This window comes from Dokdonia pacifica (genome assembly GCF_900188275.1).
GTDB lineage: Bacteria > Bacteroidota > Bacteroidia > Flavobacteriales > Flavobacteriaceae > Dokdonia > Dokdonia pacifica.
Genome location: NZ_FZNY01000007.1, coordinates 173,015 through 230,685, shown reverse-complemented (window position 1 = coordinate 230,685; position 57,671 = coordinate 173,015). Strand labels below are relative to the sequence as shown.

General features: G+C 33.9%; 49 protein-coding genes and 1 tRNA gene (1 of these 50 cut by a window edge). 43 read left to right on the top strand and 7 right to left on the bottom strand.

Annotated elements, in window-relative coordinates:
• Positions 1-212: 212 nt before the first annotated feature.
• Together CHB80_RS19585 and dnaG are read left to right on the top strand one after the other, a co-directional pair.
• Positions 213-1,658: a pyridoxal phosphate-dependent decarboxylase family protein gene (locus CHB80_RS19585; protein ID WP_089373210.1), complete on the top strand. Its 1,446-nt coding sequence runs from the start codon at positions 213-215 to the stop codon at positions 1,656-1,658.
• 123 nt (positions 1,659-1,781) lie between these two features.
• A complete protein-coding gene (dnaG, locus tag CHB80_RS19580) occupies positions 1,782-3,761 on the top strand; it encodes a DNA primase (RefSeq protein WP_089373209.1) in 1,980 nt (659 codons plus the stop codon).
• Here dnaG and CHB80_RS19575 read toward each other — a convergent pair.
• Together CHB80_RS19575 and nadE are read right to left on the bottom strand one after the other, a co-directional pair.
• The gene (locus CHB80_RS19575; RefSeq protein WP_089373208.1) at positions 3,758-4,399 is read right to left on the bottom strand and encodes a response regulator; all 642 of its coding nucleotides are present in this window, start codon (positions 4,397-4,399) and stop codon (positions 3,758-3,760) included. The genes dnaG and CHB80_RS19575 overlap by 4 nt on opposite strands.
• Positions 4,400-4,522: 123 nt before the next feature.
• Entirely contained in the window at positions 4,523-5,314 is a 792-nt protein-coding gene (gene nadE, locus CHB80_RS19570) for an NAD(+) synthase (protein ID WP_089373207.1), read from the bottom strand.
• Positions 5,315-5,420: 106 nt separating this feature from the next.
• Between nadE and gldB the strand changes: the two genes are divergently transcribed.
• From gldB to CHB80_RS19555, 3 genes are read left to right on the top strand one after another with little or no spacing between them, the layout of a single operon-like run.
• Positions 5,421-6,368: a gliding motility lipoprotein GldB gene (gene gldB / locus CHB80_RS19565; protein WP_089373206.1), complete on the top strand. Its 948-nt coding sequence runs from the start codon at positions 5,421-5,423 to the stop codon at positions 6,366-6,368.
• A 2-nt stretch (positions 6,369-6,370) separates the two neighbouring features.
• Positions 6,371-6,709 carry a gliding motility protein GldC gene (gene gldC / locus CHB80_RS19560; protein WP_089373205.1) on the top strand — a complete coding sequence of 113 codons (339 nt, stop codon included), beginning with the start codon at positions 6,371-6,373 and terminating at the stop codon, positions 6,707-6,709.
• A 45-nt stretch (positions 6,710-6,754) separates the two neighbouring features.
• Positions 6,755-7,141: a GTPase gene (locus CHB80_RS19555; protein WP_179218225.1), complete on the top strand. Its 387-nt coding sequence runs from the start codon at positions 6,755-6,757 to the stop codon at positions 7,139-7,141.
• Here the strand turns inward: CHB80_RS19555 and yihA are convergent.
• Entirely contained in the window at positions 7,125-7,730 is a 606-nt protein-coding gene (gene yihA, locus CHB80_RS19550; RefSeq protein WP_089373204.1) for a ribosome biogenesis GTP-binding protein YihA/YsxC, read from the bottom strand. The genes CHB80_RS19555 and yihA overlap by 17 nt on opposite strands.
• Positions 7,731-7,741: 11 nt before the next feature.
• Positions 7,742-8,506, bottom strand: coding sequence for an alpha/beta fold hydrolase (locus CHB80_RS19545; protein WP_089373203.1), 765 nt, complete (start codon positions 8,504-8,506; stop codon positions 7,742-7,744).
• Positions 8,507-8,814: 308 nt separating this feature from the next.
• Between CHB80_RS19545 and mraZ the strand changes: the two genes are divergently transcribed.
• The 15 genes from mraZ to CHB80_RS19470 all read left to right on the top strand — a co-directional run bounded on the left by mraZ (position 8,815) and on the right by CHB80_RS19470 (position 25,156).
• Positions 8,815-9,288: a division/cell wall cluster transcriptional repressor MraZ gene (gene mraZ / locus CHB80_RS19540; protein WP_089373296.1), complete on the top strand. Its 474-nt coding sequence runs from the start codon at positions 8,815-8,817 to the stop codon at positions 9,286-9,288.
• Positions 9,275-10,171: a 16S rRNA (cytosine(1402)-N(4))-methyltransferase RsmH gene (gene rsmH / locus CHB80_RS19535; protein ID WP_089373202.1), complete on the top strand. Its 897-nt coding sequence runs from the start codon at positions 9,275-9,277 to the stop codon at positions 10,169-10,171. The genes mraZ and rsmH overlap by 14 nt, the downstream gene beginning before the upstream one ends.
• A gap of 1 nt (position 10,172) precedes the next feature.
• Positions 10,173-10,493: an FtsL-like putative cell division protein gene (locus CHB80_RS19530; RefSeq protein WP_089373201.1), complete on the top strand. Its 321-nt coding sequence runs from the start codon at positions 10,173-10,175 to the stop codon at positions 10,491-10,493.
• 6 nt (positions 10,494-10,499) lie between these two features.
• The gene (locus CHB80_RS19525) at positions 10,500-12,491 is read left to right on the top strand and encodes a penicillin-binding protein (protein WP_089373200.1); all 1,992 of its coding nucleotides are present in this window, start codon (positions 10,500-10,502) and stop codon (positions 12,489-12,491) included.
• On the top strand, positions 12,488-13,951 hold the full coding sequence (locus tag CHB80_RS19520; protein WP_089373199.1) for a UDP-N-acetylmuramoyl-L-alanyl-D-glutamate--2,6-diaminopimelate ligase: 1,464 nt from the start codon (positions 12,488-12,490) through the stop codon (positions 13,949-13,951). Before CHB80_RS19525 ends, CHB80_RS19520 begins: the two co-directional genes overlap by 4 nt.
• Positions 13,951-15,189 carry a phospho-N-acetylmuramoyl-pentapeptide-transferase gene (gene mraY / locus CHB80_RS19515; RefSeq protein ID WP_089373198.1) on the top strand — a complete coding sequence of 413 codons (1,239 nt, stop codon included), beginning with the start codon at positions 13,951-13,953 and terminating at the stop codon, positions 15,187-15,189. The genes CHB80_RS19520 and mraY overlap by 1 nt, the downstream gene beginning before the upstream one ends.
• Before the next feature lie 44 nt (positions 15,190-15,233).
• On the top strand, positions 15,234-16,571 hold the full coding sequence (gene murD, locus CHB80_RS19510) for a UDP-N-acetylmuramoyl-L-alanine--D-glutamate ligase (protein ID WP_089373197.1): 1,338 nt from the start codon (positions 15,234-15,236) through the stop codon (positions 16,569-16,571).
• A 17-nt stretch (positions 16,572-16,588) separates the two neighbouring features.
• Complete coding sequence (locus tag CHB80_RS19505; protein ID WP_089373196.1) at positions 16,589-17,806, top strand: FtsW/RodA/SpoVE family cell cycle protein; 1,218 nt, start codon at positions 16,589-16,591, stop codon at positions 17,804-17,806.
• Positions 17,793-18,890, top strand: a complete 1,098-nt coding sequence (gene murG / locus CHB80_RS19500) for an undecaprenyldiphospho-muramoylpentapeptide beta-N-acetylglucosaminyltransferase (protein ID WP_089373195.1) — start codon at positions 17,793-17,795, stop codon at positions 18,888-18,890. Before CHB80_RS19505 ends, murG begins: the two co-directional genes overlap by 14 nt.
• Positions 18,891-20,240, top strand: a complete 1,350-nt coding sequence (murC, locus tag CHB80_RS19495) for a UDP-N-acetylmuramate--L-alanine ligase (protein ID WP_089373194.1) — start codon at positions 18,891-18,893, stop codon at positions 20,238-20,240.
• Positions 20,230-20,946 (top strand): cell division protein FtsQ/DivIB, encoded by a 717-nt coding sequence (locus tag CHB80_RS19490; RefSeq protein WP_089373193.1) that lies wholly within the window; start codon positions 20,230-20,232, stop codon positions 20,944-20,946. The genes murC and CHB80_RS19490 overlap by 11 nt, the downstream gene beginning before the upstream one ends.
• A 56-nt stretch (positions 20,947-21,002) precedes the next feature.
• Positions 21,003-22,331: a cell division protein FtsA gene (gene ftsA, locus CHB80_RS19485; RefSeq protein WP_089373192.1), complete on the top strand. Its 1,329-nt coding sequence runs from the start codon at positions 21,003-21,005 to the stop codon at positions 22,329-22,331.
• 148 nt (positions 22,332-22,479) lie between these two features.
• Positions 22,480-24,465: a cell division protein FtsZ gene (gene ftsZ / locus CHB80_RS19480; protein WP_089373191.1), complete on the top strand. Its 1,986-nt coding sequence runs from the start codon at positions 22,480-22,482 to the stop codon at positions 24,463-24,465.
• Between the two features lie 125 nt (positions 24,466-24,590).
• Positions 24,591-25,040: a GatB/YqeY domain-containing protein gene (locus tag CHB80_RS19475; protein ID WP_089373190.1), complete on the top strand. Its 450-nt coding sequence runs from the start codon at positions 24,591-24,593 to the stop codon at positions 25,038-25,040.
• 42 nt (positions 25,041-25,082) lie between these two features.
• Positions 25,083-25,156: transfer RNA gene (locus CHB80_RS19470), tRNA-Arg, on the top strand.
• Between the two features lie 615 nt (positions 25,157-25,771).
• Here CHB80_RS19470 and CHB80_RS19465 read toward each other — a convergent pair.
• The 3 genes from CHB80_RS19465 to CHB80_RS19455 all read right to left on the bottom strand — a co-directional run bounded on the left by CHB80_RS19465 (position 25,772) and on the right by CHB80_RS19455 (position 29,499).
• Entirely contained in the window at positions 25,772-27,220 is a 1,449-nt protein-coding gene (locus CHB80_RS19465; protein ID WP_089373189.1) for a proprotein convertase P-domain-containing protein, read from the bottom strand.
• A 471-nt stretch (positions 27,221-27,691) separates the two neighbouring features.
• Positions 27,692-28,804 (bottom strand): glycosyltransferase family 4 protein, encoded by a 1,113-nt coding sequence (locus CHB80_RS19460; RefSeq protein ID WP_089373188.1) that lies wholly within the window; start codon positions 28,802-28,804, stop codon positions 27,692-27,694.
• A 14-nt stretch (positions 28,805-28,818) separates the two neighbouring features.
• Positions 28,819-29,499: a sulfotransferase domain-containing protein gene (locus CHB80_RS19455; RefSeq protein WP_089373187.1), complete on the bottom strand. Its 681-nt coding sequence runs from the start codon at positions 29,497-29,499 to the stop codon at positions 28,819-28,821.
• A gap of 161 nt (positions 29,500-29,660) precedes the next feature.
• Between CHB80_RS19455 and CHB80_RS19450 the strand changes: the two genes are divergently transcribed.
• From CHB80_RS19450 to CHB80_RS19340, 23 genes are all read left to right on the top strand, one after another.
• Complete coding sequence (locus CHB80_RS19450) at positions 29,661-32,231, top strand: hypothetical protein (protein WP_089373186.1); 2,571 nt, start codon at positions 29,661-29,663, stop codon at positions 32,229-32,231.
• Positions 32,221-32,469, top strand: a complete 249-nt coding sequence (locus CHB80_RS19445; RefSeq protein ID WP_089373185.1) for an acyl carrier protein — start codon at positions 32,221-32,223, stop codon at positions 32,467-32,469. The genes CHB80_RS19450 and CHB80_RS19445 overlap by 11 nt, the downstream gene beginning before the upstream one ends.
• Before the next feature lie 102 nt (positions 32,470-32,571).
• Positions 32,572-34,533 (top strand): radical SAM protein, encoded by a 1,962-nt coding sequence (locus CHB80_RS19440; protein WP_089373184.1) that lies wholly within the window; start codon positions 32,572-32,574, stop codon positions 34,531-34,533.
• Positions 34,534-36,045, top strand: coding sequence for an amino acid adenylation domain-containing protein (locus CHB80_RS19435; RefSeq protein WP_089373183.1), 1,512 nt, complete (start codon positions 34,534-34,536; stop codon positions 36,043-36,045). It abuts the gene before it with no gap.
• Positions 36,042-37,178: an acyl-CoA dehydrogenase family protein gene (locus tag CHB80_RS19430; RefSeq protein WP_089373182.1), complete on the top strand. Its 1,137-nt coding sequence runs from the start codon at positions 36,042-36,044 to the stop codon at positions 37,176-37,178. Before CHB80_RS19435 ends, CHB80_RS19430 begins: the two co-directional genes overlap by 4 nt.
• 16 nt (positions 37,179-37,194) lie before the next feature.
• Positions 37,195-38,502 (top strand): NAD(P)/FAD-dependent oxidoreductase, encoded by a 1,308-nt coding sequence (locus CHB80_RS19425; protein WP_089373181.1) that lies wholly within the window; start codon positions 37,195-37,197, stop codon positions 38,500-38,502.
• A gap of 48 nt (positions 38,503-38,550) precedes the next feature.
• Complete coding sequence (locus CHB80_RS19420; protein WP_089373180.1) at positions 38,551-39,285, top strand: class I SAM-dependent methyltransferase; 735 nt, start codon at positions 38,551-38,553, stop codon at positions 39,283-39,285.
• A gap of 230 nt (positions 39,286-39,515) precedes the next feature.
• Entirely contained in the window at positions 39,516-40,391 is an 876-nt protein-coding gene (locus CHB80_RS19415; RefSeq protein WP_089373179.1) for a sulfotransferase family protein, read from the top strand.
• Between the two features lie 29 nt (positions 40,392-40,420).
• The gene (locus tag CHB80_RS19410; protein ID WP_089373178.1) at positions 40,421-40,864 is read left to right on the top strand and encodes a hypothetical protein; all 444 of its coding nucleotides are present in this window, start codon (positions 40,421-40,423) and stop codon (positions 40,862-40,864) included.
• Entirely contained in the window at positions 40,851-43,859 is a 3,009-nt protein-coding gene (locus CHB80_RS19405) for a hypothetical protein (RefSeq protein ID WP_089373177.1), read from the top strand. Before CHB80_RS19410 ends, CHB80_RS19405 begins: the two co-directional genes overlap by 14 nt.
• Positions 43,860-43,864: 5 nt before the next feature.
• A complete protein-coding gene (locus tag CHB80_RS19400; protein ID WP_179218224.1) occupies positions 43,865-44,551 on the top strand; it encodes a glycosyltransferase family 2 protein in 687 nt (228 codons plus the stop codon).
• Positions 44,541-44,894, top strand: a complete 354-nt coding sequence (locus CHB80_RS19395; RefSeq protein WP_089373175.1) for a DUF2304 domain-containing protein — start codon at positions 44,541-44,543, stop codon at positions 44,892-44,894. The genes CHB80_RS19400 and CHB80_RS19395 overlap by 11 nt, the downstream gene beginning before the upstream one ends.
• On the top strand, positions 44,891-46,015 hold the full coding sequence (locus tag CHB80_RS19390) for a glycosyltransferase family 4 protein (RefSeq protein WP_089373174.1): 1,125 nt from the start codon (positions 44,891-44,893) through the stop codon (positions 46,013-46,015). The genes CHB80_RS19395 and CHB80_RS19390 overlap by 4 nt, the downstream gene beginning before the upstream one ends.
• Positions 46,008-46,805 (top strand): ABC transporter permease, encoded by a 798-nt coding sequence (locus tag CHB80_RS19385; RefSeq protein ID WP_089373173.1) that lies wholly within the window; start codon positions 46,008-46,010, stop codon positions 46,803-46,805. Before CHB80_RS19390 ends, CHB80_RS19385 begins: the two co-directional genes overlap by 8 nt.
• Positions 46,806-46,831: 26 nt before the next feature.
• Complete coding sequence (locus tag CHB80_RS19380; RefSeq protein WP_179218223.1) at positions 46,832-47,623, top strand: ABC transporter ATP-binding protein; 792 nt, start codon at positions 46,832-46,834, stop codon at positions 47,621-47,623.
• Between the two features lie 52 nt (positions 47,624-47,675).
• Complete coding sequence (locus tag CHB80_RS19375) at positions 47,676-48,308, top strand: sulfotransferase family 2 domain-containing protein (protein ID WP_089373171.1); 633 nt, start codon at positions 47,676-47,678, stop codon at positions 48,306-48,308.
• Between the two features lie 5 nt (positions 48,309-48,313).
• Positions 48,314-49,039 carry a sulfotransferase family 2 domain-containing protein gene (locus tag CHB80_RS19370; protein ID WP_089373170.1) on the top strand — a complete coding sequence of 242 codons (726 nt, stop codon included), beginning with the start codon at positions 48,314-48,316 and terminating at the stop codon, positions 49,037-49,039.
• A 315-nt stretch (positions 49,040-49,354) separates the two neighbouring features.
• Positions 49,355-49,732 (top strand): LytR/AlgR family response regulator transcription factor, encoded by a 378-nt coding sequence (locus tag CHB80_RS19365; RefSeq protein ID WP_089373169.1) that lies wholly within the window; start codon positions 49,355-49,357, stop codon positions 49,730-49,732.
• Positions 49,733-49,968: 236 nt separating this feature from the next.
• Positions 49,969-50,607, top strand: a complete 639-nt coding sequence (locus CHB80_RS19360) for a hypothetical protein (protein WP_089373168.1) — start codon at positions 49,969-49,971, stop codon at positions 50,605-50,607.
• 354 nt (positions 50,608-50,961) lie between these two features.
• Complete coding sequence (locus CHB80_RS19355; protein ID WP_089373167.1) at positions 50,962-51,282, top strand: hypothetical protein; 321 nt, start codon at positions 50,962-50,964, stop codon at positions 51,280-51,282.
• Between the two features lie 11 nt (positions 51,283-51,293).
• On the top strand, positions 51,294-52,718 hold the full coding sequence (locus tag CHB80_RS19350; RefSeq protein WP_089373166.1) for a contractile injection system tape measure protein: 1,425 nt from the start codon (positions 51,294-51,296) through the stop codon (positions 52,716-52,718).
• A gap of 184 nt (positions 52,719-52,902) precedes the next feature.
• Positions 52,903-54,219, top strand: a complete 1,317-nt coding sequence (locus tag CHB80_RS19345) for an ATP-binding protein (RefSeq protein WP_089373165.1) — start codon at positions 52,903-52,905, stop codon at positions 54,217-54,219.
• A gap of 208 nt (positions 54,220-54,427) precedes the next feature.
• A protein-coding gene (locus tag CHB80_RS19340) for a phage tail protein (RefSeq protein WP_089373164.1) crosses the window boundary here: on the top strand, positions 54,428-57,671 show its 5' portion. Its footprint extends 701 nt past the window's final position; only the first 3,244 of its 3,945 coding nucleotides appear in the window; the start codon lies at positions 54,428-54,430; its stop codon lies beyond the right edge, outside the window.

Genomic DNA, 57,671 nt, shown 5'->3' with positions numbered 1-57,671 from the left:
TTTTTTAGATATGTTTTGTGGGTTATTTAGATAGGTTTGGTATACGCTTTCGCGAAAGCGGAATTTTTTAATTCATACCATTACAATCAGGCATATACTTTTACTTTCGTGAAAATAGACTCTTGAGGTATTATCTTAAATAAGACGTACGGTTTTTGAGACACTATTCATTAACCGGATATGGAGTATCTTTGGGTAACAACCAAAAACTCATGAAAGATTTAATTGATAGGATCATAGCATTAGAGAGTATATCAAAAGAATTAGAGCCTACTGAAAAAGAAAGAGATCGTCTTAATCAAGAAGTTCAGGCCTATGCAAATACCTTTATAAAAGCTTTAAAAACAAAGCCAGCCTATACCAAAGGAGAGGTGAATAGCGATGCTTTAAAAATTGATTCTCATCAACATTCATTAACTACATTATTGGAGCACTATTCAAGTGAAGTGGCAGATCAAGGAATAAAACCAGCCTCTGGAGGACATCTTGGCTATATTCCAGGAGGCGGTATTTATACAGCAGCTCTAGGAGACTTTTTGGCAGCTTTTACAAATGAATATGCGGGAATGTATTATGGATCTCCAGGAGCAGTAACCATAGAAAATGAATTGCTCGATTGGATGAAAGGTGTGTTTGGTTTTCCTAAGAATGCTATAGGGAATTTAACATCAGGAGGGTCAATTGCCAATTTAATTGCATTAACAGCTGCTAGAGATGCATATGGGGTTAAAAATGAGAAGATAACCAAAAGTGTTATCTATATGAGTCCTCAAGTGCATCATTGCATTCATAAAGCCATCCGAATTATAGGAATGGAAGATGTGCAAATCCGTTTACTAACACTAGATGCCTTATCAAAAATTGATTCAGAAAAACTAAAAGAAACGATTGCGCATGACCTTGAGAATGGACTCCGCCCATTTATGATTATTGCTTCAGCGGGAACGACCGATACTGGTGCAGTAGATCCTCTAGAAGAAATAGGAGCTATTGCAAAACAACATCATCTTTGGTATCATATAGACGGAGCTTATGGCGGGTTTTTTATACTTGATGAGGAGAAAAAAGAACTATTTAAAGGAATAGAAATGGCAGATTCTCTTGTTGTAGACCCCCATAAAAGTTTGTTTATTCCATATGGTTTAGGTGCGGTTCTAATAAAAGATAAAGAAGCCGTTTTTCAATCGCATCATTACACCGCAAATTATATGCAGGATGCTGTCACAAATATGCAAATTAACCCAGCTGATGTATCACCAGAGCTGACAAAACATTTTAGAGGATTACGATTATGGTTACCTCTTAAGCTTCATGGTGTCCAACCTTTTGTTGCCTGTTTAAAAGAAAAACTATTGCTAACTACGTATTTTAGGAGTCAATTAGAAATGATAGGTTTTGAGCTAGGTCCAACGCCTGATTTATCAGTAAGTTATTTTTGGTATCCAGTACTAGAAGGAGATGAAAATGCTTTTAATGAAAAGCTAATGGAATTGATACATCAGGATGGGAGGATATTTTTAAGTTCTACAAAAATTGATGGCAAATTTGTTATCCGAATGGCGATTTTGTCTTTTAGAACAAAAATAACAACTATAGATAGTGCTATTGTGATGATTAAGACTTGTTTGTCTGCTGCAAAATCGCATTTTGGAATTTGATTTACTCTTGAAAACTTAATATAAATAGGTGCGCTTTCGCGAAAACAGATTTTTCTTTACTTGTAGTTTTTTTAATGTATCATCTAGCTTTTTCCTATTTTTACACACTAACTCTTTTTTAACTTGATCTCAAAAGAAACCATAGACAAAGTATTTGAAACAGCTCGTGTAGAAGAGGTGATAGGAGACTTTGTAGTGTTAAAAAAATCAGGGAGTAATTTTAAAGGGTTGAGCCCTTTTTCAGACGAACGTACTCCTAGTTTTATGGTATCTCCTGTAAAACAGATTTGGAAAGATTTTTCAAGCGGGAAAGGAGGTAACTCAGTAGCTTTTTTAATGGAGCATGAGCATTTTACCTACCCAGAAGCTATTAAATACCTTGCCAAAAAGTATAATATAGAGGTAGAGGAAACGGAGCAAAGTGATGAGCAGAAAGAACAAGCTACCATTAGAGAAAATCTATATGTCGTAAGTGAGTATGCACGTGACTATTATCATAATACGTTGCTAAATGCCGAGCAAGGAAAAGCGATAGGAGGAACCTATTTTAAAGAACGTGGGTTTACGCCAGATACCATAAAAAAATTCCAATTAGGATACAATCCAGATCAATGGGATGCTTTTACAAGTGAAGCGATACGTAAAGGATATAAACTTGAGTTTTTAGAAAAAACAGGCCTTACCATTGTAAAAGAAGAAAAACAATTTGACCGTTTTAAAGGACGTGTTATGTTTCCTATTCATTCTATGAGTGGTCGCGTATTGGGATTTGGAGGTCGTATTTTAACAAGTGATAAAAAAGCAGCAAAATACCTCAACTCTCCAGAGAGTGATATCTATCATAAAAGTAAAGTACTCTATGGTATTTATTATGCAAAACAATCTATAGCGAAAGAAGATAATTGTTATTTAGTAGAAGGATATACGGATGTAATTCAAATGCATCAATCAGGTATAGAGAATGTGGTTTCCTCTTCAGGAACAGCACTCACTCCAGAGCAAATACGTTTAATTAATAGACTTACCAATAATATTACGGTACTGTTTGATGGTGATGCAGCTGGCCAAAGAGCAGCCATACGAGGAATCGATTTGATTCTAGAACAAGGAATGAATGTAAAAGTATGTTCATTTCCGGAGGGAGAAGATCCGGATAGTTTTTCGCGAAAGCATAGTCAAGAAGAGATTCTTGCTTATTTTAATGAAAACGCAAAAGACTTTATACAGTATAAAGCAAATCTTTTGGTGGAAGAAGCGGCAGGAGATCCTATCAAAAAGGCAAGTACTGTACGTGATATGGTAGAGAGTATTTCTAAAATACCCGATACAATAAAACGAGAAATTTATGTGCAAGAGTGTTCTCGGATTATGGAAGTGTCGGAGTCGGTATTGTATGATACACTCGCGCAAATTTTTAAAAAAAATAAAAAAGAAGCTGTAAAAAAAGAAAAAACAGCGACTGCTTCAGAACCTCTTTCTAAAGTGCCAGATCAGATGCCTGATCAAATAGAGAAAGTAGATATGCTTTATGAATTAGAGCGTAAACTTATTGAGGCATTGTTAGTATACGGCCAGGAAGAAGAAGACTTTGAAGATCTAGTATTAAAAGAAACTGAAGATGGAAATTTAGAGTTAGAACCTGTTGTAAGTAAAGCAAGAGTATTTGAAAAAATATATTTAGACTTACAAGATGATGAGGTGGCGTTTACAAATGATCTGTTTAGATCATTGTATGCTAAAATCATTGAAAAACTACACCAAGACGATCAATTTAGAATAGAAACATTTATTAATGATTTAGCACCCGAAGAGGCTTCTGAAATATCTAATATTATCCTTAGTTATGAAAAATACGATTTACATCGTTGGGTAGATAGGGAAGTGTATGTAAAGACAAGGGATAAATCTATTGCACAATTTGTTTCAGAAATTGTACTTAGTTTAAGAGGGTATCTTATCTCAAAGAAGATTCATGATTTATCTACAGAAGTATCAAGTACAGCAAGCAATAGTGAGTTATTAAGTGATATAAGAGATTATATCAACCTTAAGAAATTAATTCATGAAAAACTAGGCCGCGTGTTCTCTGCTAAAATGGGTTAAATAGTCGTTGTATTTTGTAATAAACGAGCATGTTTAATTAATTCAGCAACATTTTGAGCTTCTAATTTTTTAAGTAAACGCATTTTGTAAGTGCTTACTGTCTTTTCATTAATATTTAAATTAGCAGCAATCTCTTTATTGCGTTTTCCATTTGATAAAAGATTAAGTACTTCAATCTCTCTGCTGGATAATTTCATGTATTTATAAGCAAGTCCTTGTGTTGTATTACCGTCACTAATAAGTCGTTTGCTTAATGACTCATTTAGGTAAATTCCGCCTCGTTGAATTTGGTTTATAGCATCTAACACACGCTGTATGGATGCTGTTTTTGAAACATAACCAGCAGCCCCATATTTAATAGCACTGAGGGCATACATTTCTTCAGGATGACAGCTTAGAACAAGAATTTTCACATGAGGGAACTCTCTCTTTATAGCTTTTATAGCTGTAATACTATTAAGATTAGGGATATCTATTTCAAGTATTAGAATATCCACTTCTGTTTTTGTAAGTACTTTTAATAAATCATTTCCATCACTTAAAGTGCTTATGATTTCGTAATTTCCTTCTGTGTTTAAAATTGAGGCAATCCCTTTTCTAGTGATAGGGTGATGATCCGCAATTAGAACTTTGTCCATGGTAATATGTGTTTCAATATGTTACAGAACAAGTCATTTAAGGGGGGAACTTGTTTAGGGTTCTCAAACTTACAAAGAAAAGAATGGGAAGTTGCAATTTTTAATTACAAATCGATAAAACGTTTATTTAAATAGATGAACGGGTATTTCGCATACTGGAATTGGGTTCATTTTGTGTTTGTTTGCATTATTTAGCCTTTTGTAGAGTGTAAAAACACGTTTTTCTTCACCCTCAAAATCGGTTTCTTTCTTTCCTATTTCATCTTGTCTCATAGCCCATTCTAGCTGATCATATGAAGCGCCTATTTGATCTTCATCTGTACGATCATCTCCCCATAATCCATCAGTAGGTTTTGCTTGTTGAATACTTTCTGGTACCGCTACAGCAGCGGCAAGCGTGTAAACTTCAGATTTCATTAAATCTGCAATAGGACTAAGATCTACGCCTCCATCTCCATATTTTGTGTAAAAACCTACACCAAAATCTTCTACTTTGTTTCCAGTACCTGCAACGAGGTATTTATGTAATCCTGCAAAATAATACAGCGTCGTCATACGCATTCTTGCGCGAGTATTTGCAAGACTTAAAAATAAGTTCTCATTATCAGATGCATCGGGAACTGCTGTTTTAAAAGTTTCAAAAAACGGAGTGAGCTCCACCTCAACACTAGATACATTTGAAAAACGTTCTTTGAGTTGCGCAATATGTTCTCTTCCTCTAGAAACTTGACTTGGCGCTTGATGAATAGGCATTTCTACACAAAGTGTTGGAAATCCTGTTTTTGCGCAAAGAGTAGAGGTAAGTGCACTATCTATTCCTCCGCTTATTCCTACTACAAATCCACTCATTCTTGCGTTAGTGGCATATTCTTTTAACCAATTTACGATATGATCTACTACTTTATCGGCTTGCATATATGTGTCTTTAAGTTTGTAACCCGTATTTTTGCATTTTAAAATGACAGGTAAAAAAATGAATTTTATTTTCTTGCGTTTAAGAAGTCTAAAGATACAAATTCACATGAAGAAAATACTTGGTGTTATATTGATTTTAATTGCTTTTGTTGCATGCAAAAATGATAAAGAGTTAAAGTCTGATATTGCTAATATCACTGTAGATATACCTATAGAGCGTTTTGATAGGTTATTTGCAAGTGCAACTCCAAAGGATTTGCCAGTTTTAAAAAGTAAATACCCTTATTTATTTTCTCAAAAGTATAGTGATGAATTTTGGGAAGCAAAACTTTCGGATACCTTACAAAAGGAATTAGAGAGAGAGGTAGATATTGCTTTCAAAAGTACAGCGCAGATAGAAGGAGACTTAGAGCTTCTGTATAAGCATATTTTGTATTATTACCCTAGTACATCAGTGCCTAAAACAATCAGTATTATAACAGAAGTGAGGAATAAGGTGGTGCTAACAGATAGTTTATTGCTTATAGGGTTAGATAATTATTTGGGAGAAGATCATTACTTCTATGAAGGAATTCAAAAGTATAAATCTAAAAACTTTAGAAAAGAACAGATTGATGTAGATGTGGCGTCTGCTTTCGCGAAAGCAAAAGTATCTCGACCACTAACGTCTACATTTTTAGATCAAATAATTTATGAAGGAAAGCAATTGTACTTAATGGAAACCTTATTGAGTCAGAAACCTATTCATGAAATTTTTTCCTATACAGCCGCTGAGTATGCATTTGCAGAAGAAAATGAAGTAAACATGTGGGAATATTTTGTTTCTAGTAAAAGCTTATATAGTACTGATAGAAAATTACTTTCAAGATTTATAGACCCAGCTCCTTTTTCTAAGTTTTATCTCGCTTTTGATAATGAAACCCCGGGAAGATTAGGAAGATATATTGGGTATAAGATTGTTGCATCGTATATGAATACAAATGATGTGGCGCTTAAGACAATGTTGCTGCAAGATGCAGAGACAATTTTTAATAATGCAAAATACAAACCTTAATAATGGCAATTAAGCATAAAACTGATATAAAAATAGCTATAGAACTTGATGAAAATAGAGTGCCAGAAAAAATGGCATGGACAGCAAGAGATGGAGGTGTAGCTGATGAGCCTGCAAAATCAATGTTACTTTCATTGTGGGATCATGAAAATCAAGAAGCTGTAAGCATAGATTTATGGACAAAAGATATGCCTGTAGATGAAATGCAGGTTTTCTTTCATCAAACACTGGTAGGAATGACTAACACCTTTAGAAGAGCAACAGGTAATGATAAGATGAGTGATACGATGAAAGATTTTTGCGATTATTTTGCAGAACATCTTAATTTGAAGAAGGAATAACTTAAAACATACGACAAAGATTGTACACCTTGTCGATTTTAAAGTATGAGAAAGTTAATCTTTGTGTATAACGCAAATTCAGGAGTCGTAAATACATGGCTGGATATGGCTCACAAAATAGTGAGTCCAACAACCTATGCATGTGATTTGTGTGGTTTGACGCATGGAAGCTTTTCAGAAAAAAGACGCTGGAAGAAATTTAGAGATACAGACCTTATTCCTATGGAATTTTATCATAAAGATGAATTCCTTAAAAAATTTAAATCCAAGTGGCTGCCTAAATATACATTTCCAGTAATTCTTTATTCTGATGAACAAGGATTGCAATCTTTTATGACCGCAACAGATTTCAAAAAAATGGCATCTGTAGAACAGTTAATTGAAAAAATTAAAGATTTTATAGTGCAGTTAGATACTACTGTTCAAGATTAGCATTTATTTGTGTAATGTAGTCGAGAATATCTTCTTTTCCTATGCTTTTAGAAGAGCTACTTACAAAGTAATTTGGAAATTCATACCAAGCACCTTCTAATAATGTTTTTTTGTAATGCTCTATGTTACGTTCTAGAGCATTGGGTTTTAGCTTGTCTGCTTTGGTAAAAATAATCGAAAACGGAATTTCTCGTTCCCCTAGATACTCCATGAAATCAACATCAATGGGTTGAGGTTCATGACGACAATCTACTAATACAAATGCAGAGATGAGTTGTCTACGTTGTTCGAAATAATCAGTAATAAACTTCTGAAAATATTTTTTTTCTTTTTTGGAAACACGCGCATATCCATAACCAGGTAAATCAACAAGGTGCCAGTTTTTATTAATCAAAAAATGATTGATAAGCTGTGTTTTTCCTGGCCTTCCAGAAGTTTTAGCAAGGTTTTTTCGGCTAGTAATCATATTGATTAACGAAGATTTACCAACATTGGATCTCCCTATAAATGCATACTCTGGAATCATCGTGTTAGGACACTTAGAAGCATCAGAATTACTTACTATAAATTCTGCCGATTTAATTTGCATGGTAAAATATTTTAGAAACTACGTTTCTTTAACCAGTCTAATAATATATCATTAAAAATAGCTGGTTGTTCCATCATAGCTGCATGGCCACATTTGTCAATCCAAAACAAATCAGAATCCGGAAGTAACTTATTAAAATCTTCAGCTACTTCAGGAGGTGTTACGCTGTCTTGTTTCCCCCAGATAATACAAGTAGGAGTGTTCATATCAGGAAGATCCTGTGCCATATTGTGACGTATCGCACTTTTTGCGATAGCTAGCGTTTTTATGAGCTTGTTTCTGTCATTTACAGTATCATATACCTCATCTACAATCTCTTTAGTGGCAATATCAGGGTTGTAAAAAACACCTTGTGCTTTTTTCTTGATATATTCATAATCACCACGTTTTGGATAGCTTTCTCCCATAGCACTTTCATACAAGCCAGAGCTTCCAGTAATCACAAGACCTTTTACTTTTTGAGGATATACCTTGGTGTGGTATAAACCAACATGGCCTCCCATAGAGTTTCCTAGTAAAATAACCTGATCATAGTTTTTGTGGTCAATAAACTCCTTTAGAAACTTTGCAAAACTCTTTACGCCAGTTTTAATAAGAGGCATAGAGTATACAGGGAGTTCTGGAATCACCACTTTGTATCCATTTTTAGAGAAGAAATCAGTAACAGAGTCAAAATTACTTAGCCCTCCCATCAATCCATGTAAAATGATGATTGGAGTGCCTTCACCTTCTTCTAAATAAGTGAATTTGCCTTCGGTTTTTAGTTCGTGCTTCATAGTTGTGGTTAAGCCTAAGCTCAATGGCAAATATAGGTATTTCCCTCGTATTGCAATCTTTATTTTGTAAATGCTTTGAAAGTATAAAGTTGTCGAGATTTTTTAGTAAAACTATCATCTTATAAACGTTAATTTTTTCTCTATTCGCTTTCGCGAAAGCGAATGAAATAACCTCAAAATAGTTGTGAACAGTTTGTTGGTAAAGTAGCCCTAGTGGTAAAACTTATCAACAAAGTGCAATAAAGTGGTAAAATGTGCAGTTTTTTCTTATATATTTGATCAATAAATCTAATTTTCTAGAAAAAGTAGTGCTCAACCTTATTGGAACATACGAGTGTAAAATAGATGCAAAAGGCAGATTGATGTTGCCTCAAGCATTTAAAAAGCAACTGGCTTCTGTCCTTCAGGACGGGTTTGTGCTTAAGCGTGCTGTGTTTCAAAAATGCTTGGAGTTGTATCCGATGGCAGAATGGAATGCATTGTCTCAGAAGGTAAACAAGCTCAATAGATTCAATAAAAAGAATGATGAGTTTATTCGTCGTTTTAATGCAGGAGTAAAACTTGTAGATATAGATGGTTCGGGTCGTATCCTTATTTCTAAGGATTTACATGCGTTTGCAAAAACTAAAAAAGAAATTGTGGTGAATGCAGCAATTAACGTTCTGGAGATATGGGATAAGGAGCTGTATGAAAAAGCTATTGATGAAGCTGCGCTTGATTTTGCAGATTTAGCCGAAGAAGTAATGGGAGATCAAAATGATGAACCAGATGGAGTATCATAACCCTGTACTACTTCATGAGACAATAGATGGTCTCGATATAAAACCTGATGGTGTCTATGTGGATGTGACCTTTGGAGGAGGAGGGCATTCTAGAGAAATTATAAAAAGACTTGGTGATGGAGGAAAGCTGTATGCTTTTGATCAAGACCAAGATGCTCAGCAAAATAGTATTGAAGATGATAGGTTTACACTTATTCCTGAAAATTTCAGATATGTCAAACGTTTCTTGCGTTTTCATGGGGTGAAGAAGGTAGATGGCATTCTAGGGGATTTTGGAGTTTCATCTCATCAATTTGATGTTGCAGAAAGAGGTTTTTCTACACGATTTGAAAGTGACCTCGATATGCGTATGAATCAAAATGATTCACTTTCTGCATATCACGTCGTTAATGAATATGAAGAAGAAGCATTACGACAAGTTTTTTGGCAATATGGAGAGTTGCGTAATGCACCTAAGATCGCAAGAACAATTGTGGGAGATAGAAAAGAAACTCCTATTAAAACAAGTGAGCAACTTAAAGAAGTATTGCGTCCGTTTTTGCCAAAGCATCGAGAGCATAAAATTTTAGCTCAGATTTATCAAGCCATACGGATTGAGGTAAATCAAGAAATTGAAGTGTTGAAAGAATTTTTATTGCAAACAGAGCAGTTATTAGATGTAGGAGGTCGTTTGAGTTTGATATCCTACCACTCATTGGAAGATAGGCTTGTAAAACGATATATACGAAACGGATTGTTTGAAGGTGAGCCAGAGAAAGATATGTATGGCAATTTTGAAGTGCCATTTAAAAAAGTAGGAAAACTGATTGTCCCAGATCATAAAGAGATAAAACAAAATAATAGAGCACGAAGTGCAAAATTGCGTATAGCAGAACGTCTGTAATATGAAGAAGAAGATTAATAACATACTAAAAGGGAAGTTTCTTGTAGATGAAGAAGCCTTTAAGAATTGGCGTATGATTATTTTTCTTTCTGTACTCGCATTAATTATGATTGCTAGTTCGCATCGTGCAGATGAAAAAGTACACGAAATAGCAAGATTAAAAGAAAAAGTTCAAGAGTTGCGAAGCGAGTCTGTAGATGCGCGTCTGAAACTCTGGAAGTTGAAAATAGAAAGTAATGTGGCGCGTAAGATGGAGTCGCGAGGTGTTCTACCATCTAACACACCTCCAAAGAAAATCAAAGTTAAAACAAAGCAAGAGTAGTTCTTAATGGCAACCAGCGAAAAGAACATATTAAACCGATTGTATTTTGTGGCAGGATGTATGTTCATCTTCGCCCTTCTTGTGACGTATAAACTGATCAGTATTCAATTCTTTCAAGGTGCCAAGTACAGAGAAATGGCTATTACTGCCACAGAAAAAATGGTCACTATTCCTGCTACTCGCGGAAATCTGTATGCAGGTGATGGGAGCTTGCTGGCAACATCGGTAATTAAATATGATGTGCGTTGGGATGCTGTTTCTCCTTCTGAAGAAAACTTTAATGAAAATGTTGTGCCCCTTAGTAAAGGGCTTTCAGATCTTTTAGGGAAATCACCTTCGTATTATCAAGAACGTCTTCGTAAAGCACGTGCTACTAAAAATAGATACTTATTTGTAGCTCGTAACCTCAGTTATAGTGATTACATAAAAATGAAATCATTACCGCTCTTTAATAAAGGACAGTTTAAAGGAGGGATAATTATAGAGGAGCATACAGAAAGAGAGCATCCATTAGATAAAATGGCCGAACGTACAGTGGGTTATGAGCGTAAAGATGATAGCGGTTATTATACACGAGTAGGTCTTGAAGGAGCGTACGGACATTACTTAAGAGGGAAAGAAGGACGTCGTCTTAAACAAAAAATTGCTAAAGGTGAATGGAAACCTATAGGGGTTGGGAATATTGTAGAGCCTCGTGATGGTTATGATGTCATCTCAACAATAGATGTAAATATTCAAGATATAGCGCATAATGCATTGTTAACTAGTTTGGAGAAATTCAAAGCAGATCATGGTTGCGTTGTAGTGATGGAAACAGCTACTGGTGAGATTAAAGCAATTTCTAATTTGGGTCGTACCTCAGAAGGTAAATATTACGAGCGTCTTAATTATGCAGTGGGTGAGTCGCATGAGCCTGGAAGTACATTTAAATTGATGGCAATGGTTGCGGCTTTAGAAGATAAAGTGATTGATACAAGTAAGGTAATCGATACAGAGAATGGGCGCGTTAAATTCTATGATCGTACCGCTATTGATTCAAAAAGAGGGGGGTATGGTAAAATAAGTGCAGCCAGAGCTTTTGAGTTGAGTAGTAATACGGCTTTCGCCAAAATGATTAATGAACCTTATTCAAAAGATCCTAAACGTTTTGTGAAGCGACTATTTAATATGGGGCTTAATGAAAAGCTAGGCCTCGAGATAATAGGTGAAGGAGAGCCAGATTTCCCGTATCCGGGAGATAAAGATTGGTATGGGACCACATTACCTTGGATGGCATTTGGATATGGGATAGAGCTTACTCCGTTACAGACACTTACTTTTTATAACGCCATTGCAAATGATGGGGAAATGGTAAAACCACGATTTATTAAACAAGTAAAAGAGTGGGATGTGATTGTAGAAACTTTTGAAAAAGAAGTTATCAATCCTCGTATAGCATCAGAGTCTACTATAAACGCAGTAAGACAAATGATGGAAAATACAGTGCGTCGTGGTACTGCAAAAAATATATATAGTCCAGACTTTTCTATGGCAGGAAAAACAGGAACCTGTCAAACGGAGTATTGGATAGAGCCTAATCGATACATCTCATCGTTTGCAGGATATTTCCCAGCAGATAATCCAAAGTACTCTTGTATTGTAGTGATTCATAAACCTGAAAAATCATTAGGGTATTACGGGAATATTGTTGCTGCTCCTGTATTTAAACAAATTGCTCAGAAAATTTATACAGATACTCCTGTGGTAGATGAGGTAGATCTATTACAAGAAAATTATAAGAATACAGAAAGTGATTATGAAACTTATTACGGTAAAGTAAATAAAGATCATAAAACAGTGCCTAATGTAAAAGGAATGAGTGGTATGGATGCCATTGCACTTTTAGAAAACTTAGGAATGAAAGTACGTTTTCGCGGAAGCGGAAAAGTAACTACACAATCTGTGCAAGCAGGAGAGAAACTAATAAAAAACCAAACGATTACACTAGAGTTATTGTGATTTTACTTAAAGACATATTATACAAAGTACCGCTAGAAAGTGTAGTAGGTAATACAAGTGTGGCAATAACTAATCTGCATTTTGATTCGCGTCTTGTAACATTAAATGATGTTTTTGTGGCTATAAGAGGAACTCAAAGTGACGGTCATGATTACATTATAAAAGCTGTAGAAAAAGGAGCAATTGCTGTTGTTTGTGAAGAATTACCAGCGCAAATCATACACGGAGTTTCTTATGTGAAAGTAGTAGATAGTGCTTCGGCACTAGCGGTAATGTCAGCAAATTATTACGAAAACCCATCTCATAATTTGAAATTAATAGGTGTAACAGGGACCAATGGTAAAACGACCATTGCGTCTTTGTTATATCAACTTTTTGAAAAAGCAGGCTATACTGTTGGCTTACTTTCTACTGTAAAGATTATGGTCGCCGATCAAGAATTTAAGGCCACGCATACTACGCCAGATTCATTGACTATTAATAAATATCTAGCAGAAATGAATGCCGCGGGTGTTGAGTATTGCTTTATGGAAGTAAGCTCTCATGGAATTCATCAAAAACGCACAGAAGGATTACAGTTTGCTGGAGGGATTTTTACCAATTTAAGTCATGATCATTTAGATTATCACAACTCATTTGCAGAGTATAGAGATGTAAAAAAGAAGTTTTTTGACGAATTGCCAAAAGAAGCTTTTGCTCTTGTAAATATTGATGATAAGAACGGTCCTGTCATGGTTCAAAATACAAAGGCAAGAAAAGTAACCTATGCTTTAAAAACAGTAGCCGATTTTAAGGCTCAGATTCTTGAAAACCAGCTTTCTGGTTTGTTGTTGAAAATAAATGATCAAGAAGTATGGGTACGTTTAATTGGTTCCTTTAATGCGTATAATTTATTAGCAATCTATGCTACTGCTGAATTACTCGGTTTAGAACAAATGGAAACACTACAGTTGCTTAGTCAATTAGAAAGTGTAAGCGGGCGTTTTCAGTATTTAATTTCTGAAGGCAATATCACTGCAATTGTAGATTACGCTCATACCCCTGACGCTCTAAAAAATGTGTTGGAAACCATTAATGACATAAGGACCAAAAACGAACAATTGATCACTGTCGTGGGCGCTGGGGGAGATCGAGACACTACAAAGCGACCTAAAATGGGGCATATAGCTTCAGCGCTTAGTTCCAAAACTATTTTTACTAGTGATAATCCTCGTAGTGAAGACCCTAATTTAATTATAGAAGAAATAGAGGCAGGTGTAGCGCCTCAAAATTTTAAAAAAGTAGTATCCATTGCTGATAGAAAGCAGGCTATCAAAACAGCATGCCAACTAGCAAATCCACATGACATTATTCTTATTGCAGGTAAAGGTCATGAGACATATCAAGAGATTAAAGGAGAGCGCTTTGATTTTGATGATTATAAAATTGTAGAAGAAACCCTAAAACAACTAGAAAAATAATGTTGTACTATCTATTTAAATACTTGGACGAAGCTTACAACCTTCCTGGAGCAGGGCTATTTCAGTTCAGTACGTTTAGAGCGGCGATGGCGATCATATTATCCCTAGCTATTTCTACAATTTATGGAAAACGTATTATTCGCTTTTTGCAACGTAAACAAATGGGGGAGACTATCCGAGATTTAGGTCTTGCAGGTCAATCTGAAAAAGCAGGAACTCCTACCATGGGTGGTCTTATTATTATCCTAGCAACTTTAGTACCCGTGCTCTTATTTGCGAAGCTGGATAATATATATATCATTCTCTTAATAGTCACAACACTTTGGATGGGGGTTATTGGTTTTCTGGATGATTATAAGAAGAAGATGGAGAAGAATAAAGATGGTCTTGCTGGTAGATATAAAGTAATTGGTCAAGTAGGGTTAGGAATTATTGTAGGAACAACCATGTTTTTTCACTCAGATATCACTATTAAAGAAGAGCGTGTGGATGTACCTGTATCTGTTCAAACTGAAGTTATAGCAAATCAAGATAATCCAAGATTTACTGAAGAAGAAAAAAGTTTAAAAACAACGATCCCTTTTGTTAAAAACAATGAGTTGGATTATGCAAAATTAGTTACTTGGATCAATCCTGATTGGGCAAAATATGCATGGATTATTTTTATTCCGATTGTGATTCTTATTGTCACAGCCGTTTCTAATGCTGCTAATTTAACAGATGGTATCGATGGACTCGCGGCAGGAACATCTGCTATAGCTGTTCTTACGCTAGGACTGTTTGCTTTTGTTTCTGGTAATATCATTTTTAGTGATTACCTCAATGTAATGTATATCCCTCGTAGTGGTGAGATGGTCGTTTTTATAACTGCTTTTGTAGGGGCTCTTATTGGATTTTTATGGTATAACGCCTATCCAGCGCAAGTGTTTATGGGAGATACAGGAAGCCTTACAATAGGTGGGATCATTGCAGTGATAGCTATTGCAACTCGTAAAGAATGGCTCATCCCTATACTCGGAGGTATTTTCGTAATGGAAAACCTTTCGGTCATCATGCAAGTAGGGTATTTCAAGTACACAAAGAAGAAAACAGGAGAAGGGAAACGTATTTTTCTAATGTCGCCATTACATCATCACTATCAGAAAAAGGGCATACACGAAAGTAAAATTGTAGCGAGGTTTTGGATTGTCGGTATTTTACTAGCAATCCTCACTATTGTAACATTAAAAATTAGATAAATGTGGTATACGCTTTTGCGAAAGCGTATAAAGCAACCTAAAATATGAGTAAGAAAATCGCAATACTAGGAGGAGGAGAGAGTGGTGTTGGTACGGCGATACTTGCCAAGCAGAAAGGATACGAAGTCTTGGTTTCTGACTTCGGAAAATTAAAAGAAACCTATAAAAAAGTTCTGACAGATTTTGACATAGTTTGGGAGGAAGGCGGTCATACGGAAGCTGAAATATTGAAAGCAGCAATAGTTATGAAAAGCCCTGGGATACCAGATAAAGCACCCATTGTAAAAGCCATTTTGGCGCATGGAATTCCTGTGATTTCTGAAATAGAATTTGCAGCGCGATATACAGATGCAATGCTTATTGGTATTACGGGAAGTAATGGGAAAACCACAACAACATCACTGATTGGTCATCTCTTAACACAAGCAAAACTCAATGTGGGTATTGCAGGAAATATAGGGGATAGTTTTGCAAAGATGGTTGCAGAGCAGTCTATTGATACCTATGTGTTAGAGATTAGTAGTTTTCAGTTAGATGGCGTGGTAGATTTTGCACCACATATTGCTGTGATTACCAATATAACACCAGATCACTTAGATCGATATGAGTATGAGTTTGATAACTATATCGCAGCTAAGTTTAGAATCGCTATGAACCAAACTCCTGAGGATTACCTCATCTATGATGCAGATGATCCTGTGATTACAGATTGGTTAAAAAAACATCCAGTCAGATCAAAACTAGTTCCATTTTCAATGCATCAAAAGCTTGATTATGGAGCCTATAAAGAAGATAATAAAATATATATAAATACAGATAACAACCATTTTAGTATGACAATCCAAGATTTAGCCTTAAAAGGACAGCACAATACAAAAAATGCCATGGCAGCATCTACTGTAGCCAACCTTTTAAGTATAAGAAAAACAACAATACGTGAAAGTCTGGAAGGATTTCAAGGTGTTGAGCATCGTTTAGAACAAGTCCTGAAAATAGGGAATGTACAATATATCAATGATAGTAAAGCAACTAATGTAAATGCTACATTTTATGCATTGGATAGTATGTCTGCACCCACTGTTTGGATTGTTGGGGGTGTAGATAAGGGGAATGATTATCGTGATTTATATCCGTTAATTAATGAAAAAGTAAAGGCTATTATTTGTTTAGGTGTAGACAATGCAAAGTTGATGAGTCATTTTGGAAATATGGTAGATATTATCATAGAAACACAGTCTATGACAGAAGCGGTTAAGATTGCTTATAAGGTTACTGAAAAAGGAGATAATGTGTTATTGTCACCTGCATGTGCAAGTTTTGATTTATTTGATAATTATGAAGATAGAGGGCGTCAGTTTAAAAACGCAGTACGTAACCTATAATCTAGATAAAAGAGAAAATGTTTAACGCAAAAAAAATATTTGCAGGATTAAAAGGCGACAAAGCTATATGGGCTATTGTAGCACTATTAGCCTTGTTTTCCTTTTTGCCAGTATATAGTGCTGCAAGTAATCTTGCTTATATACGTGGTGATGGAAATACGTTGCGTTTTCTCATTAAGCATGGAATGCATCTTGTGTTAGGTTTTGCGATGCTGTATGGCGTACATAAAATACCATATCATTATTTTAAGGGGTTGTCTGTTATCTTTTTACCCTTAGTTATTTTATTGTTAATCGTAACCCTTGCACAAGGAACAACAGTCTCAGGAGCTAATGCTGCACGCTGGATTAAGATTCCTTTTATGGGAGTTGGTTTTCAAACCTCAACACTTGCTGCGGTGGTGCTTATGGTATATGTAGCAAGGTATCTCTCAAGAATAAAAGACAAGCAAGTAACTTTTAAGGAGACATTAATCCCTTTGTGGTTGCCCGTTGGAGTGGTTTTAGCATTGATTTTACCAGCAAACTTTTCGACAACAGCGATTATTTTTTTCATGGTAATTACATTAGTATTTCTAGGGGGATATCCTCTAAAATATTTAGGAATTATTATAGCTTCAGGTATTGTTGCACTATTGTTTTTCGTATTAATGGCTAAAGCCTTTCCTGGTATGTTTCCAAATAGGGTAGATACATGGATTAGTAGGGTAGAGAATTTTGCAAGTGAAGAAGTAGATGCCGATGCCGATTATCAAATAGAAAAGGCAAAAATTGCGATAGCATCTGGAGGTCCTTTTGGATTAGGACCGGGTAAAAGTGTACAGAAAAACTTTTTGCCTCAATCATCATCAGATTTTATTTATGCCATTATTGTAGAAGAATTTGGTCTTTTGGGGGCATTATTTTTAATGCTATTGTATCTCTTGTTGCTTTTCCGAATTACAGTGATTGCACATAAAGCAGGAACCATATTTGCAAAATTATTAGTCATAGGTGTAGGGATGCCTATTGTATTCCAGGCACTAATTAATATGGCTGTTGCTGTCGAGTTATTTCCAGTAACAGGACAAACACTTCCGCTGGTGAGTAGTGGAGGTACTTCTATATGGATGACATGTCTGGCGATAGGAATTGTGTTAAGTGTGAGTGCCAAACGTGATCCAAAAGAAGTAAGTAAAGAAACAACTAACGAAAAAGAACTTAATCCATTAGATATATTAAGTGAAACCTTATAAAGTCATATTATCAGGAGGTGGTACAGGAGGACATATTTATCCTGCTATTGCTATTGCACGCGAAATAGAAAAGCGATATCCGAATACGGAGTTCCTTTTTGTGGGTGCCAAAGATCGTATGGAGATGGAAAAAGTGCCAAAAGCAGGGTATAATATTGAAGGCCTTTGGATTTCAGGAATTCAACGTAAGATCTCTCTGGAGAATTTAAAATTCCCTTTCAAGTTAATAAGCAGCCTCTGGAAGTCCAATAAAATCCTAAAGCGTTTCCAACCAGATGTCGTCATAGGAACAGGAGGATTCGCAAGTGGTCCTTTGCTTAAACGGGCAACTAGTAAAAAAATACCTGCACTCATTCAAGAACAGAATTCGTATGCGGGAATTACAAATAAATTACTCTCAAAAAATGTTCAGAAAATATGCGTTGCCTATGATGAGATGCATCGCTTTTTTCCAAAAGATAAAATTATAAAAACAGGAAATCCTGTTCGGAATGATTTGTTAACCATTACAAATAAACGAGCAGAAGCTCTGTCTATATATGAACTCTCTCCAGATAAGAAAACACTGTTAGTTATTGGGGGAAGTCTTGGAGCCAGAGCCGTTAATGAATTGATCAGTAAACAACTTGATTTCTTTACGAGTCACGAGGTGCAAATACTTTGGCAAACTGGAAAGTTGTATTACGAACAATACAAACATCTTGCTTCTAAGCATGTTAAAATTATGGCATATATAGATCAGATGGATATGGCATATGCGGCAGCAGATATCATTATATCTAGAGCAGGAGCAAGCTCTGTATCTGAATTATGTATTGTAGGAAAAGCAACCGTGTTTATTCCGTCGCCTAACGTGGCTGAAGATCATCAAACTAAAAATGCATTGGCGATCACTGAAAAAAATGCAGCAATACTGTTACGTCAGACGGAATTAGATGCCAAGTTTCAAACCGAATTAAAAAACTTGATTCAAGATAAAGAACGAAGAGAAGCTTTAGGGACTGCTATTAAAAAACTGGCACTACCAGATGCTACTCAAGATATTGTAGATGAAGTTGAAAAACTATTAAAGAATAACGCGTAAATGAATGCATTAAAAGACATACAACATTTTTATTTCATCGGTATAGGTGGAATAGGTATGAGTGCCTTAGCATTCTATTTCCATGAAATAGGAAAACATGTTGCTGGGTATGATAAAACGCCTAGTGATGTGACGCGTTCTTTAGAAGAAAAAGGAATTCCTGTTCATTTTAATGATAAAGGCCCTGAAGTAGATGCGCCATATCAGATCGATAATACATTGGTGATATATACTCCAGCGGTGCCTAGTAATTTTGGAGAATTGGTACGCTTTCGCGAAAGCGGATACACCATCAAAAAAAGAGCAGAAGTGCTAGGAATGATTGCAAATGCACATTATAGCCTAGCTGTAGCGGGAACACATGGAAAAACAACCACCTCAAGTATATTAGGGCATTTACTTGCCGAAACAGGTGCGCCAGTAACAGCTTTTATAGGAGGAATAACTAATAATTATAAAGGAAATTTAATTCAGAAAGGAAATGATGTTATTGTGGTAGAGGCAGACGAATTTGATCGTTCTTTCTTACAATTAACTCCTGATATTGCTTGCATTACGTCTATGGATGCAGATCATCTTGATATATATGGTGATGCTACGACATTAGAAAATACATTTAAAGAGTTTGGTAGTTTGGTTTCAAAAGAGAAACTATTTGTGCAAAATGGACTACCCATAGATGGACTTACTGTAGGAATAGAAGATGATGCTATGTATAGTGCTCAGAATGTAGTTGTAAAAAATGGATGTTATCACTTTGATTTTAAACACCCTGATGGGGTGATATCTCAAATGCAATTTAACCTACCTGGCAGACACAATCTGTCTAATGCGATAACAGCTTTGGGTATGGCAATGCTCTATGGTTCCCCGACCGAATTGCTTCCCAAAGCTTTATTGAGTTTTTCTGGTGTTAATAGAAGATTTACGTATAGAATACAAACAGAAAATCAAGTGCTTATTGATGATTATGCACATCATCCCACAGAAATAGCTGCGGTATATCAAAGTGTCAAAGAGATGTATCCAGATGTGCCCGTACTAGCTGTTTTTCAGCCACATTTATTTAGCAGAACCCAAGATTTTATGGATGACTTTGCGATGCAACTTTCGCAATTTAATGAAGTCTTTTTATTAGATATATACCCGGCAAGAGAATTACCTATTGATGGGGTAACAAGTAGTGTTTTATTAGAAAAAATAAAACTTGAAAAAAAACGATTAGTAACTAAAGATAATTTATTAGAAAAAATACAGCAAGCTTCTCAAAAAGTCGTTGTTATGATGGGGGCTGGAGATATAGGGGTAGAGATCATGAAAGTAACTCAATTATTAAAAAATGCGTCTTAACTGGAATTACATACGGTTTTCTGGATTACTGTTAGTGACAGTGCTATTGTATGCATTTGCATCACATCGAAATAGTGCGCGATTAGTAGAAAATGTTGCGATTCAATTTAAGGATGAAAGCAAGCCTTTTGTTACTAGAAATACCGTTGATAAATTGTTAATACAAAGTGAAGGCAATGTTACGGGTATGCCTAAAGAAAAATTAGCTTTGAATGAGATGGAGTTGCGAGTAAAGTCGCATCCTATTGTCAAAAATGCAGATGTTTATGTTACCGTAGCAGGAACAGTGGGAGTCGCTATTGAGCAACGAATGCCCATTGCTCGTGTATATGGTAATACGTCATTTTATATAGATCAAGATGGTAAGGAAATGCCGCTCTCTGAGAATTTTTCAGCAAGAGTGCCTATTGTAAATGGGATTGGAAAACAAGATATCCCAACAATAACACAATTGATTTTATATATAAAAAATGATGATTTTCTGAATAAACATATTATTGGTGTCAACAAACAAAAAGACAATCAATATATACTTATTCCAAGAAAATTGAATTATGAAATTGTATTAGGTGAAGTAACAAGCTTAGCACATAAGCTTACAAATTATAAAGCCTTTTACCAAAAAGCACAAAAAGACAAAACACTAGATACGTATAGATATATTAATCTTAAATATGCCAATCAAGTGGTTTGTAAAAAAAGATAAGGGGTCATGAATATTCATAAAAATAACAGATAGTGAGTATTCTAAACGATAGCAATATGGAACAACAAAATATCGCAGTAGGACTAGATATAGGTACAACAAAGATTGTGGCTATGATAGGTCGTTACAATGAATATAATAAAGTTGAGATTCTAGGGATTGGAAAATCTAAAAGTCTAGGAGTGCATCGTGGTGTTGTAAATAATATTACTCAGACCATACAATCTGTACAACAGGCTGTCCAAGAAGCAGAAAATGTGTCTGGAATTAAGATCAAAGATGTTGTTGTGGGTATTGCAGGACAACATATACGTAGTCTTCAGCATAGTGATTATATCACAAGATCAAATGCAGATGCCGTTATAGATAGTAAAGATATAGACGCCTTATGTAATCAGGTTCATAAACTAGTAATGCTGCCAGGAGAAGAAATTATTCATGTATTACCACAGGAATATAAAGTAGATGGACAGAGTGAGATTAAAGAGCCTATAGGAATGTATGGCGGACGTGTTGAGGCTAATTTTCATGTTGTCGTTGGGCAGGTCGCCTCTATTAGAAATATAGGACGCTGCGTGAAAAGTGCAGGATTGAATTTAGATAGAATTACATTAGAACCATTAGCATCTGCAGATGCCGTATTGAGTCAAGAAGAAAAAGAAGCAGGAGTAGCACTTATTGATATAGGAGGAGGTACTACAGATCTTGCCATTTTTAAAGATGGAATTATACGACATACGGCAGTGATTCCTTTTGGAGGGAATGTAATTACTGAAGATATTAAAGAAGGCTGTTCTATTATTGAAAAGCAAGCAGAATTGCTTAAAATAAAATTCGGATCTGCTTGGCCAGGAGAAAATAAAGACAATGAGATTGTTTCTATTCCTGGGCTTAGAGGACGTGATCCTAAGGAGATTACGTTAAAAAATCTATCTAAGATTATACATGCTAGAGTCGTGGAGATTATAGAGCAAGTATACTTGGAAATAAAAAACTATGGTCACGAAGAGCAGAAGAAAAAATTAATCGCTGGGATTGTATTAACGGGAGGAGGCTCTCAGTTAAAACACCTTAAACAATTAGTAGAATATATCACAGGAATGGATACTCGTATAGGGTATCCTAATGAACATCTTGCTGGAGATAGTGATTCAGAAACTACGAGTCCGTTGTTTGCAACAGCAGTAGGACTTGTGATGAATAGCCTTGAGCAAGGATTGTATAATAGTATAGAAGAGGTTGAGGATATTCAGGAAGATATAATCACAGATGGAGAGGTAAATACACCTCTTAAAGAGTCTGTTAAAACACCAACCGGACCCAAAAAGAGCATTTTTGATCGATGGGCAGAGAAGTTTAAAGACTTTTTGGATAATGCAGAGTAGCGTTTGCTACAAAAGAATGAAGGTTAATTAATAAGAAATAAAGAGATATACGCTTTCGCGAAACGAAGTAGAGCAGAAGTTTATACTGAGCAAGGTCGAAGTACGGAAGCGGAAACAGAAAAGTAATAAAGGGGCTAAAATCAAAAATATGAGTACGACAGAATTTGATGGAATTACATTTGATCTACCTAAAAACCAAAGTAACGTTATTAAGGTTATTGGCGTAGGAGGAGGAGGAAGTAATGCAATAAATCACATGTTTCACCAAGGTATAAAAGGGGTGGATTTTGTGATATGTAATACAGATGCACAAGCATTAGAAAACAGTACGGTACCTATTAAAATACAACTCGGCGTTGGGCTTACAGAAGGCCTAGGAGCAGGAGCAAACCCTGAAGTAGGGGAGCAAGCAGCTATAGAGAGTGAACTAGACATCAAAGAGATGCTAGGAGCCAATACCAAAATGATTTTTATCACTGCTGGTATGGGAGGTGGTACCGGAACGGGTGCAGCACCTATCATTGCAAAAATGGCTAGAGAAATGGAAATCCTTGTCGTAGGGATTGTGACCATTCCTTTCCAGTTTGAAGGTAAAATGCGTAATGAACAAGCACAACGAGGAGTAGATCGATTAAGATCCCAAGTAGATTCTCTTATTGTTATAAATAATAATAAACTAAGAGAAGTTTATGGAAATCTAGGGTTTAAAGCAGGATTTAGCAAAGCAGATGAGGTACTTGCTACTGCATCTAGAGGGATAGCAGAAGTAATTACACATCACTATACGCAAAATATTGACCTTCGTGATGCAAAAACAGTATTGAGTAATAGTGGAACTGCCATTATGGGAAGTTCTACAGCAAGTGGTTCTAATCGTGCTTTTGAAGCTATTACAAAAGCATTAGACTCTCCATTATTGAATGATAACAAGATTACGGGTGCTAAAAATGTACTATTACTTATTGTATCTGGAAGTGATGAAATTACGATAGATGAGATAGGGGAGATTAATGACCACATTCAGGCAGAAGCAGGAAATAGTGCAAATATCATTATGGGTGTAGGTGAAGATGAAGCTCTTGGGGATGCTATTTCGGTAACTATTATTGCTACTGGATTTAATGTAGAGCAACAAGATGATATTGTAAATGTAGAATCAAAGAAAATCATACATACACTAGAAGAAGAGCAAAAAGCGCAACATGATTTGATGCCTGAAGCAACTGTGCAAGAAGCTTCTTCTCTACTTGAAGAAGTAGTGCCAGAAACTCCAGAAGTAGAAGAAGTTGTAGTGCCAGAAAAAATAGTACACACTTTAGATTTGGATGATTTTGAAGAAAAACCTTCTGCACCTGTACATAAAGATGCGGTAGATTTAAAAATGATTCCTACTACAGATATTATTAGAGATATTGATGTGGTTTATGAAGAAGTACTTGCTGCTTCTGAAGATGATTTTGAAATCATAGATACAACCGTACGCCAAGAAGAAACAACTTTTGAAGAAAAGGAATCTGTTCAAGAAGAAGTAACGGGAATGTTGTCTTTTGACCTTCCAATGCATGTAGAAGAAGAACCTGTAAAGAAAGAAGAAGTAGAAGCTCCTGTTCTTTTTGATCTCGATGAAGATATTGTAGATATAGAAGTAAAAGATGCAATAGAAATTATTCCAGTTACAGAACTTTCTACAGAAGGTGAAAAACGATATAGTCTAGAAGATTATATGGAAGTAGAAGAAAATTTGGCTTCGGCAAAAGTGTCAGAGACGGAAGGAACACAGGTGGAAGAAGAAACGATTGTTTTTGAGAAAAAAACGGTAGCACCTGAAGAAGTTTCGGAAGAACAAAAAGAAGAAGAGGTAGATCCTATGAATAGTCCTATCTCAAAGCTTTTAATTGATCGTGCGGCAGAGCGTAAGCGTAAGATGAAAGAATTTAATTATAAGTTTCATCACAACCAATCGCGTATTGAAGAAATAGAGAAGCAACCAGCGTATAAACGTATGGGAATTGATCTTGATGATAAAACTCCGGATAAAGAAGGGAATTTATCACGCACAACCTTGTCTACTGATGACAATGAAGATATCCAGTTACGAAGTAATAATTCTTTTTTACATGATAATGTAGATTAGAGAAAGAGCCAACTTAATTGAGATTTGAAACCTGGAAGTTATAGAGTAGCTTTCAGGTTTCTTTTTTATCTTCGCAATCCTAATGCGAAGGCGTGTGTATACGCTTTCGCGAAAGCAAAATAAATATGAGTTTACAAACAGCGATAATGACCGCCATGAAAGAAGCAATGAAGGCAAAGGATCAGAATGCCTTAACTTCTTTACGTGCAGTAAAATCTGCTATATTATTAGCACAAACAGAAAGTGGAGCTAAAGAAGAATTAACTGAAGAGCAAGAGCTTAAATTATTACAGAAGCTTGTAAAACAACGCAAGGACAGCGCAAAAATATTTGCAGAGCAAGGCCGTACAGATCTAGCAGATCCAGAGCTTGCACAAGCAGCAGTTATTTCAAAATTTCTTCCAGAACAAATGAGTGAAGATGCTATCGCTACTATTGTAGATGAAGTAATCACTGCAACGGGTGCTACGGGTATGAAAGATATGGGGAAAGTAATGGGGCAAGTAAATGCAAAAGTTGCAGGAAAAGCAGATGGAAGTACTATTGCTAAAATTGTAAAAGAAAAACTAGTATAAGACTTTATACATTCTTTATTTAGATTAAAGAATGTATATAATGGCCTCGTAGTTCAACTGGATAGAATATCAGATTTCGGCTCTGAGGGTTGGGGGTTCGAATCCCTTCGAGGTCACGAATAAATAGTTTCAAAAGAAAAAACGCCAAGCTTGCTTGAGCGTTTTTTTGTTGAAACTATTTTCAAAGCTGCGCTTTGTGGGATCACTGAGCGTAGCGAGGTAATCCTAACTAAAACTAATCAAGCTTGCTTGAGCGTTTTTTTGTTGAAACTATTTTCAAAGCTGCGCTTTGTGGGATCACTGAGCGTAGCGAGGTAATCCTAACTAAAACTAATCAAGCTTGCTTGAGCGTTTTTTTGTTGAAACTATTTTCAAAGCTGCGCTTTGTGGGATCACTGAGCGTAGCGAGGTAATCCTAACTAAAACTAATCAAGCTTGCTTGAGCGTTTTTTTGTTGAAACTATTTTCAAAGCTGCGCTTTGTGGGATCACCGAGCGTAGCGAGGTAATCCTAATTTAAACTAATCAAGCTTGCTTGCATTTGTAAGTGTGTATTTTGTGTTTTAAAAGTGTCTTAGAGGTTGTGCCCCAATACAAATACACAAACACCAAGCCCTAAAAGAAAACAGTACAAATAAAAAAAACTGAACAATGATACCATTGTTCAGTTTTAATAAGTTTATTAATTACCTATATCGGTTATTTATAGACTAGGTAAAAAGACATAAAGCTTTAGTTATTTAATCCTTTATGTTTAAGTCTTTTTAATTCAATTTCTTCTTGAGTAAGACTTTTCATTTTTTCAAGTCTTTTTAATTCTATTTTGGTAAGCCCTGACTCCTCATTTGATCTATTAGTATCCTCTTGATCCACAGGAGATCCAAAATTATCTACAATAGTCTCATCACAGAATCCAATAGACCAGCTATTTAATGTTCCTGTATCACCACCTGCATCATCAAATATACTTAGTGTCCAATTACCAGCAATAGCTTCACCATCATAAGTAGCTGCAAAAGTGCCTCCTTCTGGTTGGAACTCTCCTGTAAATGGTGCAGATCCGGTTGTAATATTAGGGGCTCCATCTCTAAACACAGTATTTGTGAAGCTTTCACCAGAACCTCCGTTATCGGAAGTTAAATCGAGCATCGTTCCAACTGGAGATATTAATGTCATTTCTAAGTCTCCTGTAAATGTATGAAAGAGATCAACAGTTACATTGTCAATATCTGCATCTACACCAATAGTTCCCATTGATGTGCTTGTAGCAGTAGAAGTTAATGTTTGGTTATCAAAAATATCAGCATCTACAACAACACCAGCAAATGTATTAAGAGTTCCTTCACAACCGAAAACACATGATAAATCTGTATTAAATGTTCCTGAAAGACCATTTGCAGTGCTCCAAGTACCAGAAGATGTAGAACAATCTGAAACTGTTGTATAAGAATGTGTTCCACTCCAAGTAATATCAACTCCTTGTGATGTATACATTCCTTCTACAGTACATGATGTTGATCCACCACCACTAGATGCAGTACATCCACTTTGCTCGTTACCAGTTGTAGATCCAAAATCTAATGTATTAAAGATTGTCTGTGTTGTGATATCTGTGTCATTACCTTCTCCAGTACCCGTATTAAAGATAATACTCCAAGTACCACTTGCATTTGTTACACTCATATCATCAGTAGTGAAAGATCCAGTAAGTGGCACAACAGCCCCACGTGTATTTTCTTTTACTACAGTAATAAGAGAAGCTTTTGAATTTGAATTTGCATCAGTAATCGTTGGATTAGATCCATTATCATTTACGTTAAAAACAAATGAAGATGATCTAGTGTTAGAGTAAAATGCTATACTCATTTCATTGCCAATTGCTAATCCAGCTTGTTCACGTATAGTTCCTTCAAAATACTCAACTACTCCATTAAGGTAAGTAATGCTAGCTTTAGCAACATCTTCATTGATTACTTTAATTTCTACAGTACCACGATCTTGACTATCAGCTGTTGTAAATACACCCTTATACATCCCAAGAGATGAATCTGTATATGTACTTAAATCTGCTACAAGATCAAGGGCTTCCACAGCACTTGTGTTTTCGATAGGTTCTTCATCAGAACAAGAAAATAATACTCCCACCAAAAGCAAGGAAGTAAATAATTTGAATAGTTTCATAATTAGTTGAGTTTGTTGGGATGACTTTAAAGCTTACTATTTTAATTTTTCTGTGCATCATATACTAAATGCTGAAATAATATCAAAATAATTAGTCTTTAAAAAATCAAATGTAAAAAAAATAAAAATAAAATTTTAGGATTTTTTAACAAAAAATGTTTTTAAAGACAAAAATGTTAAATGTGTTACTTTTTGAAACTACTTTTTCATTTCTAGTGTATACGCTTTCGCGAAAGCGTAACATATTGCTATATAGGCTTATATTTTTTTTACTACTATGATTCTTGATGTTATAACCTGAGTCCAAATTAAAACTAATTAGTACTCTCAATAACATCCTTTAATTTTTGATATTACTATGGTAGATCACAATTTGTCAAATGTATTCTATTATGAAGGAAGGTAGGTGAGTTTATTACCACAACTATTATTTGAGAAGTGTAAGAGTAGTTCTAATAAATATCATAGAAACTAATCTGTAATCAATCTCTCAATAGTATTTATAAAAGAATCAGCATGTTTTTCCCACGAAAATAGCTGTGCTTGTTCTATGTTTTTTTGACTATTTATTTTCTGTTCAGTTAATGAAAATTGAGAGATTTTAATCATTTGCTCTTTTATTTCATCAACAGATTCTGGATTGCAGTAGTGTGCTACTGCTCCAGCTACTTCTGGTAAGCTAGAAGTATTTGAACAAATTACATCTGTACCACAAGCTAAGGCTTCTAATATAGGAAGGCCAAAACCTTCATATAAAGAAGGGTAAATTAAAGCGCTCGCATGGCTATATACTATTGGTAACTCTTCTTCTTTTATATACCCTAATATTTTTATATGCTCTCTATAGGGATGTATTGCTAGTTCTTTTTTGAAGTTTTCTGTCTTCCATCCCAGTCCACCTGCAAATACAAGGTTGTATGGTATGCTTGTCTCGTTCATAAAAATGGTGTAGGCTTTAAGTAAACGAACTAAGTTTTTTCGGGGTTCTATTGTTCCAACAGATAAAAAGTAGGGTAATTCTATACCAAAACTATGAATTAAATCCTTGTTTTGACTGGGTTGAAATCTACTATCTTTTCCTAGTAAAAGCACTTTGCTTTTACCTTTGGTGAAGGGATAATACTGCTCTAGGTCTTTGCTAGTATTTTTAGAGTTTGTAAAAACTAAATGTGTGTTTTTTAATATTCTTTTCAAAAATATCCGCTGCAGTACTTGGCTATGCCAACGATGATATTCAGGAAGTATAATAGGTGTAAGATCGTGTATAAATGTAATACGTTTTATTTTTTTTGGTAAATTGAAAGGTCCAAAATGTGCAGGTTCAAAAACAGCATCTACTTTATGCTTTCTTAGTATATAAGGAATTATAAAAAACAATCTAAACGATGCAAAGCCAATAGGTAGGTTGATATTTGGAATCGCAATCTGCTTTATATGTTGTAATTTGTTGTCTTTTTTTTGACGAACTAGAATGTATTCATGTTCATCATTTCTTTTTAACAACTCCTTAATCAAGGATTTAGTATATACATGAATACCTGCATTTTGATTATCTAAAGTGTCGGCAAGTATGGCAATTTTCATAAACGAATTGTGAATCAATAATAATTATTTGCTTTCATTTGCTTTTTGTTTTTTAACCAAAACAATAGCTGAAATATTTTAGGCATTTCATCTTTATAAGATCCAACGATTCCTCTTCTAAAAAATTTATTAGCGCGTTCTACTTTTTGTTCTGTATGCTTTATCTTTTTTCCTCCACTTCCGTATTGTGGCGTACCTTTTTTTAAGGATTGAAACGTTGGTAGTTTTTTTAAATTAGGCGCTGGAAGTTCCATTATTTCTCTGAGACGTTCTACTTGACCAATGGGGTCATTAATTAAATCTTCATAGCGAATTACAAGATCTGCTTTGTCTACCCATTTCTCTACATTTATAGACCAACCTCCAAAAAAACTACCTCCTCTTGCTAGGATTGCTTCCGTCAGATTTTTGTAATAATTAGAGCCAGGAGCGATGATGTCTTTTCTGTGATGAGCAATAGATACTAAAGCATCTCGACCATCTCTAATTATATATACAGATTTCATAGATTGAAGGTCTTTTGGAAGTTGATGAGGTAATAAATGCGTTTTAACTATAGGGAATGAAGAAAAATTCTCGAGCACTTTTTTGTCTGTTTCCATATGAAACTCACTAGATGCTATGCCATATACATCAAAAAGAATATTTCTAAAAAAAGTATTTCCTGACCTAGGAAAAGATGCTAACCAAATCATTTAAAAGTTTTATATTTATCCGATATGCAAATATACCTTATTAAAAGAGGAGCAAATGTATACTTTGTTTAGCCTTATTTTATAAGAGCTTATTGCTTTTATGTACTTACCCAAAAACATTTGTTATTAAGTAGAAACTACGTTAGTAACCATTATTTTTTATGAATCAAATTATAAATTTATTCAAGTATAATTTAAATGAACAAATCATAAAAATGAATGAAAATTCTTTTGAGAAGGGAAAAATAATTTCGCTTCTCAAGAATCTTAGTTTGATCTTTTTATCCACTTGGGTGATTTATGCATTTGATATAGAGGATGATTTAAATTTGCCCGCTATTATGACAATAGTATGTGTGGCATTTGTTTTAAACGCTTTTTTACCAATCTCATATAGACTTTTCTTTTTTTTTATAGTCTCGTTAGTCCCTATTTTTTATTTTTTCCCCCTTGTTCAAGCTTTTATATTTATAGGAATAGCATTAGCATTGATAGGTGTTTGTCATTTGCCTTTTTCAATAACAATAAGAAAATTACTCGTCGTCCTTTTTGGAATTGGTTTAGCTTATTGTCAGTATGCTATTAAAAAGACGGGTTTTGTAGGAGGTCTTGCTTTAACTTCAAATTTTGTGAGTTTGCTTGGGGTCATGTTTATGTTTAGAATTATTCTATACTTACATGAACTAAAGTATCAAAAGGAAAAGCTTTCGATCTGGCAATCACTTTCATATTTTTTTACTTTGCCAAATTTTAGTTTTCCGATCTTCCCAATTATTGATTTCAAATTATTTAATAGCACATACTATAATCAACGAGATACAGAAATATATGAAAGAGGAGTTAACCTTATCATACTTGGTTTATTACAGCTATTACTCTATCGTGTGGTTTATTATCTCTTACCTCTAATAAATGAAGTAGATGGAGTTCTTATGTTTTTTTATTACATAATTGTTTCATATTTATTTCTAATTAGGTTAAATGGACTATTAAATATTGCAATAGGGATACTACGATTATTTGGCTTTAACTTACCTGATATTTTTAACTATATGTTTTTAGCACATGGTTTTGATGATTATTGGAGAAGGGTAAATATTTATTGGAAAGATTTTATGGTGAAAATATTTTACTATCCTATCTATTTTAAGTTTCGTAAGAAAAGTACAATTATAGCACTCGTAATTGGTACAATACTTACATTTTTTTTTAATTGGTTTTTACACTCATATCAGTGGTTTTGGGTTTTGGGGAAATTCTCTTTAAGAGGACCTGAAATAGTGTTTTGGTCCATACTATGTATCCTTGTATTAGTTGCTGTAATTTATCAAACTAAAAATAGAGGAAAATCAAAGTCATCTCACTTAAATAATAAAACCTGGAAATTTGCATTTACTAGAGCGCTTCAAATTATCTTTACAAATCTAGTCATTGCTATTATTTATAGTCTTTATAACAGCCCTTCTTTTTCTGATTGGATGAACCTCTTAATAAAAATGAAAAGTTCATCGATGGTTGAAATAGGATATGTGCTTCTCATTTTTCTTTTAGCATTATTTATACTTGCTTTAGGTGTCTGGATGTACGAAAATGAAAAATTTAGAACCCTCTTTCGTTTTTTTTATAGAAGTCAAGATATCTACAAGTTTGTTTTTTTGACAGGAATATTATTCATTACTAGTTCATTTGCAAGCAATTTGTTATCCAGAAAGAATCAAAGAACATTGCAAAGCTATATTTCGCATCGGTTAAATAAAACTGACACTGAGTTTCAATCTAAAGGATATTATGAAGAGATATTAACTGGTGATCAATTTAATTCTCAATCTTGGCAAAATGAATCAAAGAGACCAGCACGATGGATTCGACTGAATAAAACAGGAGCTATGATTAAGAAAGACCTGTTTGTTAGCTTAAAGCCAAATATTGACATCATATTTAAAGATGGGTATTTGACAACTAATAGTTGGGGCATGAGAGACAAAGAATATACCAAAAAAAGGCCAGAAAATACAGTGCGAATTGCTATTCTAGGCGGGTCTTTAGAAATGGGTACTGGAGTAGACAACAATGAAGTATTTGAAAATTTGGTTGAAGATAAACTTAATAATAATAGAAACGCTAGTGATCCTAATTATGAGGTTTTAAATTTTTCTATATCGGGTTCCTCAATAATTAAGAATATTGAAAAATTTGATAAACAAGTAAAAGATTTTGAACCTACCCATGTGTTATTAAGTATGCACGAAAAAGAAGTTTTTCATTTTCAAAAAACATTGAGATGGATTGAAGAACAATCTGAAAGCAAAGAAAATCTAGAAAGCATATTTAAAAATAGTCCCTGGCTACGTGATTTAGTAGATTTTATAGAGAAGGAGAATTTAAGTTTTGACCCTAATATGAAAGAAGAGGAAGAAATTAAGAAAGGAAATATATTAATAGATTGGTGTTTAAATCATCTCAATAAAAAGTGTATAGATGAGGGTATAAACTTTTCATTAATTTTATTTCCTAGTTTAGACAATAAAACGCAAAATCTAAATGAGATAGAACAGTTGTCTAAGAAGAATAAGATTAAGTACTATGACATAAGCACTGCTTATTCAAACTATAATAAGAGCCTCTTAAGAATAGCAAAATGGGACAACCACCCTAATGTAAAGGGTCATGAATTAATAGCTGATGCACTCTATTTGAAAATCAATAAAAAAATAAATTTGAATGAAAACTGAAATTGAAAGCAAATTAAAAGAATACATTGTAAGTAATTTTTTTAGTGGTGATCCCAATTCATTGACCACTGACACCGAATTATTAACTAGTGGTATCATTGATTCTATTTCAGCATTAGAAATAGTAGACTTCATTGAAGAAAATTTCAATGTGGAATTTGAAGCACACGAAGTAGATAAAGAAAATTTGAATTCGATCTCTACATTATCGGATTTTATTATACAAAAACAAACATAGTAATCAACTTTAGTGAGAAAAAAGATCATTTTACTAGACTTCAAGTCATACTACTCTTCACCACCTTACCAGTTGGGTTTGCTAGTGGCGTACGCTAACAAAATGCAAGAAGTAAAAGAAAATGTGGAATTTCTCTTTCTTGAATATCCAAGAAAAACGGACGTTTCAAAAATAGTAAATGACATATTAGAGGTAGATGCTGACTTAATTGCCATTTCAGATTATTCATGGAATCATAAGAAAATATGTGATACCCTCAACATACTTTCAGTGGAGGGAAAATTGCCAAAAATACTCATAGGTGGACCAAACTGTTCAGGCAAACAAGGTGAAGAAATACTTGAAAAGTATCCTATTGTATCTTGCCTAGTAGAGGGTGAAGGTGAGCCTGCATTTGCAGATATATGTCTTGCACTAGTTCAAGATAAGGAGTTATTTATTAATTCAAGAAATTGCGTATTTAAAGATATAAACGGACAAATAGTACGACCCAATATTGGTCATAGAATTGAATTGTTAGATGACGTCCCGTCTCCCTATATCTCGGGTATTATTAAGCCTAGGCCCTCACCAGTATTTTATGAAACAAATAGAGGTTGTCCCTATAGGTGTTCCTTTTGTTATTGGGGAAATGGAAATTCCAAAGTGTATCGAATGTCACTTGAAAGAGTACGAGAAGAAATGGAATTTTTTGCTAAAAATAGAGTCAGAGCATTTTGGTTGGCAGATGCCAATTTTGGGATTTTTCCGAGTGATGCAGAAATTGCAGAGATCATTGTAGATGTCAATAAACAAAATGGACTGCCATTTAAATCTGTAGGTGTAAATTGGGCTAAAAACAGTAGTGATCGAATCCTAGAAATAGCTTCAATTTTCCAAAAAGGAGGTATCTCTTGTGCAACCACTATTGCACTTCAAACTGTAACTACAAAGGCTGAAGAATTTTCTAAACGATACTCCATGTCTCCCTATAAATTTATGAATCTTTTAAGAAGTGCAGACAAGAGAAATATCGACACCTATACGGATATCATTATTGGTCTACCTGGGGAATCATTAGAAGACTTCTTAAATGGAATTTACATTGTCACAAGTAGCCTAGTACCATCATTAAAGATACATCAATTAGTCTTAATACCAGGGACGGAATTTTATGACAAAAAAGAACAATTAGGTCTTTTGACTACGGCTGATGTGGTTACAGAACCAGTACCTGATGCTGAAAAATCTGATTATTATGATTGTACTGTAATGAGCAATCCTCTATTGAAGGTAGAGGATATGAAAAGTGGGAGATACTTTATGGGTATCGTTCACTTTCTTCATAATCATAATTTAGGTCAGATGACTAATCACTTTTTATCCAAGTATGATATTACTAATAAGGAAGTATTCCTCTTCATGAATGATGTCCTTCAGAACGATGAATTACTTTCATCTAATGAGAATTATCAAGATTTCCTTTTTGAACTAAAAAAGATATTTAAATACTTCATTGATAAATTTGGTGTAGATGATAACCAGTATATGATGACAATTAGTCATTCTATTTGGTTTAAAACCAACCAAAAAACAGGGTTAAAAGAAAATAATACTCCTATCCTAAAAGCATTCATTCATGATTTTTATACTGCATTATGTGAAAAATATGATTGTTGTCGATCCCAAGAAGAGAAACTTCTCTTACACGAAATTATTGAATACAACTTATTGATTGCTCCAAAACCTAGTTGGAAGCCAAAAGATTCTTATGAATTTCAATACAATGTACATGAAATTTGTAGTGATCTAAAAAACACAGTTTTGAACACCACAGATCTTCTTGAAGGTAAGAAAAATACAAAATCGGGAAATATTACTCCTTGGGTAGATTTGCCAAAAATCATAGCTAAAGAAACTAAAAAATTAATGTCAAATAGCTACTTAGAATCAAAACATTATACTATTTCATATGTTGTCAAAAATCCTTGGGGAATACCACCATCCAAGGAAAATATTGATTGGCTTCTAAATAGTAAAAGTAAACATTGTGTAGTACATCCCTTAGTTTCTAAAATTACCTGAATGAATAGGATACAAGACATATTGCATAACGGTTTCAATATAAATCCTAATAATACTGCGTTATCTGACGCTTCTAATAATCTCATTACTTACGATGAGTTACATCACAAAACTTCTATTGTAAAAGATGTTCTTAATTCTAACGGAATAGGAGATGGTGTTAGAGTTGGTATCATATCTCAAAAAACTATTAATGCTACCATTTCAATATTTAGCATATTAAAATCTGGTGCCGCATATGTGCCAATAGATGCAGAATCTCCTGTAGAACGTATGTCTTTTATAATTGATAATGCTCAACCAAAAGCGATAATTATTGAAGAAGCTTTAGTTGATGTTTTAAAACCTTATCTAAAAACATATGCTATCCAAATAGATGTACCTTTGGATGGGCTGGTCTTAGTCATAAACGGATCATCAGATAAAAATCTTATTGAACAACCTAATGATCTGGCTATTATTCTATATACTTCAGGATCTACAGGGATACCAAAAGGAGTAATGATCACTCATAAAAATATAATAAGCTTTGTAAATTGGTCAAATGAATTACTAGATGTAAGTCATGAAGATGTTTTTTCATCGATTGCTCCTTATCACTTTGATCTATCGACATTTGATCTCTATGTAAGCATGATGAATGGTGCGCATCTAATCCTAATAGATGCAGCTACTTCTCGAAACCCAAGGATGATATCTTCATTGATAGCACAAAGAAAAATTTCTGTTCTATACGCAACACCTAGTCTTTTAAAATTGATGCTAAGATTTGGTAAAATTGAACGATTTGATCATACTTCAATAAAGCATGTGTTATTTGCAGGAGAAGTATTTAATATAGAGTCTTTTACAGAGATAAAAGAAAAGTGGTCAACTGGAGATTTTTATAATTTGTACGGTCCTACTGAAACGAATGTTGTAACATATTATAAGATCCCGAATGTGATCGACGGAAGACAATCTACATTTCCTATAGGTCTACCTTGTCCTTATGCAAAATCGAAATTGTATGATGAGAAAAATACTGCCTCATTAATAAAAGAAGGCGAACTATTCATCAAGGGTTCATCTGTATCACCAGGATATTGGAACAATAGTGCTAAAAATGCAGATGTTTTCATAAAAGATGATGAAGGTGAAATATGGTATAAAACAGGTGATTGGGTAAGGTTAGATGAATCGGGCAACTATGTGTTTATTGGTCGAAATGATAGAATGGTGAAAAAGAATGGCTACAGAATAGAATTGGCAGAAATAGAATCTGCACTTCAAAAGCATGCCAACATATTTGAAGCGGCAGTCATAGCAAAAGAGCATGAAGGGAAAATTGAAATAAGTGCTTTTTATCAGCTTAAAGAAACATATAATAAAGCATTGCAGATACTAGAACTGAATGAACATTGCTTCAAATTTATTCCAAAGTATATGCTTCCAGATAAATTTGTTTGTTTATCTTCAATTCCAAGAACGAGTACACATAAAGTAGATTATCAGAGCTTATTAAAACTATGACCTATATATTGAATAAACAGCAAAAGGTTTTGAGAAATGAGATCATAGATTTTTCTCAATCTGAACTCAATGAAGGAGTAGAAGACAGAGATAGAAATGAGAGATTTGAAAGAGCTCTTTGGAAAAAATGTGGTGATCTAAAATTACAAGGTCTTTGCATACCAAAAGAGTATGGAGGAAGAGGATTGAATTTTGAAAATATGATCATAGCATTAGAGGCTTTGGGGTATGGATGTACAGATAATGGTTTGAGTTTCTCTATAGGTGCTCACCTACTCGCGTGTACTATTCCGATCTGGAAATATGGTTCTGAAATGCAGAAAGGAGAATATTTACCTATGTTATGTGATGGTTCTTGGATAGCTGCAAATGCGATCACAGAACGAAAAAGTGGTTCTGACGTTTTTAAGATGAGCACCATTGCAAGTAAAACAAAAAACGGATATATCCTTAATGGAGAAAAATATTATTGCACAAATGCACCCTTAGCAGACTTAACTATCGTTTATGCAATGACAAATGAGGAAAAAGGTGCACTGGGAGGTGTAAGTGGTTTTGTGTTAGAAAAAAAATACTTTGAAGTAAGCGAAAAAATTGAAAAAATGGGTCTTCGTACTGCATTGATGGGTGGTGTCACTTTCAAGAGCTCAGAAGTGCCAAACTCCACATTAATGGGCGAACAAGGTGGAGGAACAGTACAATTCACAAAATCAATGATGTGGGAACGTGTTGGATTGAGTGCAATTCATATTGGTACCTTGCAACGGCTTTTGGATGAAGTGGTTGTATTCGTAAAAAAAAGAAAGATTGCAAATCAAAGCATTATAAATCACCAATCCATAGGTCATAAACTAGCCGATATAAAAACAAGAATAGAAGCGGCAAAGCTACTAATAGCTAAAGCTGCTTTTCTTATAGAAAATAATGTAAAAGCGAATACCGCGGCATCAATGGCAAAATTGTATGTTAGTGAGTTATATAAAAATGCATCATCAAATATATTGCAGATATATGGTGCAAGTGGTTATGTGGAAAATACAGATATTGCAAGGTCTGTGAGAGATGCCATGTCTTCTACCATGTATTCGGGTACCTCTGAAATTCAAAAAAACTTAATTTTGAGAAGTCTATAATTTCAAAACCAACAATATGAATAGTAATATCCCAGATAAATGTGATGTAGTGGTAATAGGAGGAGGTCCTGCAGGGTCTATTGCTTCGGGAATATTGGCAAAAAAAGGATTTGAAGTAGTAGTATTAGAAAAGGAAAAATTCCCAAGAAATACGGTAGGGGAAAGCATCATACCTACTTTTTGGAAATTCACTGATCTTATAGATGCATCAGAGGATATCGAAAATGAAGGTTTTTTACAAAAAACAGGAGGAATAGTAGCATGGGAAGGTCAGGCAAAAACACTCTCATTCAAATCTTTTGGTATAAACAGAAATGCACTACATGTAGAAAGAGATCGTTTTGATCAGATATTGCTTAATAAGGTTAAGGAAAAAGGTGGATCTGTATTTGAGCAGATGAAAGTGGAACATGTAGATATCTCTAATCCTAATGTGGCAATCGTTAGCTATCAAAACACCATCACCGATGAATCACATGTAATAAGAGCCAAATATGTGATTGATGCATCTGGACAAAGAGCGCTATTTTCTAAGCAAAAGCGATCACGAGAATTTGATAAGGATTTTGGTTTTCAAGCGGTATGGGGATATTTTGACAAAAGCAATTTCTATGATAAAAATTTAAACATAAGAACCTTTAAAGAACGATATGATCACGGAGGAATGACTGTAGTATCTGATATAGGAAATTGGGGATGGAGTTGGAAAATAATGTTGAGGGAGAAAGTGAGTGTTGGTATCATTTTATCTAAGAAACATCAATCAAGTTTTAAAGGTGGAGGAACAACATTGGAGGAAAGGTTTGATTCGTTTAGTAAAGAAATTCCTCTTATCGGAAATATGTTGCTAGAGAGTAGTCTTATATCTGGTTCTGTAAAATCAATTCGGGACTATGCATATAAGTCAACGGACTTAGTCTATGAAAATTGTTTTCTTGCTGGAGATGCCGCAGCTTTTGTAGATCCTATCAGTTCTGAAGGCGTACCTGTATCCATGTATGGTGGCTATTTAGCTGCATGGGCAGTCAGTAACAGTTTGAGAAAACCACATAGGAAGGAATTCTATAAAAATACATTTGCACAAGAATATGATAAGCGGCTAAAAATATTCAAAATATTGGCATATCCTTCGAAGCAAATCCCTGATCATTTATTCAAATTGGGACAAAAGATTATCCACTCCTTTAGTGAACAAGAATTATTACTTATTCTGGCTCAATCTAATATGACAGGTAGATTCGAAACACTCAATAAACTGTTGGGAAGTAATAGTGTAAGTAGAGAAGTGAAAGAAGTAGACTTAGTAGCACCAACGCTATTATAGTTTTACCTTGAGATTTCTTAATTATCATGAAATCCTAATATCAAAAGCATGTCAAAACAACTAAAGAGTGGATTATACTGGGATCAATTATATAGGCAATTAAATGAAAGCAATGAACCTGCACTATGGGATGTGAAGCCTTCACGCGCTATTGAAAAAGATTTCCACATATTTGAACCACATTTTAATTCTTCTCTCCATCTTATTGATATAGGATGTGGCACAGGGCTACAAACTCTTTATTTGAGCAAACACTACTCTAATGTAACAGGCATTGATGCTTCTAAAAAAGCTATCTTTTCTGCAAAACATTTAACAAATCATAAAGGACTTAGATTTGAAGTAATGGATATGCTAGATACTGAGACTTCCATAAAAATTCATAAAAAAGTAGGTGATTCAAATGTTTATATGCGTGGAGTACTACATCAAATTCCATATAAATATCGAACATCCTTTGTTCAAAATTTAAAAATTCTATTGGGCCAACATGGAGCTATATTTATGATTGAGACCGCACCAAATATCAGGGAGTACATATCTGAGCTTGTGCAAAATCATCCTGAAGTACCTCAGGCATTAGAGAACACTTTATCTAGTAATTTCCCTCCATTAGGAGTATCAAAAAAAGAACTACTTTCTTGGTTTCCAAAAGAAGAATATCAGACGCTTGTTATACAGGAAACATCTCTAAAAACAAATATAATATTGAGTTCTGGTGATTTTGTTGAATTACCAGCAATGTATCTTCTTACTAAATCTATACACTCTAAGAGTGTATAAGAAAAATTAATATTTTACTTTTTTTTTAATGATAATAACTTGATGAAATCTCATAGACTTCAAAAAGAATTTTTCAAAAAACATCTCTGGATATAGGAAAAGATACATGCCAAATCAGATTATAAATAAAAGACACTCTCGATTATATGATTAATGATTAATGCACTTCTATTTTAAAATAGACCATTAAATAATTTCAGATAATGATGTTTATTTAGTTTATTTACATAATGGAAAGTGAGAAAGCAAAAAGATTTAAGCTTGTTTCTGGTTTTTTTTGGTTCTATTATTATGTAGTATCATATTATAAGGGTAAAAAACTAAAAGAATGTTTTTCTCAAATTGACAAATACATTTTTTTTATTGGTTATCCTCGAAGTGGGCATAGTTTAATAGGTTCATTACTGGATGCTCATCCTAATCTTATCATCTCAAATGAGATGAATGCTCTTCATTTTTTTAAAAAAAAATATTTTCGCCATCAAATATTCTATTACATACTAAGAAACTCTCAAGAACACTCTAAACTAGGGAGATCCAACTCGAATTATAACTATGTAGTCCCTAATCAATGGCAAGGTAGGTATACCAAACTAATTGGAATAGGAGATAAAAAAGGGGGGAAAAGCACAGCTATATTGGGAGATGAGAATTATGTGAAATTACTTGATGATATACAAAAGATCAGTCAAGCTAAACTAAAAATTATTCACGTTATACGAAATCCCTTTGATAATGTAAGCGCTATGGTTTCTAGACAAGTAAAAATAGGATACCCATTGACAGAAACTTTATTTCAGGAAAGAAAAAAACTTTACTTGTCAAAAGTAAAAACAAATGCAAAGCTAAAAGCACAAATTCCAAATGATATTTGTGATGTTCATTTAGAAGATTTTATTGCAGCTCCAAAAAAAGAGCTCACAAGAATATTTCAATTTTTAGAAATAGAAGTATCCCAAAAATATATTGATGATTGCGCATCAATTGTTTGGAAAAAAACAAATCATAGTAGATTTGACTTATCCTATTGGACAACAGAAAGAGTTGAAAATTTTTTAAAAGATATTAGACAATATGACTTTCTAAATCGGTATAATTATGAATAATTTACTTCTTTAAATAAGAATTCGTTTTTATGAAAAAAATACTTCGTTTTAGTTTAATTGTATCTTTAGTCTTGTTCATTATAAGCTGTAATAAAAATTCAGCTTCGACCAATGATGCTCATGAAAGCAACACCTCTTTTCAAACTGATACTGTGAAATCAGTCAAATTTCAAGAAAAATCAAGAGAAATTATCGATCCAAATGCTCCTCCAAAATATGCAAACAAAGCCATTGTTGTAGAGATGTTGATTGCGAAGTGTAATAATCCTAAGGCACCACTTACTGAGGAACAAATTAATCAAATTAATGAACGAGCAAACGGTATGAAAGTAACTACTTTTAAAAACCAGCATAGTTGTAGTATGTTTCAAAGAAGAATGGCACAGTATATAAAATCAAAAGTTCTTACTCCAGAACAATTATCATTATACCCAAGAAGAAAATCTAAAAGAAAAAATAATGTTAAGCGCTAGAAAGAAAATACTTTTTTTAAAGTTAGGATTAATCTTATGGACGCTATGGGTTTTTATTAATTATCTGATACACCACTCTTCCTATATTTATGCAGCTACCCACCCCCCTTATATTAAAACAATTTTTATTCTGATTTTTATTTCGATAGGGATTTTCTTTTTATTTTCTAAGGGACATTTTAAATGGAGGGGATGGATGATATATACTTTTCTTCTCATAGCATTAATGATTGTTTATAACAGTTTTTCTAAAGAGGCATCAATATCTGATGGTTTTTCATTTAAAAATCAAGGATTCTTCTTGATTAATAGTATTTCTCTTCACCTTGGTACATTTTTAATCTTTTTATGTTGTTATGCGGCAGGAAACAAATTTCTAAAACAATTTAAAGGGATATTAAATGTTCATCATAAATTCATACTAGGAGTTGCCTTAGGAATGGGAATACTTACTTTATTATTAATGGGATTGGCCGCTATAGGTTTCTTACAAACTTGGACAATCATTCCCATATTAGTAGTGTTATTAATATGGCAACGAAAGGTTTGCTGGCCCTTTATAAAATATGTTTTTTGGAACCCTATCAATACTAAAGATGTATCCTTTTGGACGTTTGCTGTTGTTGCGATAATTTTAATTTTCACAGCTTTTAATTTAGTGGGAATGTTGAAAATTTTCCCACTAGGTTACGATGGAGCTGTATTATATCAAAATATAACAAAAAACATAGTTGACTCTCAATCATTAGAGCAAGGAGGACAAGCTTATAATTGGTCACTATTTACAAGTTTAGGTCCTTTGCTTTTCGGTAGCATGACATTTTCTATTTTTCTTTCACATATCATGGGCGTACTTTCTATGTGGGCTATGTTTCATCTAGGACGTATTTTTTTAAGCATAACTGGAGCTTTGATAGGAATAGCAATTTTTTACACACTTCCTGCTATTAGTTTTCATAATTTTATTGACGAAAAAGTGGATCTTGGCTTTCTTTTTATTTGTATCGCTATTGTTATTTTCTTTTTAAACTATGCTAAATCTTTTCAGTATGATTTTTCAATAAAAAACAAAACTTCAATTACGTTTTTTAGTCTTTTAGGTTTTTTAATGGGCTTCGCTTTAGGGATTAAATATCTCGGTGTATTAATTATAATTGCAATCATATTAATGATTGTATATCAATGGGGAGGAATCAAAGCCTATCTTGGGATGATGCTTACTATGGTAGCAATTCTATTTTTATTAAAAATAAATACTTTTGGTTATTTAGATATTTCTTCGACACAACGTTTTACTATTGTTGGTATTTTCAGTCTTTTAGGTATTGGCTCGCTGTTGTTTTATTTCAAAAAATTTGATTGGGTACGCGGTTTTCGGTTAGCACAAAATATAGGCATTATGTTAGTTGTCATAACCTTGAGCTTTATGCCTTGGATAATTAAAAATACTATTGAAACAGACAATATTTCTACAAAAACCATATTGTACGGAAAAACGGCTCAAGAACCACTAAATCATGAATATTCTTTTTTAACCGAAAATAATATTCCAAACAAAATATCAGAACAACATAAAGAAGGGATCACTAGATATCTTGGTGAAGAACAAGTTTTGGGTTTTGATAATGAGGATTTTATAGATCAATTTGAAAGGTTGAAAAATCAAAAAAAGAGTGCTAAAAAGAAGATTAAAAAAAATAGAACTAATACTGGTAAACGAGAAGAGATACTTAGGTATTTAGGGTATGAAAAAGGATTAAATGATTATTTATCGTTACCCTACGATGTGAGTATGGGGATAAATATTCCAAATAAAAGAGGGGTGAATATTGGATTTTTATTTCTGCTTTTTCTCCCATTATTAGTATTATCCCTTAAAAAAGAAAAAATATTTGATTTAAAAAATAGTATAGGTCTTTTTGTTTTTGGGATCGTTCTTTTACTGAGTTGGAAAGCTGCAATGATCTCTAAAGGTTCTACATTAAGTATTGCAGATTATCTAAGTAATTTTTATCCAAATTCAAGTAATAGTTTTCTTGATTTAAGCAAAGATATTTACTTGCCATTTCTGGAGTTGCAAACGAGTGTTAGTGAGTTGATCCAACCATTATTTAGAGTATTTTCAAAAATGACATTTCCTGTAACGTTATGTGTCCTTATATTGTTTTGTATACTTTTTGCTTGGATTGCAAAAGATAACTGGCGAAAGTTTAATCAGTCAGTTAAATTAATTTTGACATTTATAATGACCTATGGATTTTTGTGGTGGATTTTCGGAAATGGAATACCACATTATGCCTTAATTATTTGGTCTTTATCTTCGTTGTTGATTGCCTATTATTATGAAAATATCTCGCTCTTTATTTCTAAAGGGCTAGATTCTTTTACTAAAAGATCAATTCAGATATTATTTTCAGTTTTTGTAACATTGAATTTATTGGTACACTTCTCTAATGCCAACAATGACTTAAACCAAATAAGTAACGTTTTCTTCGAGCCATTTATAAGCCACTATTCCAATAATTTTATTACCAATCAAAATTTTGATAATCCACGTTCTATTATTGCTCCAGCGGCTGAGGTACTTAATAAGGATGTTTCAACAAAAATCTATCGCGTTGGAACATTTATGAATTACCATATAAAAGAAAATTCTACTAGAGTTTATGAAGACAACCAACTAAATCTATTTGATCAGGTAAGTGATAAATTACAAAACCCAAATGATTTTTTAACTGTACTTAAATTAAATGATATTAAGTATATTGTTTTTAGTTTAAAAGTAGCAACAATAGATCAAACACCAGAAAAATCATTAACTGATAAAGCAACAAGGCTTGTAAAAGTTTTAAATAATAAGGATAGAATTCGATTGGTGATGACCAATAATAAAGTGAGTAGAACAGATCCAAAAACTAATAAAACAAAAATTAGTTATGGTCTGATTGGTAAGACTGTAGAACAAGGGAACCTTGCTATTTTTGAAATATTATAATGTCTATGTTAGTAAAAGACAACATATGGATTTTTTTACCCGCTTATAATGAGGCTACTGTCGTTAGAGATGTCATCAAAGATTTAAAGTCCTGCGGCTATAAAAACATTGTTGTAGTTGATGATGGAAGTACGGATGACACTCGCAAATTTACTGAGGAGGCAGGAGCTAGAGTATTACACTTATGTATAAATAGAGGCGTTGGAGCAGCTACAAGAGCTGCTATACTTTTTGCTAAAAGGAAAGGTGTTAAGTTTATGGTTTTGATGGATGCAGACGGACAGCATTACCCAAGTGAAATTGAAAAACTAATAAATGAATTACAAAAACAGAAAGCCGATATTGTAATTGGCAGTCGTTTTTTGGAGCAGAAGTCTAAAATGCCATTCTCTAGGATTATCTATAATAGGATAGCAAATATGTTTACGTACTTTGGGAAATCAACAGTAACTGACAGCCAATCAGGATTCAGATTGTTAAATAAAGTAGCTATAGATAATTTAGAGCTTGAACTAGATGCTTACGGTATTTGTACGGAGATGGTCTGGAAAGCCAATACTAAGAAACTAAATTTAGTAGAAACACCTATTAAAGTTCTATACACTAAATACTCTCAAAGTAAAGGACAAAATTTAATGAGAGGAGTACAAACTGCATACCGTTTAATTAAAAATAGACTATATGAACATTAGAACATTTCAGATAATAGTACCATTACTCTCCGTTATTTTTATTTTATGGCAACTATGGAGAGTTTATAATTTTAAAACAAAATGGAAATCGGTATGGCCAGGTGCGTTATTTGCAGTGTTTATTTCCATCATTGCATTATTTCCAGATGCTACAACAAATTGGTTGGCTAAAACATTGGATTTTAAAAGTAATGTTAATGCCATCATTTTTGTTTTAATTGGGTTTTTGTTTGCTGCTGTAATTATACTTTATGATTTATACAAAAGACAACAAAAAACTATTACAAAATTAACTATAGAGCTATCTTTATTGATGGCCGATAAAGATGATGTTGATTCATGAGAATATTATTCGTTTTAGAACATTTTCACCCATATATTGGAGGCGTAGAGCACTTGTTCTGGGAATTATCAAAAGCATTAACTATTCAGGGTCATCAAATTAAAGTCATCACAACAAGATTTGACAAGAAGCTTCCTCAAAAAGAATGTAATGAGGGAGTAGAAATTTACCGTGTTAATTGTAGCAACCGTTTTTCTTTTTTTATAAGGAGTGTTCCTAGTATATTTAAAAATATTAAAAAATTCGATTTAGTTCATACAACAACCTATACTGCGGCAGCACCTACTTGGTTAGTATCTCGCTTGAGAAATAAAAAAAGTGTGTTAACTTTTCACGAGTATTGGGGAGATTTATGGAAACAATTACCATATCTTAATTTCACACAAAGATTTTTATATAGCTCTTTTGAGCGCATGGTGTCTTATTTACCTTTTTCTAAAATTGTAGCCGTTTCAAAATTCACACAACAAAGACTTATTAAAGCCGGAGTTGATCAATCAAAAATCAGTATGATTTATAATGGGGTAAATTATAATAGTATCGAGCAATTGAGTACTAAGAGTTTTACTTCAGATGTAAAAACTACCAAGAAAAGCAAAACGCTTGATTTTATTTTTGTGGGGAGACTTGGAGTTTCAAAAGGTTTAGATATTTTACTAAAAGCTTCAGATACCTTTCTTCAAAAAAACCCCGATGCTACGTTAACACTAGTTATACCTACGCTTCCGAAAAAAATGTATGGTCAGATACTTAACGAAATTAATACACTTCCATGTGTTCATCAAATTACGGTGATGCATCATTTAACTCAAGAAGAATTATATAAACAAATAAAACGAGCATCCTTTATTGTAATACCTTCGTATTCCGAAGGGTTTTGTTTTGTCGCTGCAGAAGCTTGTGCATTAAACGTTCCAGTTATTAGCTCAAATTGTGGAGCTTTAAAAGAAGTTGTGAGTGGGCAGTATATAACTATGGATACCCTTACATCAGAAGGGTTGCTTAATGCATTAATGAAAGCTAAACAACAAGAATGGCAGTATAAAGAAAGCGTGCAATTCCCTTTAGATAAAAGTGTTGAACAATATGTACATTTGTATAAAGAAATGATAGATGGATAATTACACCTATACTTTCCCTAAACAATCAAAGAAGTTTTTACTACAAGAGTTAATAAAACTTAGATTGTTAGCAGATCTTAAAAGATCATTCCTTGGTTGGTTATGGTTGTTAATACTTCCTGTATTTGCAATTTTAACATGGATTTTCATGAAAGGCGCAGGCATACTTGAGCCTGGTAAAATGGAAATTCCTTACACCGCTTTTGTATTGTTGAGCACTACTATTTGGGCGCTGTTCTTTGATACCTATAAAAATTGCAGTCAAATTTTTATAACATATGGTAAGACACTTTTGGTAAATAAATTACCCATTAATATAATTATCTTTAATGAGCTTATTGTAGGAGCTGTTAAATTTTTTATCCCATTTATTTTCATCATCATCTATTTCTTGTACATTGGAATCTCATTACACCCATTTGTTTTTATTTTTCCAATAGTATTACTGCCTCTTCAACTTTTCGGAGCTGCAGTTGGTTTATTAACGGGACTTTTTAGTGCTTTAGCAAAAGACTTTACATTTTTAATGGATAATTTCATTAAATTATTTTTACTACTTAGTCCTGTAGTATATACTCCAGAAGTTTCGACGGGTTTATTAACAAAAGTTATTAAATACAATCCATTAACGTATTTAATTAGTAGTCCTAGAAATTTATTATTAAATGGAGAATTATACCAACCAATGATTAGCTTGATTTGTGCATTATGTGTTACCATATTATTTATGTTACTAACTCGATTTTTTGTAATTAATACTGCAAGGATATTAGAAAGAGAAGGGGTGTAATGAACACAATTAACAAACAAATCTCAATGAGCACTGACGAGGCAACTTTAGAACCTACCGTATTACTTAAAGTAACTGGTCTTTATAAGAAATTTTGCAAAGATCTCACCTATAATATGTACTATGGTATAAAAGATCTTATTACCTATTTCTTTGGCTTAAAGCCAGGTTACTCTTCTTTGCGTAAAAAAGAATTTTGGGCATTAAACGATATTAATTTTAATATTTATGAAGGTGATATTGTCATTTTAGCGGGTGTTAATGGCTCTGGGAAAACAACATTGACTAGAATGCTAGCAGGAATTTATGAAACAGAAAGAGGCACTATTGAATATCACAAAAAGATTAAAAAAATTATTAGCGTATTTGCTATTAAATCTGGGTTTAACTCAATATTGACAGGTAGGGAGAATATATATTTGAAAGCTGCTTATTATGGTATGTCGCGTAAGGAAACAGAAGCAAATATGAATTTCATTATATCTTTTTCTGAAATAGCTCCTTATTTAGATACTCCTATAGGAAAATATTCTTCGGGTATGAAAACTCGACTTGCCATGGCTATCGTACTTTCGATAAAAAGTGATATTCTTTTTATCGATGAAGGATTCAGTTTTTCAGACTCAAAGTTTAAAGCAAAGTGTTATGCATTTTTAAAAGAAGAGTATTATAATAAAGGAAAAGCATTGATCATAGCCACGCACCGTTTTGAAGAGATAAACGATATAGCAAATAGAATGATTGTATTAGAAAATGGTAACATAATAAATACAACCCGCGATGTGACTCAAGGTATACGAGATTACTTAGCAAACTAGCATAATTGTAAATCTCCAAAAACAATAAATAGTAGCATTAAAGATTTAGATAATGAGCTTCTTTCACTTATTCAACAGAAAAATCCCGTATCCTTTTTACATAAAAAAAAGAGAAGACGTGATTTTTATTCATATTATGAAAACAGCAGGAACAAGCTTGCGTCATAGTATGCAGTTTAATAGAAGTGCTCAATCCAGTAAAACTAAAAAACACTATTTTTCCAAAGAAGTGATCGAGATTGTAGGTCAAGAACACTGGGATGCTGCTTTTAAATTTACATTTGTGCGTAACCCATGGGATCGACTCTATTCCTATTATCGTTTTCAACAACGAAAACATAAAATTGCAAGTGAAGAACAAGGGAATACATTTGAATTATGGCTTAAGTCTACATTAAAAAAAGAATATGAGAATCCTTATGACAAAATAAGATCTCAAGTCGCATGGCTTAAGAATTTTGATGATACAGTAGATGTCGATTTTATCGGGAGGTTTGAAAATTTAGAAACTGATGTTACTAAACTTGGGCAATTGTTAAACATGAAAATAGATTTGCCTCATGTTAATCAGAGTCTACCTATAGTACATTATAGCAAAGCATATACCGATGAATTGGAAGAACTAGTACGAATACATTATAAAGAGGATATCGAAATGTTTGATTATTCTTTCAGTAGAAAATAGATTTTATGCATATATATTATTCATTACTTAACATACATCGTCGTCTTGTTGGAACTCACCAACGCAATGCAGATTGGTCAAAAGTTAAACTTATATCGATTCATATTCCTAAAACAGCAGGAACCTCCTTTATTCATAGTTTGAAAAAGCAATATGGTCATCAAAAAGTAGCACGTATTGATATTAATGATAATAGAGCAAGAATCAATAAAATACCTGTAAGTAAAGCTTATCTGTATAAAAACACAACAGTAATTCATGGGCACTTTACCATTGGTTTGTTGCATAATCATTTGAACCTTTTTCCCAGTATACCCATTATTACCTGGTTACGAGACCCTGTTGAACGTGTTATCTCTAATTATTACTATCTATATAAACGATTGGATGAAGAATTAAATGAAGAAAAAAAAGGACTTAACATTCTCTCAAAAATGCGACGTTCTTTACTTGAATATGCACAAGACGAAAGAAATTGTAATAGAATGTCAAAGTTTTTAAATGGTATTGACCTTGAAGATTTCTTTTTTATTGGCATCGTAGAAAACTATGATGAAGACATTCAAGAATTAAGTAGAAAATTAAATTGGAGTACTCTTGAGATTGTAACGCATAATAAGACGGGTACGGTTAACAAACCTGTTGTAGACGAACAAACAAAAGCATTAATTAGATCTTATAACAAAAAGGACCAAGCACTTTACGAACAAGCACTTGCTTTAAGAAAATAATATATTCATCTAAAATTAGCTTACAGATACCAAGTAGCATATATACAGATCTATTAAATATTTATCCAGTCTTAACACCAAAAGAAGTATACAATCCTTTTCAATATTGTACTAACAAAGTTGAGAGAAGTTCTGAGATACTTTATAATACAATCCAGAAGAATTAATTTTAAAGCACTACATCGATAATGAGTAATTTATTTAATAAATTTTCTAGTCAAATGTAAGTTATCTTAAAATCACCGTCAATAAGCCATATAGGCTCTCTATTTTAGAGAGCCTTTTTGATGTGATTAAAAAAATATATTGCTCTATATGGATCATAAAGTATCAGATAATTCAAAAAAGTCTATTGAATGTTTATATGGAAAGATTGCTTTCCCTCTGCAAAAAGGATTCAGGTTTGAAGACATTAGTGATATACAATATATTATTGCAAATGGCAGTTACTCAAAGGTTTATTTTAGAAATCAAAAACAACTTTTAGTATCTAAAAATTTGAAATTTTATGAATTAAAATTATGGGATAGAGAGTTTATGCGTATCCATCCATCTACATTAATTAATTTTAATTATATCAAAGAATTAGATCGATCTGAAGGCGGTAGTGTTATTATGCAAGATGGGAAACAACTTCCTATTTCTAGACAGAAACGATTAGAATTAGAAGCACTAATTCGTGAAAACTCATAAGTAAATTAACGACAATAACTAGTATAATGTTTTTATTAAAGCATATATGGATGCCTTCTATGCATATATAAAAGAACCTATTTTGAGTAATAGGTAAACTAATACTGTTAATGTGTAAATCAATACTACATTCAAATGAAATAGTACTTATTTAGCTCTTATTATACAGATATATTGTATCTGTATAATAAGAAATCTATAGGCTCTTTTTATCATGATTCCCTAAATCATCCATTATGAAATATATTACGTTTGTAGCACTTTTGATTGCACAAGTTTGTTTTTCACAAGTAGGTATAAATACCACTGATCCAGGTGCTTTGTTAGACATTAATAGTGAGACTCAAGGTGTTTTAATGCCGCGAGTAGAATTAGTAATAACGACTCAAGCATTACCAGTAGTAAACCCTAAAGGAGATCCCTTAGAAGATGGCACACTTGTATATAATACAACAACTGTAAATGATGTCCGACCAGGCTTTTACTATTGGCTTACTGATAGGTGGGTTCGATTAAGTTCTGAGCCACAATTTTTACAGTTTACCTCCATAACATTACCTTTTCCTTCCAGTGCAAATAATGATGTAGATTTTCTTCTGGATGGTGTAAATTATACATACAATGTCTTTAGAATTGAACACTCTGGCGCAGATTTAGGCGGTATAATTGGAGGTGTGCATGGAAGAATCCTTTATATATATAATGGAGATCCTACGAATGATTTAAAATTACTTGCGGGAGGAAATTCGGCTTCAAACCCTGAAAATCAATTCTCTCTTCAAGGAGATGTCATACTAAAACCAGGAAATGCAATCATAGTTTTTTATGATGGAATCTATTTAGACCGATGGACTGTTGCTAGATCTGATAATTAATCCTCTATTATTAGTAATACAAAGTTGAAAACCTCAAAAAGATACGTTTTCAAGCGATAATCCTACTAAATAAATTTTTATTCCTATAACCTCACTAGCAGTAGTGAGGTTCTTTATACGCTTTCGCGAAAGCGTATACACTTATATCTCATAAGAAATTACCTGCTATTTAAATAATGGAATCTTAAAAAAACACTGAAGCTACCGCTTTTTTAACACCATTTTTTTGATCCTCTTTAATTCAGAAAAAATTAAAAATAATTCCGCTGAAAAGACTGATTTCCTGCGCCTTATTATTTTCAAAAATCAAGATATACAGAGTTCTTTGTTATATACAATAAAACACGGTTTATCATGGATTTAAAGGAGATTTATAAAAAACGAAAAGAGATTATTAATGGGCATATGAATGAATTGTATACCCTCGCAGGAATGACCAGTAAAAATGATGCAGAGGTATTTACTATTCGCGAAAAAATATGTAATGATTGTCCCCTTAAAATAAATAACACCTGTAATACCAATCTGTGGATTCATCCTACAACTATGGAGACGGCAAAAATGGGTAAAAAAGGCTTTGTAAGAGGGTGTGGCTGTAGATTAAGCGCAAAACAAAAATCAAAATATAGTAAGTGTCCGGCAGGTTTTTGGGGAGATGAGTTTAGTTCCAAATAAGAGTGCCTCCTATGGAAACACATATTATACATAAAGTATATCTAGAACTCACGACTTCAAGTGTATCTGAAGCAAAAAAAATTAAAGAGAATATAGGTAGCTTTTTAAATACCGAAGTATTCCCATTATTAGAAAAACAAATGGATGCTATCGATAAAGAGATTCCGGAATATACCATCCAATTAGATCAAATTCATGTAGAGATTGCCGAAAAAAATATTCGGTTAAATGATGACTTAAAGTATACGCTTATTGAGCGTGTTGAAACTGAAACTAAAAAGGAACTACAAACTATTAATGACAATCATAAAACGGAAGACAGTATTGTTAGAAAAAGAAAATTAGGAAATAAAAATGAACATCAGTTAGAGACATTTATTCATTTTTTAAAAACAGGGACCAATCCCTGGTGGAGTAATGAATCAATAACACAATTAGTACTTCCTAAAAACTTCAAGAAATTACTTACTACGCGTGATTTTATACCAAAAGTAGTACGTGTGCTTAGAGATGAAAAAGTAAGAAGTCGTTTCATAAATCAACTCACAATGGCCTCTGTAAAAGAACTGTGTTTAGCTATTGCCCAAAAGAGTGAGATACTAAATATAAAAGAAGCAGAAGTACAGAAAATAAGTAAACGACCTATCCAACAGCAACAAGGCATTTGGGAAGTAATATTGACTGCAATAGCACATCAAGAAGCTGTAGATGTTACAGCCATCATTGTAGCTGTTAAGGAAGCTGTGGACTTGAGTAAACATACCCAGAAACAATCTCAAGAAAAGACAATCTCAAGAGAAAACCAGGAAACAGCAAATAGTACACAAGATACAGATCAAACCAAACAACAAACGGTAGATAAGAAGCTTATAGAAGCCCTTGTAAACCCTAAAAAGGAGGAAGTAGCTACACGAGAGACTTCTATAAAAAATGAAGAAGTGATAGAAGGCGAGTATGTTCAAAATGCAGGACTAGTACTCATACATCCTTTTTTAAAGCATTTCTTTAGCCATTGTAACCTCCTAGATGAAGACAAACAGTTAAAAGATCCAGAACGCTGTGCACACCTGCTACACTATATCGCAACAGGAAGAACAAAGCAAGCCGAGAGTGATATGGTTTTTGAAAAATTCTTATGTAATATCCCTATCAATCAATCTATCAATAGAAATATTACCATTACTAAAAAGCAAAAAGAACAAGTAAATACTCTTTTAAACGCGGTCAATGAAAATTGGGGCGCTTTAAAGAAAACATCACATGCATTATTGCAAAACGAATTCTTACAACGTTTAGGTAAAATAGAAAAGAATAGTAGTGGTATCACCATCCAGATAGAAAAGAAAACGCAAGATATTTTATTAAAAAAGCTTTCTTGGGGAATGGGACTTATACGGCTCCCATGGAAGAAAGAATTCCTATATGTAAACTGGTAATGGTTAATTGCTTATATCAAAAATCAAATCTACTGAAACTACAGATTCTAGAAGGGTATTTGTTTGCTTTTGAGAGGTCATGAAAGCATCTTTGTAAACTAAATATAGAAGATATAGTAGTAAAATTAGGGAGGCTATATTTTGTGTTTTTTAAAGTTGAATATAATATAAATAACAGTACACTATGCTTTCAGAACAGAAGGGCGCACAACAAATTTTTGAACACCTAAAAGAAGTGATTCTTTGGCGATTAGAAAATACGCAAACACCACTCAAGGAGTGCCCTTTAAAGTATACACCTTCAGCATATGAAGAGAGTTCTCTTGGAGATTATATCGCAAAGCACAGCCTAAATCAAGAAGAAATTATGGCACTTTTACTCTCATTAGTCACTCATGTATATCCTACATTCTTGAGGGATGTGAGTGTTGAAAGTGAAAATGGTGTATTGTATTTCTTTTCACAAACACGTGCAGATCAAAAAAATGCAGACCCTACTGCAGAAACCCTGTTATATACAATAGCAGGAGACCATATACCAGGACGAATAGCTGCTATTCAGTTTTTGCAGAATAATAGATTATTTAATGACCTGCAAGTCTTACATACCGCTCCTACAGAAAAAGGAGAACCTGCTGTACGCGGAAAATTATTAGTGTATCAAGATGCCTTTCAAGAAATTGTACTAGGGAGTACTCATATTCCTAAATTAAGCGAGGAGTTTCCTGCACAAGAAATCAAAACCCAAATGACTTGGGATGATCTTATCCTAACAGAAAGTACCTTGCAAAAATTACAGAATAGCAAGATGTGGTTAGAGCATAACGATACCTTACTAGAGGAGTTAGGAATGAAAAAACGACTCAAACCTGGCTATCGAGTTCTCTTTTATGGAGCACCAGGAACAGGAAAAACACTAGCAGCAAGCTTACTAGGAAAGTATACTGGAAAATCGGTATTTAGAGTAGACCTCTCTGTATTGGTCTCTAAATATATTGGAGAGACAGAAAAGCATTTAGCAAACCTATTTAATAGAGCACAAAAAAAGGATTGGATTCTCTTTTTTGACGAAGCAGACTCGGTATTTGGAAAAAGAACCAATGTACGAGACGCTCATGATAAATATGCAAACCAAGGCGTATCTTATTTATTACAAAAAATAGAATCCTATCCAGGGATGGTGATTTTAGCTTCAAATTATAAAGATAATATAGACACTGCATTCATGCGTCGTTTCCAGTCTATCATCAATTTTGAATTGCCAAAAGCAAAAGAACGCTTACGCATCTGGAAGCATAATATTCCAGAAAAACTAGAACAGCATCCTTCATTAAAACTAGAAGAAATTGCCTCAAAATATGTCTTGAATGGTTCAAATATTATGAACTGTATTCAAGATGCAAGTTTAAAGGCATTGGCAAATAAAGATCGAATACTAACGCAGGCAATGGTGTTAGAGAGTATAAAAAAAGAATACCATAAAGAAGATAAAGCGTTTTAACAACACCTTTCTTTTTTATTTGGGCGTGCCCTTACTTCAGAAATACTTTCAGAAGTAAGGTCGGGCTTTACACTACAATTCCTCGCACTTCCTTACAGTCAGGCTGTGGGATTTTCATTGCAATCCCTCACGCAAAAATGACTAGTAATAACCGTGAGAAAGTATACATATGTCATGACATATTGTAAAAGACCATAATAACAATACTATGAGAACAGGTACGCAACCCGAAATAAAAGCGTCTCAATTAGGCGCTGCTCAACAAAACAAAAAAGCCAAAAAAGCTGTTGCTCTTCAAGGAAAGAAACAGCAAAAAGCAACTAAAGGAGTGCCTCCGTCATTAGACGAAGTCCTCTTTGGAGCACCTCAAAAAGTGAATACTACAGGTATTAAAGATTCAGACTTTAATGCACAACAAGTAGGGCAATTGGCAGCAGACCCTACCGTAGGAATACCAGATATTCTAGATGCGCAATTTATAGATATCGCAAGTATCCCTAAAACAAAAGCAACACCAATCGTTGCAAAAGACCCAGTAATAAAAGAAGCGCCAGCTACAAAAAAAGTAGCAGAAGCGCCAGTAGTTACAGAAAAAATAGAAGGAGAACCAATTCCAAAAACTGGCGCAAAAGCAGTGGTGCCTATTACCATAGCAAAAACCCCAGAAGAAAATGAAAACTTCCAGGCTTTAAAAATGGAAGTGAGTGAGACTGCCAAAGGACAACAACAACATGAGTCGTCTAGCAAAGCAAGCGCAAAAGCGCAAGCAGCAGCACCTTCACCAAGTAATGAGCGTGAGAGTATTGCACAAGCTAGACAAGTAGATGTTATGGATGAGCAAGAAGCTGGAGCGTTTAGTGCAGCAGCTTTTAAAATACAATTACAAAGCCGTATTGCAGAAATGCAATTACCTAAAGATGAAGAGGAGGCAGATAACTTTGAAGAAAATAATAATATTGCAGAGGTAAATAAAAATGCGATGGGAGATGTGAGTGGTGCCTCACAAGAATCTTCAGGCGCGATTGCAAGCGCCACTTCTGCAAAACCAAATACAGCAGCTGCTCCAAAACGAAATGTTGCAAAAATGCCAACGCCTAAATTTGGTAAAAAACCAACGGTTGCAGGAGCTGGAAAAGCCATGCCGCCTAAACGTACTGCTGCTGAGGTAGAACAACCCTTACAAGAACAAAATAGTACCGTAGATAATGAGATGGCAGCACACGGAGTAACCGATGATATGCTAGCCAACTCAAACGAAGCTTCTTTCACAGGCGCATTGGCAGAAAAGAATGCAGCCAAAGCACAAAGTGATGCAGCCACACAACAGTTTAGAACAGAAGAAGAACAAGAACAACAAAACGTACAGCAAAATGCACAACAGCAAACCAATGCTCAAATTGGTGGCATGAATGCGGCACGTATTTCTGGATTAAATAAAGTAGCAGGAAATCAAAAACAAACAGCATCTAAAGACTCGGTAAAACGTAAACGTATCGCCGATGCCATTAATGGAAAGTATGAAGTTACCAAATCTAAAGTAGATGCTATCCTAGATCAATTAGATACCGATGTAGCTAAAGAATTTGTCAAAGGATCTAATGTTGCTAAGAAAGCCTTTGAAGATCATATAGAAACCAAAATGACAGCTTATAAAAAAGAACGTTATGGTGATTCTATATTTAGCTTCAAGCAATTTCGTCGTGTGGGTGATTTCTTTGTAGGACTCCCAGAAGAAGTCAATGAATTCTTTGTGACTGGACGTGAAGTATATATCGCTACCATGGATGGGTATATTGAAACCATTGCAAATATGGTAGCTACTAAGTTAAATCTGGCAAAACAAGAAATTGCAAACGGTAAAAAAGAAGTACAAGCGTATGTAAATTCATTATCGCCTAGCTTACGTAAACTTGGTAAAGAAGCCGCTTCTGCGATAGAAGATAAGTTTGATAGTTTAGAGCAAACCGTAAATGATAAGAAAGATACGCTCATTGAAGCATTAGCAGAGCAATATGCAGCCAATGTAGAAGGAATAGATGCACGTATTGAAGAATTAAAAGCTGCCAATGAAGGATTGGTGAGTAAAGCCTTAGGAGCTTTAAAAGGAGTCTTTGATTTTATTATCAAAGTAAAAAATACCTTAACCAATTTACTAGCAAAAATAGTAGAAGTAGTCGTGGCCATTATTGCAGATCCAATAGGATTCTTATCCAATATGATGGCAGGCGTAGGACAAGGAATTTCCAACTTCTCTTCTAATATTGTCAAGCATTTACAAAGCGGTTTGATAAGTTGGCTTACAGGAGCCATGAGCGGTTTGAGTATTACCATGCCAGAAGATGTATTCTCTCTGAAAGGAATCTTCTCGCTATCCTCACAAATCATGGGCTTTACCTGGCAAGCCGTGCGTAGAGTAGGAACCAGAGTCATTGGAGAACCGGTGATGAAAGCCTTAGAAACAGGATTCGAACTCGTTAATATCCTACGTACAGAAGGACTCGCAGGATTGTGGGAATACATAAAAGAACAATTCCAAGATCTAAAAGCTACCGTTATAGATGCGGTAATGGACCTGATCCAAACACAAGTCGTACAAGCAGGTATCAAGTGGTTATTAGGATTGCTCTCTCCAGTAGGCGCCTTTGTAAAAGCGGTAATGGCGATTATAGATGTGGTAAAATTCTTTATAGAACGTGCCGCACAAATCGCAGAGTTGGTGAATGCCTTTATAGACTCTGTCTCAGCCATTGCCTCTGGAAAAGTAGGCGCGGTTGCAGCCTCTATAGAAAAAGCCTTAGGGAAAGCAGTACCCGTAGTAATAGGACTCTTAGCCTCTATTTTAGGCATTGGTGGCTTAGCGCGAAAAGTGATCAAGCTCTTTAAGAAAATTCAAAAACGTGTTGAAAAAGCACTGGTAAAACTTTGGAAGAAAATCAAGAAACTAGCGAAGAAGTTCTTACGTAAGATTGGATTTGGGAAGAAGAAGGATAAAGGGAAAGAAGGAGAGCAAGATTGGGATGATGTTAGAGTGCCTTTTCAAACAGAAGATGAAAAAACACATACATTATATTTTGACGAAAAAGGAAGTGAAACGGTATTGATGGTGGCAAGTAACCCACAAACATTTAAAGCTTTTATTAATGAGGTGAAAATAGATAATGATGATGAAAGATTAAGAAAAGCTCATGCTAAGGCAAAAAGTATTGCAGGAAATATCGATGAAAGAAAAAAAGATAGAGTCGGAGATGATAAGGCAAAAAAAGCTAAAAAAGAAAGAGATATAAAAAGTATGGTTAAGGCGTTGTCTAAATATGTTGCTGTACTCTTTGGGATTGATGAGAATGGATTGCCTACCACAGAAGTTTTACACAATAGTGAAACTATAGGAGGAGCGCTTATGGGAACTAGAATGTATGCTAAAATTCTTACTAAGAAAGGATCGGGTGGAAGTA

What these genes read in the sequence shown, in the direction of transcription:
- yihA (WP_089373204.1), bottom strand. Translation starts at nt 7,730, where the DNA reads ATGCAAATTAAATCGGCAGAATTTATAGTAAGTAATTCTGATGCTTCT.
- CHB80_RS19405 (WP_089373177.1), top strand. Translation starts at nt 40,851, where the DNA reads ATGTTAAGCGCTAGAAAGAAAATACTTTTTTTAAAGTTAGGATTAATC.
- mraY (WP_089373198.1), top strand. Translation starts at nt 13,951, where the DNA reads ATGTTGTACTATCTATTTAAATACTTGGACGAAGCTTACAACCTTCCT.
- CHB80_RS19375 (WP_089373171.1), top strand. Translation starts at nt 47,676, where the DNA reads ATGAGCTTCTTTCACTTATTCAACAGAAAAATCCCGTATCCTTTTTAC.
- CHB80_RS19390 (WP_089373174.1), top strand. Translation starts at nt 44,891, where the DNA reads ATGAGAATATTATTCGTTTTAGAACATTTTCACCCATATATTGGAGGC.
- ftsZ (WP_089373191.1), top strand. Translation starts at nt 22,480, where the DNA reads ATGAGTACGACAGAATTTGATGGAATTACATTTGATCTACCTAAAAAC.
- gldB (WP_089373206.1), top strand. Translation starts at nt 5,421, where the DNA reads ATGAAGAAAATACTTGGTGTTATATTGATTTTAATTGCTTTTGTTGCA.
- CHB80_RS19380 (WP_179218223.1), top strand. Translation starts at nt 46,832, where the DNA reads ATGAGCACTGACGAGGCAACTTTAGAACCTACCGTATTACTTAAAGTA.
- rsmH (WP_089373202.1), top strand. Translation starts at nt 9,275, where the DNA reads ATGGAGTATCATAACCCTGTACTACTTCATGAGACAATAGATGGTCTC.
- murD (WP_089373197.1), top strand. Translation starts at nt 15,234, where the DNA reads ATGAGTAAGAAAATCGCAATACTAGGAGGAGGAGAGAGTGGTGTTGGT.
- ftsA (WP_089373192.1), top strand. Translation starts at nt 21,003, where the DNA reads ATGGAACAACAAAATATCGCAGTAGGACTAGATATAGGTACAACAAAG.
- CHB80_RS19440 (WP_089373184.1), top strand. Translation starts at nt 32,572, where the DNA reads ATGCAAGAAGTAAAAGAAAATGTGGAATTTCTCTTTCTTGAATATCCA.
- CHB80_RS19525 (WP_089373200.1), top strand. Translation starts at nt 10,500, where the DNA reads ATGGCAACCAGCGAAAAGAACATATTAAACCGATTGTATTTTGTGGCA.
- CHB80_RS19415 (WP_089373179.1), top strand. Translation starts at nt 39,516, where the DNA reads ATGGAAAGTGAGAAAGCAAAAAGATTTAAGCTTGTTTCTGGTTTTTTT.
- CHB80_RS19410 (WP_089373178.1), top strand. Translation starts at nt 40,421, where the DNA reads ATGAAAAAAATACTTCGTTTTAGTTTAATTGTATCTTTAGTCTTGTTC.
- CHB80_RS19425 (WP_089373181.1), top strand. Translation starts at nt 37,195, where the DNA reads ATGAATAGTAATATCCCAGATAAATGTGATGTAGTGGTAATAGGAGGA.
- CHB80_RS19585 (WP_089373210.1), top strand. Translation starts at nt 213, where the DNA reads ATGAAAGATTTAATTGATAGGATCATAGCATTAGAGAGTATATCAAAA.
- CHB80_RS19345 (WP_089373165.1), top strand. Translation starts at nt 52,903, where the DNA reads ATGCTTTCAGAACAGAAGGGCGCACAACAAATTTTTGAACACCTAAAA.
- CHB80_RS19465 (WP_089373189.1), bottom strand. Translation starts at nt 27,220, where the DNA reads ATGAAACTATTCAAATTATTTACTTCCTTGCTTTTGGTGGGAGTATTA.
- CHB80_RS19575 (WP_089373208.1), bottom strand. Translation starts at nt 4,399, where the DNA reads ATGGACAAAGTTCTAATTGCGGATCATCACCCTATCACTAGAAAAGGG.
- CHB80_RS19400 (WP_179218224.1), top strand. Translation starts at nt 43,865, where the DNA reads ATGTTAGTAAAAGACAACATATGGATTTTTTTACCCGCTTATAATGAG.
- CHB80_RS19530 (WP_089373201.1), top strand. Translation starts at nt 10,173, where the DNA reads ATGAAGAAGAAGATTAATAACATACTAAAAGGGAAGTTTCTTGTAGAT.
- CHB80_RS19355 (WP_089373167.1), top strand. Translation starts at nt 50,962, where the DNA reads ATGGATTTAAAGGAGATTTATAAAAAACGAAAAGAGATTATTAATGGG.
- CHB80_RS19435 (WP_089373183.1), top strand. Translation starts at nt 34,534, where the DNA reads ATGAATAGGATACAAGACATATTGCATAACGGTTTCAATATAAATCCT.
- CHB80_RS19370 (WP_089373170.1), top strand. Translation starts at nt 48,314, where the DNA reads ATGCATATATATTATTCATTACTTAACATACATCGTCGTCTTGTTGGA.
- CHB80_RS19450 (WP_089373186.1), top strand. Translation starts at nt 29,661, where the DNA reads ATGAATCAAATTATAAATTTATTCAAGTATAATTTAAATGAACAAATC.
- nadE (WP_089373207.1), bottom strand. Translation starts at nt 5,314, where the DNA reads ATGCAAGCCGATAAAGTAGTAGATCATATCGTAAATTGGTTAAAAGAA.
- gldC (WP_089373205.1), top strand. Translation starts at nt 6,371, where the DNA reads ATGGCAATTAAGCATAAAACTGATATAAAAATAGCTATAGAACTTGAT.
- CHB80_RS19460 (WP_089373188.1), bottom strand. Translation starts at nt 28,804, where the DNA reads ATGAAAATTGCCATACTTGCCGACACTTTAGATAATCAAAATGCAGGT.
- CHB80_RS19360 (WP_089373168.1), top strand. Translation starts at nt 49,969, where the DNA reads ATGAAATATATTACGTTTGTAGCACTTTTGATTGCACAAGTTTGTTTT.
- CHB80_RS19385 (WP_089373173.1), top strand. Translation starts at nt 46,008, where the DNA reads ATGGATAATTACACCTATACTTTCCCTAAACAATCAAAGAAGTTTTTA.
- CHB80_RS19350 (WP_089373166.1), top strand. Translation starts at nt 51,294, where the DNA reads ATGGAAACACATATTATACATAAAGTATATCTAGAACTCACGACTTCA.
- CHB80_RS19555 (WP_179218225.1), top strand. Translation starts at nt 6,755, where the DNA reads ATGAGAAAGTTAATCTTTGTGTATAACGCAAATTCAGGAGTCGTAAAT.
- CHB80_RS19545 (WP_089373203.1), bottom strand. Translation starts at nt 8,506, where the DNA reads ATGAAGCACGAACTAAAAACCGAAGGCAAATTCACTTATTTAGAAGAA.
- CHB80_RS19395 (WP_089373175.1), top strand. Translation starts at nt 44,541, where the DNA reads ATGAACATTAGAACATTTCAGATAATAGTACCATTACTCTCCGTTATT.
- CHB80_RS19365 (WP_089373169.1), top strand. Translation starts at nt 49,355, where the DNA reads ATGGATCATAAAGTATCAGATAATTCAAAAAAGTCTATTGAATGTTTA.
- CHB80_RS19455 (WP_089373187.1), bottom strand. Translation starts at nt 29,499, where the DNA reads ATGATTTGGTTAGCATCTTTTCCTAGGTCAGGAAATACTTTTTTTAGA.
- CHB80_RS19420 (WP_089373180.1), top strand. Translation starts at nt 38,551, where the DNA reads ATGTCAAAACAACTAAAGAGTGGATTATACTGGGATCAATTATATAGG.
- murC (WP_089373194.1), top strand. Translation starts at nt 18,891, where the DNA reads ATGAATGCATTAAAAGACATACAACATTTTTATTTCATCGGTATAGGT.
- CHB80_RS19475 (WP_089373190.1), top strand. Translation starts at nt 24,591, where the DNA reads ATGAGTTTACAAACAGCGATAATGACCGCCATGAAAGAAGCAATGAAG.
- CHB80_RS19505 (WP_089373196.1), top strand. Translation starts at nt 16,589, where the DNA reads ATGTTTAACGCAAAAAAAATATTTGCAGGATTAAAAGGCGACAAAGCT.
- CHB80_RS19430 (WP_089373182.1), top strand. Translation starts at nt 36,042, where the DNA reads ATGACCTATATATTGAATAAACAGCAAAAGGTTTTGAGAAATGAGATC.
- CHB80_RS19490 (WP_089373193.1), top strand. Translation starts at nt 20,230, where the DNA reads ATGCGTCTTAACTGGAATTACATACGGTTTTCTGGATTACTGTTAGTG.
- CHB80_RS19445 (WP_089373185.1), top strand. Translation starts at nt 32,221, where the DNA reads ATGAAAACTGAAATTGAAAGCAAATTAAAAGAATACATTGTAAGTAAT.